Below are 56,040 nucleotides of genomic sequence, written 5' to 3'. Positions count from 1 at the left end.
GTGGCCGACGGGTTCGTCAAGCTGTTCTGCCGCCCGGCCAGCGGTCAGGTGATCGGTGGCGTGGTGGTGGCGCCGAAGGCGAGCGAGCTGATCCTGCCGATCACCATGGCGGTGGAGAACAACCTCACCGTCAACGAGCTGGCGCAGACCATCACCATCTATCCCAGCCTCTCCGGCTCCCTCACCGAGGCCGCCCGCCAACTCATGCTCCACGAACTGGAGTAACCGCCCCCACCCTCCCTCCGACGGTGGCCAGGACGGTGAGCAGGGCTACCTCGGCGAGGATGAGGGCGCGCTCGATCAGGCCGTAGTACGCGCGGTCGCCGGGGTAGGCGGACCAGACCATCACGGCGGCGAGCAGCAGGCTGGCGATCGTCAGCCCGCGCAGCCAGCGGGCGGTGCGGGCGGTGGCGGGCAACTGCGCGGCGATCAGCCAACCTGCGAGCGGCAGGGCCAGGAAGGCGACCACCGAGGCGTACCGGTGCACGTAGGCGGCGGTGCCCATCTCGGTCCCGGGCGGGTTGGTGGGTATCAGTCCGGCCAGCAGCAGCCCGCCGGCCCAGGCCGCGACCAGCACCTGGGCCGTGCCGACGCGACCACGACGCGTACCGGCCGCTCCGGTGGGTCGGTCGAGGCGGCGTAGTCCCAGGACGAGCACGGCGGAGGCTGCGGCGAGGGTGAGCATGGCGAGGTGGATGGCCCCGCCGGACTCGGAGACGGCGTAGTCGCTGACGGTCAGGCTCAGCGGGTCCAGACCGTCGACACCCGCGTGGCCGATCACGGCGAGCAGCGCCGCGAGGACGATGCCGCCGAGCGTCAGCGTCGCGCTGTTCCGGGTTACAGGCATGGCTCAGCCTGTCGCGACGGGCACCTCAGACGGATCCGGGACGAGCACCGAAATCCGCCCCCGGGGGCACCCCGAGCGGCAATCCGGCTTTACCCGGTGACCGACCTCGGGGTGCCGGTGCGGGTCGATCCGTCGTGGTGCGGTCGTCTCTGTCCGATCACTGGGCGAGTTGACCGGAACATACCGAGAGTGACGGAGTGTCCGACATCACCCCGTCGGTCGGCGGCCGTGATGACCAGCCACACGTGTCCCGGAACGGGGTCGACGGGCAAGCTTCGGTGCCACTACCAGGGACATCGGGCAGAGTCGTCGTCGATCGACGGTCGCGGGATCGGGCTCGGGACGCGTACCGTTGTCGGCGCGCGGCCCGGCGTGGCGTCGGGTCCCCCGTTCCTGACGCCCGGGCCGCCGCCGGGCCGCTGGCAGGTCCCGTGCCAGCGGCCCGGCCACCTCCCGGCCTGGTCGTCGCGGTGACGCGGAGTGACGTGTGGCGGGTCAGGCGCCGACGATCTCGCGGAGCGCCTTCACGTGGTCGGCGTACGCGCTCGCGCCCTCGGGGGTGAGGGAGAGCCACAGCCTGCTGTGCGCGTCCCGCGCGGCGCGGTCCTGCCGGACGTAGCCGGCGTCCACGAGTTGCGTCAGGTGCTTGCTTAGGGCGGATTTGGAGAGCCCGAGATGATCCTGCAGGCGCTGGAACTCGACCCGGTGCGCGGCGCTGAGCATGGCGCAGATTCGCAACCGGTGCGGTGCGTGGATCTTCTCGTTGAACAACGGGGTCTCAGGCATCGCCGAATTCCCGCCGGTACGCCCGGCCGGTGCGCAGCACGATGCCCGCCGACACGGCGGCGCCGACGATCCAGACCCAGCGGGCGTCGGTGAGTGCCGACAGCGCCCAGGTCAGGGCGAAGCAACCGAAGACGGCGGCCAGGAACGGGGCGATGTCGCCCGCCTTGACCGCCGCCCAGGAGACCCCGTCCTGGTTGAGCCAGTACCGGCAGCCGAGCACGATGGCCGCGATGCTCACGGCGAGGCTCGCCTTGCCCACGTGGGCGGGGGGCAGGAGATGCACCAGGTGCAGGGCGGCCATGGCTGCCGACATCGCGACGAAGAACCATCGCGGGAACGGGGGGTAGCGGACCGCGTTCTCGTCGTCGGTGAGCTGTCGAAGCGTCTCCCGGGCCTGATCGGGGGTGGGTCTTGTTTCCATAGAGGAAACTGTAGGGCCGAGTTTCCATGTCGGCAACTCGTCGTGTGGGTCCGATCGTGGTCTGCCGCCGCCCGCTGCCACCGGCGATGACGGGGTGAAAGCCAGGCGGCGTGATCGGTCATGGCCCGACGGCGACCGCGATGGCGGCGGCGAGGAAGGCGACCTGGAGTGCGGTACGGACACCGAGCGGGGTGACCGGGCGCCCGCCCAGGGTGAGTTTCCGGCGCGCGGCCGAGACGTTCGCCGGGAACATCGCCAGCATCAGTACGGCCAGTCCGGCTGCGGCCCAGCGGGCGGTGGCCGGCACCAGCAGGCCGGCCGCGCCCGCGAGTTCCAGCACGCCGGTCACGGTGACCAGCAGGTCCGGTCGGGGCAGTCGGGGCGGGACCATCTCGATCAGGTCGCGTCGCCGACCGGTGAAGTGTGCGATCCCGGTCAGCACGAACATCACGGCCAGTCCGACCCGCAGGGCCGGCTGCCAGCCGTCGAGCACGGAGACCCCGGCCAGGCCGGCCAGTCGGGCGAGCGCGGTGCCCGCCACCAGGGCGATCAGCGGAGCCATCGGTACCTCCTCGAAGACCAATCTTGTCGCCGACAAGATTGGCTCGTGATGGCCTATCTTGTCAATGGCAAGATAGGATCGAGTGATGACCGGCACCCGCGGCTACCACCACGGCGACCTGCCTCGCGCCCTGCTCGCCGCAGCGGAGGAGGCGATCAGGGAGTCGGGCCCGGCGGCGCTGAGCCTGCGGGACCTGGCCCGACGCGCCGGCGTCTCGCACGCCGCTCCGGCCCATCACTTCGGCGACCGGGCCGGCCTCTTCACCGCGCTCGCGGTGCAGGGCTTCGACCTGCTCGCCGAGGCGCTGGAATCGGCCGGCGGCGAACTGCTGGACCTCGGCGTGGCGTACGTCGACTTCGCCGTGCGGCACCGCGCCCACTTCGAGGTAATGTTCCACCCCGATCTCTACCGATCCGACGCCGCCGAGGTCCGGGCCGCCCGGGACCGTGCCGGTGCCGCCCTGCATGCCGGGGTCACGGCACTGCCCGCCGCTGCGACGGATGCCGGCGACGGGCGGGGCGGCGTGCACGGGCCGCTCGGTGACGCCCTGGCCGCATGGTCGATCGTGCATGGGTTCGCCACGCTCTGGCTGGCCGACGCGCTACCACCCGGTGTGGGTGACGACCCGCGAGAGGTTGCCCGGACGGTGATCGGGCGCCTCTTCGGCCCGGCGACGGACCCCGGCTGACCGAACGCCGGCCGTCACCAGCCGGCCGTCACCAGCTCGTCGGCAGCGGCATCCCCTCGGTGTAGCCGGCAGTGCTCTGCACGCCGACCAGCACCCGCTCGTGGAACTCGTCCAGGTTCCGTGCCCCGGCGTAGGTGAAGGCGCTGCGTACGCCGGAGATGATCTCGTCGATCAGGTCCTCCACCCCGGGCCGCGTCGGGTCCAGGTACATCCGGGCCGACGAGATGCCCTCCTCGAAGATCGCCTTACGGGCCCGGTCGTAGGGGCTGTCCTCGGCGGTCCGGGCGCTGACCGCGCGCGCCGAGGCCATCCCGAAGCTCTCCTTGTACCGCCGGCCGTCCTCGTCGGTGTAGAGGTCACCGGGCGACTCGTAGGTGCCGGCGAACCAGGAACCGACCATCACGTTCGACGCACCGGCGGCCAGCGCCAGCGCCACGTCACGCGGATGCCGCACCCCGCCGTCGGCCCAGACGTGCCGGCCCAGCTCACGGGCCGCCGCCGCGCAGTCCAACACCGCCGAGAACTGCGGGCGGCCCACTCCGGTCATCATCCGGGTGGTGCACATCGCGCCCGGACCGACGCCCACCTTGACGATGTCCGCGCCGGCCGTGACCAGGTCGCGCACGCCGTCGGCGGTGACCACGTTGCCGGCCGCCACCGGTACACCCGGGTCCAGACTCCGGACGGTCCGCAACGCGCTGATCATCCGCTCCTGGTGGCCGTGCGCGGTGTCCACGACCAGGGTGTCCACCCCGGCCTCCAGCAGCGCGGACGCCTTGCCCGCCACGTCGCCGTTGATGCCCACCGCCGCCGCGATGCGCAGCCGGTCGAGGGCATCCACCGCAGGCCGGTAGAGCGTCGCCCGCAGTGCGCCCGGCCGGGTGAGCACCCCGACCAGCCGCCCCTCGCCGTCCACCACCGGGGCCAACCGCCGCCGCGCGGTGCTGAGCCGGTCGAAGCCGGTACGCGGATCCGCGTCCACCGGCACCGTGTGCAGGTCGGCCGACATCACGTCGCGCAACTGGGCGAACCGGTCCACGCCGACCGTGTCCGCCTCGGTCACCACCCCCATCGGGCGGCCCTCCTCGTCGACCACGATCACCGCGCCGTAGGCCCGCTTGGGCAACAGGTGGATCGCGTCACCGACGGTGTCGGTCGGACCGAGCGCGATGGCCGTGTCGTGCATCAGGTGCCGTTGCTTGACCCAGGCGACGACCTCGGCCACCACCTCGATCGGGATGTCCTGGGGGATCACCGCGATGCCGCCGCGTCGGGCCACCGTCTCGGCCATCCGCCGGCCGGCGACTGCCGTCATGTTCGCCACCACCAGCGGGATCGTGGTACCCGTCCCGTCGCCGGTGGACAGGTCGACGTCCAGCCGCGAGCCCACCTCCGATCGGGCCGGGGCCATGAAGACGTCGTTGTAGGTCAGGTCGTACCCGGGCGTCGCGTCATTGAGGAACCGCACCCGGCCATCATTCCCTCAGCTCAGCAGCAGCGCGACCGCTACCACCACCATCACCAGCGCGATCACGCCGTCGAGCACCTGCCAGACCCGGGCCCGGGCGAGCATCGGCGCGAGTCGGTACGCCCCCGCGCCGAGCGCGCTGAACCAGACGACGCTGGCCACCGCCGCGCCGAGACCGAACAGCCAGCGGTGCGGCTGCTGCTGCGCGATGCCACCGAGCAGCAGCACGGTGTCCAGGTAGACGTGCGGGTTGAGATAGGTGAAGGCGAGGCATGCCAGCAGCGTCGCGCCGAGCCGTGCCGGGGGCCGCTGTGCCGGTGTGAGCGCACTCGGACGCCACGCGCGGCGGGCGGCCAGGGCCGCGTACCCGAGCAGGAAGGCCGCCCCGCCCCAGCGGATCGCGGTGAGCAGGTCGGGTCGGGCCGCCACCACCGACCCCACTCCGGCGATGCCGACGCCGATCAGCAGGGCGTCGGAGATCGCGCAGGTCAGGACGACCGGCACCACGTGTTCCCGGCGGAGGCCCTGGCGGAGCACGAAGGCGTTCTGCGCGCCGATGGCGACGATGAGGGCGATGGACAGGGAGAAACCGGCGACGACGGAGGTGAGCACGCTGCCGACGGTAGGAGTGCGAGGGTGGATGAGTCCAGCTAAAGATTCTTCATCTGGTTAAGCTCAGCTTCATGAGCGGTCTGGACTCCACCCAGCTCCGTACGCTCGCCGCAGTGGTCGCCGAGGGCAGCTTCGAGGCGGCGGCGCGGCTGCTGCACGTCACCCCCTCGGCGGTCAGCCAGCGCATCAAGGCCCTGGAGGAGACCGTCGGGCAGGTGCTCGTCCGGCGGCACCGCCCCTGCGACGCCACCGAGGCCGGGCGACCGCTGCTGCGCCTGGCCGGGCAGCTCGCCCTGCTCGAACGCGAGGCGCTGGCCGACGCCCGAGGACCGCTCGGCGGCGACCGGGCCCGTACCCGGGTCGCCATCGTGGTCAACGCCGACTCGCTCGCCACCTGGTTCCCCGCCGCCCTGGCCCGGCTGCCCGACCAGCCGGAACTCTCCTTCGACATCCGGCAGGACGACCAGGACCACACCGCCGTCCTGCTCCGCGACGGGGTGGTGACCGCTGCGGTGACCGCCCAACGCGAGGCGGTCCAGGGCTGCCGGGTACGCCGTCTCGGCGCGATGCGCTACCGGGCGCTGGCCGCGCCGTCGCTGGCCCGACGCTGGTTCGCCGACGGTCTCACCAGGGCCACGGCCGCCGCCGCACCCGTGGTGGTCTTCGACCGCAAGGACCGGATCCAACACCGTTTCCTGCGTACGGTGACCGGGCACGCGCTCGACCCACCGGTGCACTACGTGCCGTCGGTCCCGGCGTTCAACGAGTCGATCCGGCTCGGCCTCGGCTGGGGACTGGTGGCCGAGCAGATCGCCGACGCCGACGTGGCCGCCGGACGCTGCGTGGACATCGCCCCCGGCCGGGTGCTGGACACCCCGCTCTACTGGCAGCACTGGCGACTCGACTCGCCGGTGCTGACCGCGCTGACCACCGCCGTCTGCACCGTCGCCGCCGAATCCCTGCACTGAGATGTAAGGAGGGGACCCCTGCTATACACGAGGCGTTAGTAGGGGACCCTTCCTTACACCCGGCAGTACCTCAGGCGATGGTGCAGACGGCGGCACCGGCGGTGATCACCGCGCCGACCTCGGCGGCGAGGCCGCTGACCGTGCCCGCCTTGTGCGCGTGCAACGGCTGCTCCATCTTCATCGCCTCCAGCACCACGACCAGGTCGCCCTCGGCCACCGTGTCGCCGTCGGCGACCGCGATCTTGACGATCGTGCCCTGCATCGGCGAGGTGAGCGCGTCACCGCCCGCCGCCGCGCCGGCCGTGGCCCCGCCACCTCGACGGGTGGGCTTCTTCGCGGCCGGTGCGGCGCTCGCCGTACCCGCGCCCAGCCCGGCAGGGAGGCTGACCTCCAGCCGCTTGCCGCCCACCTCGACCACGATCGTCTCGCGCTCGGCCGGAGCGGCCGGACCGTCGGCCACTGCGGCGAACGGCGCAACCGTGTTGTCGAACTCGGTCTCGATCCAGCGGGTGTGCACCGCGAACGGTTCGGCGGTGAACGCCGGGTCGCGGACCACCAGGCGGTGGAACGGCAGCGCGGTGGCCATCCCCTCGATGACCATCTCGTCCAGGGCGCGCCGGGCCCGCTCCAGCGCCTCGGTGCGGGTCTCGCCGGTGATGATGACCTTGGCGAGCAGGCTGTCGAAGTTGCCGCCGATCACGTCGCCGGCCGAGATACCGGTGTCCACCCGTACGCCGGGACCGGTCGGCAGGCGCAGGGCGGTCACCGTGCCGGGCGCGGGCAGGAAGCCGCGACCCGGGTCCTCGCCGTTGATCCGGAACTCGATGGAGTGCCCGCGCGGCGTCGGGTCCTCGGTGAGCCGCAGCTTCTCCCCGTCGGCGATGCGGAACTGCTCGCGGACCAGGTCGATGCCGGCGGTCTCCTCGGTCACCGGATGCTCCACCTGCAGCCGGGTGTTGACCTCCAGGAAGGAGATGGTGCCGTCGTTGCCGACCAGGTACTCCACCGTCCCGGCACCGTGGTAGCCGGCCTCCCGGCAGATCGCCTTCGCGCTCTGGTGGATCTGCGCACGCTGCTCGGCGGTGAGGAACGGTGCCGGTGCCTCCTCGACCAGCTTCTGGTGCCGGCGCTGCAACGAGCAGTCCCGGGTGCCGGCGACGATCACGTTGCCGTGCTGGTCGGCCAGGACCTGCGCCTCCACGTGGCGCGGCTGGTCGAGGTACCGCTCGACGAAGCACTCGCCCCGACCGAAGGCCGCGACCGCCTCGCGGGTGGCCGACTCGAACAGGTGCGGGATCTCCTCCATGGTGCGGGCCACCTTCAGGCCGCGCCCGCCGCCACCGAAGGCGGCCTTGATGGCCACCGGCAGGCCGTGGTCGACGGCGAAGGCCATCACCTCGTCCGGGCTGCCCACCGGGTCCGGGGTGCCGGGCACCAGGGGAGCGCCGGCCCGCTGGGCGATGTGCCGGGCGGTGACCTTGTCACCGAGGTCGCGGATCGCCTGCGGGGTGGGACCGATCCAGGTCAGGCCCGCGTCGATGACCGCCTGGGCGAAGTCGGCGTTCTCGGAGAGGAAGCCGTACCCGGGGTGGACCGCGTCGACATTGGCACGGGCAGCGACGTCGATCAGTTTGTCGATACGGAGGTAAGTATTCGCAGCGGTGTCGCCGTCCAGGGCGTACGCTTCGTCGGCGAGCGTGGCGTGCAGGGCATCCCGGTCGGAGTCCGCGTACACCGCGACACTGCCCAGGCCGGCGTCCTGGCAGGCGCGGATGACCCGGACGGCGATCTCGCCCCGGTTGGCGATGAGTACCTTGCGCACCTTGGGCTCCTCCCGGCGGGTTACTGACCGGGAGTTTATAGCTCACCGTGGTGCCCCGAACGATCGCTCAGTGTGGGATGACGCACTGTCTGGCCAGGTCGTGGGCGGCGTGGTGTCGTACCCATGTGGTGGAGTGCCGTGACGATGGTGGCCGGAGTCCGGCCATGAGCGGGGAGTGGAAATGATCGAGACCAGAGGGCTGCGGAAGTCGTTCCGCAGCCGGGCCGGTCGGGAGACGAAGACCGTCGAGGCGGTACGCGGCGTCGACCTGGACGTCCCGGCCGGCGAGATCTTCGGGTTCCTCGGCCCGAACGGCGCCGGCAAGACCACCACGTTGCGGATGCTCGCGACGCTGATCGAGCCGGACGGCGGCCAGGCCACCATCGCCGGTGCCGACCTGCTCAAGAACCCGGGCGAGGTCCGCCGCCGGATCGGCTACGTCGCCCAGGGCGGCAGCACCTGGGACGAGTCGACCGCGCGTGAGGAACTGGTGCTCCAGGCCCGGATGTACGGCATCGGCAAGGCCGAGGCCCAGCGTCGGGCGGTACGCGCGCTGGAGGCGTTCCAGCTCACCGAGTTCGCCGACCGCAAGTGCAAGACGTACTCGGGCGGCCAGCGACGGCGGGTGGAGATCGCGCTCGGCATCATCCACGAGCCGAAGATCGTCTTTCTGGACGAGCCCACCACCGGCCTCGACCCGCAGAGCCGGGCGCACATGTGGGACGAGATCCGCCGGCTGCGGACCGACGGGATGACCGTCTTCATCACCACCCACTACCTCGACGAGGCCGACGCGCTCTGCGACCGCATCGCGATCATGGATCACGGCGAGGTGGTCGCCGAGGGTACGCCGACCGCCCTCAAGCGGGAGATCTCTGGCGACATCGTCCTGGTCGGCCTCGACATCGTCGCCACCGGCGAGGCGGAGAAGCTGCTCGACGGCGAGGAGTACGTGAACCGGCTGGAGAGCCTGGAAGAGGGCGGCCTGCGCCTCTTCGTCGACGACGGCGCGACCGCCATCCCGCGGATCCTGCGCCGGGTCGACGGTGCCGGTCTCGACCTCAAGTCGATCGAGCTGCACCGCCCGAGCCTCGACGACGTCTTCCTCACCAAGACCGGCCGCTCGCTGCGCGAGTCCTGAACCGACCAGGAGAAAGTCCCATGAAGCTCGCCCGCGACACCTGGCTGATCTTCCAGCGGCAGTTCCACCTGCTGCTGCGCAACCCCGTGTGGGTCTTCGTCGGCGTCTTCCAGCCGGTGATGTATCTGCTCCTGTTCGCCCCGCTGCTCAAGCCCGCGCTGAACGCACCGACCCAGGCCGAGGCGTACAAGATCTTCGTGCCCGGTCTGCTGGTGCTGCTGGCCATCTTCGGCGGCCTGTTCCAGGGCTTCGGCCTGATCGCCGAGCTGCGCGCCGGAGTGATCGAACGCTCCCGGGTCACCCCGGTCAGCCGGCTCGCCCTGCTGCTCGGTCGCTCGCTGCGCGACGTGGTGTCGCTGATGGTCCAGGCGGTCATCATCACGCTGCTGGCGCTCCTGTTCGACCTGCGGGTCTTCATCGGCGACCTGCTGCTGGCATACCTGATGCTCGCCCTGATCGCGCTGATGACCTCGGCGGTCAGCTACGGCGTCGCGCTCAAGGTGAAGAGCGAGGACGCCCTGGCCCCGCTGATGAACACCGTCGCCCAGCCGGTGTTGCTGCTCTCCGGCATCCTGCTCCCGCTCGCTTTCGCGCCCGGCTGGTTGCAGGGCGTCGCCAAGTGGAACCCGTTCTCCTGGGCGGTGGACGGCACCCGCGCCCTGTTCAACGGCGACATCGGCAACGACCGGGTCTGGCAGGGGCTGACCATCATCGCGATCCTCGCCGCCGCCGGCGTCTACTGGGCGGCCCGCCAGTTCGCCCGCAGCGTCCGGTGAAAGGAAGGGCACCTTATTAACGCCTGCGGTAGAGCACGGGCACCCTGTTAACGCCCCGCTCACCCAGCGGCGGCACGACCGACGCGCACCCAGCGGCACGCCGACGACAGTCGATCCGGACGCCGGCACCAGTCCACCCATCCCGGCAGAGATGGGGACCGGTGCCGGCGTAACGGTCAGTGCACGCGGGCGAGAGTCAGGCCGTCGGCGATCGGCAGCATCACCGCGTCGACCCGTACGTCGGCGAGGACGTCGTCGTTGAACGCCGCGATCGCCCGATCCGCCTCGCTCTCCGGCGCCACGACCCGTCCGTGTCGCAGCACGTTGTCGACGGCGATCACGCCACCCGGCCGCATCCGGGGCACCAACTCGTCCCAGTAGAGCGGATAGCTGGTCTTGTCGGCGTCGATGAAGGCGAAGTCCAGATACCGCTCGTGCGGCAACTCCCGCAACGTCTCCCCGGCCGGGCCGATACGCAACTCGACCCGGTCGTCGACACCGGCCCGCGCCCAGTACCGGCGCGCGATACCGGTGTACTCCTCGGAGATGTCGAAGCAGGTCAGGCGCCCGCCGTCGGTCAGGCCCCGGGCGATCGCCAACGAGGAGAGACCGGTGAACGTGCCCACCTCCACCGCGTTGCGGACACCGAGCAAGCGGGTCAGGAACGTCAGGAAGGCGGCCTGCTCCGGCGCCACCTGCATGGAGGCGTGCTCCGGCAGGAGGGCGAGGGTCTCCTCGGCCAGGTCCCGGATGATCTCGTCCGGCGGCGCGCCGTGCGCGACGAGGTACGCGTGCAACTCGTCGGTGAGCGGAATCGACTTGAGCGTCATGCCCGGACGCTAGCCGAGCGGCTCGATGCTCTGGTTGCCCGGCGCGACTTTTGTCCACAAATCAGTGATCCGCAGGTCCAAGTCGGCGAGCAGCCGCCGCAGCAACGGCATGGACAACCCGACAACCGTCCCCGGATCGCCCTCGATCCGCTCCACGAACGCCCCGCCCAACCCGTCGATCGTGAACGCGCCAGCCACCGCGAGCGGCTCGCCGGTGGCCACATACGTGGCGATCTCCTGGTCACTGATGTCGGCGAAGTGCACCACCGTCGAGGCCACCGCCTCGGCCCGACGCCCGCCCACGAGGTCGATGAGACAGTGGCCGCTGTGCAGCACACCGCTGCGCCCCCGCATCCGCTCCCAACGCCGGGTAGCGTCGGCGGCGTCATCCGGCTTGCCGAAGATCTCACCGTCGAACGCGAGCACCGAGTCGCAGCCCAGCACCAGCGTCCGCTGGCCGTCGCCGGGCCGCAGGCGGGTCAGCACCGCCTCCGCCTTGAGCCGGGCCAATTCCAGGCAGAGATCCTCCGCCCGATCGGTCACCACCACACTCTCGTCGACACCACTGACCAGCACGTCCGGCTCAATGCCGGCGGCCTGCAAAGTCTTACGGCGGGCAGGGCTGGCCGAAGCGAGCACGAGGCGGAGCGGAAGCGCATCAGACACGCGCACGACGGTACCGGCAACCGCCCGCCGAGACCGCTCAGCGGCTGACGCGTGGCGGCGGGTCGTCCGAACGTCGTCGCCGCCGGGCCCACCACACCCCACCGGCACCGGCCGCGATCAGCACTGCCAGCGTCACCATGCCTCGTACCGCCGCACTGTCCTCATCGGCCTCGGGACCCGCGGCCCGCGTCGTTCCCGGCGAGGGCGTGGCCGACCCGCCAGGCCCGAAACCCCTCGGCGGTACGTCTGCCGTCAGTGCCGCAACCAGATCGATCACGCCATAGCCGTACTGGTCGTCCCGCCCGGGAGGCCCCTTGTCGATCGCGGTCGCCGTCAACCGATGCGCCACCTCGTCCGCCGGCAGATACGGATACTTGGCCCGAATCAACGCCGCCGCCCCGGCAACAATTGCAGTAGCGTTAGAAGTGCCCGTTCCCTTGCGATATTTCTCATTTATGCTTGTGCTGTAGATATCGACGGCGGGAGCTACCAGATCCACAGCTCTTCCATGCGTGGACGTGGAAGTAATTTCTCCCTTGCGGTCTACACCCCCCACCGCGATGACTCCGTCTGCAGCTGCCGGATATGGGATCGTAAAGTCCTGGGGGCGATCACCTGCGGCCGCAACAACGATCACGCCCGCGGCCTGTGCCGCTTCGAGGGAACGCATTAGTTTGGGGTTCGATCCTCCGCCTGCAGAAATGCTGATAACATCCGCGCCTGCTGTGATGGCGTATTCGATAGCCGAAGCGAGTCGATCAACTTCGCTGGCTAGCTGTCCATCAAAGCAGCGAACCGGAAGGATCTTCGCTCTTGGTGCAACTCCTAGTGCTCCTGCTCCGGCGGATTGTCCATGCGCGGCGACAATCCCTGCCATTCCTGTCCCATGCCCTGAGTTGTCCTTCTGGCCGGTGCTCGGCCTCTCTGTGGTGAGGTCCGCTCCGGGAAGGAGATTCGATCGTAGGTCGGGGTGTGGACTCACGCCGGTGTCTAGGATTGCCACTACGACGCCATCCCCTTGGCTGCTCTGGTGCGCTTCGGTGACTTTCAGGTAGGGGATGTGCCACTGGTCGTGGCGTATTCGCTCGGCATCTATAGAAGAGCGTTGAGGGTGCGCCTGCGTGGTTAGTCCGGACGTTAGTGCGCCTACCAATAGCATGAGGGCCGATGTTCTAAAAACTTGTCTCACTTAGGTAAGCCAATTGCTGGCCCGGGGTCGATTGGGCCGTCCTCGTCCGGTGGACGGACTACGGGATCAATGCCCTGCTCCACTTGCCACGGGTTATCCCGCTCCCATCGCTGCGGGTCCTCTGGCTGATAGCTCCGAGGTCGCGCTGAGCCCACGGGGTTCGAGAAGCCGAAGGAAGAGAAGCCCCCGTTTGGTGGTTGACTCGCGCTGATTCCTTTTCCTCGGCCTGGCCGGGAGCCTGCTCCGCCCGTCGGGGATGTGCCCGCTGCCCCGCCGCCGATTACCCCGCCTACGGGATTGACTCGACGTACAGGTGATCCGTTCGATCCCGGCTGGTTAAGCCCCACACTGGTTGGCCCGCCGATAATCCCGCCCGGTGTTACGGCTCGTGGAGGGCCTGGTGGATTGTCGCTTGTGGTGCTGCCCCTGTTTCCGGGCCGACCGTCTGGGCGAGGAGGCGCATTGCCCGGCTGCGGATTTTTAGGTTCCGTCGATGGACGCGTGGGGTGCGGGATTCCTGTCACGGTCGGTGAAACTGTTGGTGCTGCAGGCACATTCGGGTGCGCGGAGGGTGTTGGATTCGGTGGAACCTGTTGGCCTAGGCCGCTGAGCACGGGGCCAATGGTCGACTTCGTGGGTCTCGACAAAGGCTTATGTGAGGCGGTTGACCGTTTGATCGTCATGCCAGGGAGGGACACCGGGGCGATCGGTGGAATGACGGGGGTCAGATTGTCAGCGTAGACGTCCATAGGTGCGCCATCCCGGACATTCGGTTTAGGGGCGGGAGGTTGGCGGAGCGTTACTTGGGCCTGTTGGAGGTCGCTGCTCAGGCCGTACATGATGCCGCGCGCCTTGACGTTCAACTGCTCCAGGTCGGCGTCGGTCACCGGTGGTTGACTGTTCCGGCTACCGGCTACTGCCTTGGGGTCGGCGGCGGTCTGTTCCCATCCGCGCTTCTGTCGGAGCTTGTCCGCGTACTCGTCGTGGATCTTCTTGAGTTCGGTGCGGGTGCTGCTGAGGGCCTGGGTGGCGGCGGCGAGTGCGCTCTGGTTGGCGCTGGCCGCGTCGTGCGTGCGTTGCACCTGCGCGATCAGGTCGTCCAGCTCGGCGAGGTACGCGCGGGCGGCCTCGTTGGTGTCGGGTGGCCAGGCCTGGGCGAGGCGTCTGCGGTACGTCCGGAGGCGGTTCAGGTGCTGGTCGGCCAGCTCGGAGATCTTGCGCCAGCCGGCGACGTGCCGCCAGTGGTTGTCGGGGTCGTGGTCCTGGAGGCAGGCCCACATGTCGGCCACGTTCATCAGGTACCAGTCGGTGAGGCCGCCGCTGCGGCCGACTCCCGGGTCTCTCACGGCAGCATCACCGGCCCGTGGTCGTCCGGTCCGGTCGGATTGTTCAGCGACGGTGAGGGTGTGGGCTGGGCGGGGACGTCTCCGGGCCGCCCGAGCGCCTGCCGCACGTCGGCGATGCGGGCTGCGGAGAAGGCGTCGGTGTCGGCGTACCGGTCGGCCACCTGTCTGGCGGCGTGCGCCAGGTGGCCGGTGCTGTGGCCGAGGCCCCAGACGGCGTTCGTCGTGGCCTGCTGTGTCTCCCAGTGTGCCCGCATGAACTGCACCAGTTCGATGAAGGCGTCCGCCGGATTCGGCACCCGGGCGAGCATGTCGTCCGCGATGCGCGGCAGGTGTGGCGCGTAGTTGCCGTCCACCTCGGCACGGAGCATGTCGGCGAATTCCCGCATCTGGCGGATGTCCGCCTCGACGCCACGGTGACCGCGTGACCAGGACGCTTGTCGATCATCCTCAGGGATCATCGGCCCTCCAAACTGTAACGGCCCGGTTCCCCTCAGTGAGGCTAATCCTTGGACGCCTCCCCGGCAGCCCCGGTCACCATCAGCAGCCGCGCCGATCCGTGTCAGCGGGGCAGACCGGAGGCGCGCCAGGCACCACTGCCCGGCAGCAGTGCGGCACCCACCGGTCGGCCGCTGCGGGCCCAGGCCGAGACCGGGGTGGCAGCGGGCGCGGGCGCCGGGCGGGAGCGTACGACCATCGCGCCCACCAGCGCGGCAAGTTCCTCGGCGGTCGGCACGCCGCGGACGACCCGGAACAGCGGCTCCTCGACAGACATGGACCACAGCGTACGCGCTCGTGAGCTCGACCTCCGGCACACAGTGGCGTGCCGACGGTGTGAGCGTCAGGGCTGCCGGGTACCGTCTCAGCGATGTCTGAGCCTTCCCCCCAACTCGTCGCCGACCGGTACCGGCTCCTCTCGCCGCTCGGTCAGGGCGGCATGGGCCGGGTATGGAAGGCGCGCGACGAGGTGCTGCACCGCGACGTCGCCATCAAGGAGTTGGTCCCGCCGCCGGGCCTGACCAACGACGAGCGCCGCGAGATGCGCGAGCGCTCGCTGCGGGAGGCGCGCGCCATCGCCCGCCTCAACAACATCAACGTGGTACGCATCTTCGACGTGCTCCGCACCGACGGTGACCCGTGGATCGTGATGGAGTACGTCGCGTCCCGCTCGTTGCAGGACACCCTCGCCGAGGACGGGCCGGTGCCGGCGGCCCAGGCGGTGCAGATCGGGCTGGGCGTGCTCAACGCCCTGAAGGCGGCGCACAAGGCCGGCATCATGCACCGCGACGTCAAGCCCGGCAACGTGCTGCTCGGCACCGACGGTCGGGTGGTGCTGACCGACTTCGGCCTGGCCACGATCCCCGGCGACCCGAACGTCACGCGCACCGGCATGGTGCTGGGCTCACCGGCGTACATCTCGCCCGAGCGCGCCCGGGACGGCACCACCGGCCCGGAGGCGGACCTGTGGTCGCTGGGTGCCACTCTCTACGCCGCCGTGGAGGGCAAGTCCCCGTTCGCCCGACCGTCGGCGATCAGCACGTTGGCCGCGCTCGCCACCGAACCGGTGCCGCCGGCCCGTAACGCCGGACCGCTCAAGCAGGTGCTCGCCGGGCTGCTCCGCAAGGACCCCGAGGAGCGGATCACCGCCGAGTCGGCCGAGCGGATGCTGCGGCGGGCCAGCGGTAAGCGGAGTCGGGGCATCTCACTGCTCGACGGCGTACGCCGGCCGGGGCCGAACGGGCCGCGTGAACCGCGTCAGCCGCTGGTGCCCGCGCCTCGCCCGTCGGGGGAGCGGCCGACGCCGCCGGTCACCCCGCCCGTGCCCCGTACGCCACCGGCCGTGGGTCCGCTCGCGGCGGGCGCTGCCGCAGCCGGCGCGGCCACCTCCGGTCCGTCGGGCTCGGGTGCGACGGCCGGAAAGCCGCCGGTATCCGACGCCGCGCCGACGGCGAAGGTCGCGGCGCCCACCGGCGCGGACGCCGATCCGACCACGAAGGTGGACGCCGACCTGACCGCGAAGGTCGATGCTGGTCAGAATGCGGACCCGACGACGAAGGTGGCCGCGGCGTCGTCCGCTGCCGGGGCCGCCGGTGCGGAGTCGGCGTCGAGTACGGACGCGGCGTCGTCCGCGTCGGACACCGGCCCGGCTGCCGGGTCGGACACGTCCGCCACGGACACCGCGACTGGCGACGACGACTCCGCCGGCCAGGTCGACGAGGGCACCACCCCGGCCGGTACGCCGACGACGCCGGATGGCACCGACGCGACGGTGCTGTCCGCCACGAGCAGCGGGGCAACCGCTGCCTCGGCCGACGTCACCAAGGTCGACGGTCCCGCCGTGGAGGCGAACGCGCAGGCCGACGCGAGCGCGACGACCGACCGGTCCGGCTCGGGCGAGCCGACCCGTCGGGTCGATCCGCCGGTTCCCGCGACGGCCGCCACCCCCGTCGCGCCCGCCTCGACCTCGCTGATGCCGTCGGCGCCGGTGAGCCCGGCGGCACCGGCTCGCGGTTCCGTCTTCAAGGCCGGCCAACTGCGATCCGAGCGCACCCGCCGTGCCGTGCTGGTCGGCGCGCTTGTCGCGCTGCTGCTCGTCGGCCTGGTGGTGGCGGTTCCGCTGCTCACCAGCGGTGACGACGACGGAAACACCCCGCAGGACGCGGCGGGCACGTCCGAGTCGTCCGCGCCGCCGACCTCGGAGCCGGCCGCGCCACCACCGACCTCTGCCGCACCGCCCAGCGCCTCCCCGTCGGCGTCCCCGTCGCCCACCCCGTCGGAGAGCGCTGCGGGCGGCCTGCCCGAGGGCTGGACGTTGCAGAACGACCCGGTGGGCTTCAAGGTCGCGGTGCCGAACGGATGGCGGCGCAGTTCCGGCTCCACCTGGGTCAAGTACCGCGACCCGAACGGCGTCAGCGAGCTGACCATCGACCGCACCTCGTCGCCGCAGCGGGACGCGGCGGCCACCTGGCGGCAGCTCGAACCGGGTCGGAAGAACGTCCGTGGCGTGCAGAACTACCGGTTGATCAACATCAGGACGATCGACTGCAAGTGGCGGACCTGCGCCGACTGGGACTGGAACCAGACCCGCAACGGGGTCGAGTTGCGGGTACGCAATCGGGGCTTCGTCACCGCCAGCAACCGGGGTTTCGCCCTGCGCTGGGAGGTGCCGAACAGCGAGTGGGACGCGCAGTTGCCGAACTTCGAGACGGCGTTCCGCGAGTTCGTGCCGGACCGCCAGGACTGAGAGCGATCGGCAACAGGGCGATCGAGATGAGGCATGACCTTCCGTCGTTCGGGGTACCTGATCTCGAAGGATGGAAGGGAGGCCCGAGATGGGTTACCGACCAAGAGATGCCCGACCCCGACTGGCACTGTGGACGATCGCGGTGGTGGGTGTCGGCGTACTGCTGTTCGCCACCTTCGGCATCGCGTTGCTGGCCACGTTGCTGAGCGTCATGACGCTCGCCGGGGCCGCGTACGTGGGATGGGCCGTCACCCGTCGGGGCACGGTGGCCCGGCACGGCGGTGTCGGCGTACCCGTGGCGCTCGCCGCGCGGCGGCGGGCCTGAACCGGCGGTAGTCGCGCGACGGCGGCGGGCCGACGTCCCGACCCATTCGGTGGACGTCGACCCGCCGTCGTCACGTGTCTCAGGCGGTGTTGTTGGCCAGGGCGATCAGGCGGTTGCGGTCGCCGTTCCAGTAGTTGCGGTCGACCGCGCCGCTGATGCCGGCGACGCTGCCCGAATCGGTGTACTGCCAGAAGCTCCAGACCGGGGCGCCGGCCGGCAGCGCGCCGACCGAGGAGGACCATCGGGCGACCCAGAGCGGGTGGTTGCTCCAGGGGCCGGTCCAACTGCCGGTGCACTGGTTCCAGAAGCTGGTGGTGGTGTAGATGACCGCGTAGCGGCCGGTGCGCGAGCGATAGGTGTTCAGGAAGTCCTGCACCCAGTTGCGCATCCCGGTGGTGCTCAGGCCGTAGCAGTAGCCGCCGCTGTACGGATTCGCCTCCAGGTCCAGCGCGGCCGGAAGCGTACGGCTGTCGGCCGACCACGCGCCGCCGTTGGAGGCCAGGTAGTTCGCCTGAACGGCGCCGGAGGAGATGTTCGGCCGGGCGAAGTGGTACGCGCCCCGGATCACCCCGGCGTTGTACGCGTTGACGTAGTTCGTGTTGAAGTTCGGGTCCTTGTAGCTCGTACCCTCGGTGGCCTTGATGAAGGCGAACTGGACGCCCGCGTTGCGGACGCTCGTCCAGTTGATGGTGCCCTGGTAGCGCGAGACGTCGATGCCCGGCACGGTGGCCGCCGCAGCGGGGGTCGCGGTGGCGACGAGCCCGGCAGCAGCGGTCGCGAGCACGGTGAGCGCGGCGGCGGTCAGCCGGCGCAGCGTTGGTCTGGTCCGACCCATGGCGTCCTCCTGAGACGACTGTCGATAGACAGACATCTTTGAAGGTGAATGCCCGCCAAGGCAAGAGATACTAAGAAAACTTTCAATGCGGAAAGAGTCAACGCAGGGTGGCCGGGTCGACCTGCCACCGGAAGGGCTCGTTGAGAGCGAGCGTCTCGCCCGCCTTGGCCACCCGCTCCTCGACGTAATGGCCGCCGTCGAGCCGGTGCAACCGCAGCGAATGCGTCTCCCCGTCCTGCTCGACCAACAGATACCACGGGATGTGCGCGATCGCGTAGAGCTGCATCTTGAGCACGCGGTCCGCAGCGGCGTTGCCGGGCGAGACGATCTCGCACACGAGCGTCACCTCGGCCGCCTCGATCACCGTGCCCTCGTCGTCGGTGTCCGCCACGACGATGTCCGGAATCGCGATCCGGTCCGGCCCGAGACGAAGGTTGACCGCCTCGAAGACCGTCAGGCCCGTCGACTCGACCGCCGCGTCGATGCTGTTCGCCAACCGGCGCGACACGAGTTGGTGTCGCTTGCTCGGGGCAGGGCCCACGATCAGGCTCCCGTCGAGCAGCTCGATCCGGTCGTGGGTGTCGCCCATGGCGAAGTACTCGACCTCTGTCCAGAGGCCGACATGGGGTTCCAGAGGGGCCGCGCTCACCGCCGTTCACCTCCTGGTCCGATCGCCACCCGGTCAGTCTCACACGATACGGGCGGGTGCCCCGGCACCGACGCCGAAGGAGACAGCCCGCCCTGGGGCCGCCCCGGCCTGCGGGCGTAGGCTGCCGCCCCATGGTGTCGATCGAGGGCATGACCGCGTTCTGGGACCGTCTGCTCGGCGCGCAGCCCGACCCGCCCCCGCTGCTTGTGCTGCTGACCGGCCTGGTCGCGCTGGTGGTGGTCTCCACCCGGCTGCCCTGGCGGATCGCCCGCAACGCCATCACGATCGCGCACGAGGGCGGTCACGCGCTGGCCGCCGTACTCACCGGCCGCAAGCTGCACGGCATCCGGCTGCACTCGGACACCTCGGGCCTCACGCTCTCGGCCGGGCGCCCCACCGGACCGGGCATGGTGCTCACCCTGCTCGCCGGATACCTCGCCCCGCCGCTGGTCGGCCTGGGCGGGGCGTGGCTGCTCGCCGGAAACCGGATCACGCTGCTGCTCTGGCTCGCGGTGGTCCTGCTGCTGGCGATGCTGATCATGATCCGCAACGTGTACGGGGCGCTCACGCTGGTGGTCACCTGTGGTGCGGTGCTCGCGATCTCCTGGTACGCCAGCCCGCAGGTGCAGGCCGCCTTCGCCTGGACCGGCGTGTGGTTCCTGCTGCTCGGCGGCGTACGCCCGGTGGTGGAGTTGCAGCGGCTGCGGACCCGGCGCGGGATGCCGGCCTCCGACGCCGACCAGTTGGCGGGCATCACGCCGCTGCCGCCGTTCTTCTGGGTGCTGCTCTTCGGCATCGTCAACGTCGTCGTGCTGGTGGTGGGCGGCCGGATGCTGGCCGGGCCGCTGCTCACCGACGCCGGCATCGTCCCCTGGTGAGCTGCGGATGTTAGGAGGGGTCCCCTGCTATGCACGAGGCGTTAGCAGGGGACCCCTCCTTACACCCAACCCCTAGAGCGGAATGTTGCCGTGCTTCTTGGGCGGGAGCGTCTCGCGCTTGGTGCGAAGCACCCGCAGGGCGCGGACGATCTGGATCCGCGTCTCGTGCGGCGGGATCACCGCGTCCACGTACCCGCGCTCGGCCGCCACGTACGGATTGGCCAGGGTGTCCTCGTACTCGGCGATCTTCTCGGCCCGGACCGCGGCCGGGTCCTCGGCGGCGGCCAACTCCTGCCGGTAGAGGATGTTCACCGCGCCCTGGGCACCCATCACCGCGATCTGCGCGGTCGGCCAGGCGAAGTTGAGGTCCGCCCCCAGGTGCTTGGAACCCATCACGTCGTACGCCCCGCCGTACGCCTTGCGGGTGATCACGGTGACCTTCGGCACGGTGGCCTCGGCGTACGCGTAGATGAGCTTGGCGCCCCGACGGATGATGCCGTCCCACTCCTGACCGGTGCCGGGCAGGAACCCGGGTACGTCCACGAAGGTCAGCACCGGGATGTTGAAGGCGTCGCAGGTACGCACGAACCGGGCCGCCTTCTCGCTGGCCGCGATGTCCAGCGTGCCGGCGAAGTGCATCGGCTGGTTGGCGACCACACCCACCGGACGTCCCTCGACCCGACCGAAGCCGACCACCATGTTCTGCGCGTAGAGCGGCTGGACCTCCAGGAACTCCCCGTCGTCGAGGACGTGTTCGAGCACCCGGTGCATGTCGTACGGCTGGTTGGCCGAGTCCGGGACGAGCGTGTCCAACTCGCGGTCGGCGTCGGTGACGGACAGCTCCGCCGGGGAGTCGAAGACCGGCGGCTCGTCCAGGTTGTTGGCGGGCAGGTGGGACAGCAGCGCCTTGACGTAGTCGACCGCGTCGGACTCGTCGGAGGCGAGGTAGTGCGCGTTGCCGCTGCGGGTGTTGTGGGTGCGGGCCCCGCCGAGGTCCTCCATGCCCACGTCCTCGCCGGTGACCGTCTTGATCACGTCCGGGCCGGTGATGAACATGTGCGAGGTCTGGTCGACCATCACGGTGAAGTCGGTGACCGCCGGGGAGTAGACCGCCCCACCGGCGCACGGGCCCATGATGAGCGAGATCTGCGGGATGACGCCGCTGGCGCGTACGTTGCGGAAGAAGATCTCGCCGTAGAGGCCGAGCGACACCACCCCCTCCTGGATGCGGGCGCCACCGGAGTCGTTGATGCCGACGACCGGGCAGCCGATCTTCATGGCCAGGTCCATCACCTTGACGATCTTCTGCCCGAAGACCTCGCCGAGGGAGCCGCCGAAGACCGTGAAGTCCTGGGCGAAGACACAGATCTGCCGGCCGTCCACGGTGCCGTAGCCGGTGATCACGCCGTCGCCGTACGGGCGGGAGCGGTCCAGACCGAAGTTGGTGGACCGGTGCCGGGCGAACTCGTCCAGCTCGACGAAGGAGCCCTCGTCGAGCAGCATCTCGATCCGCTCCCGGGCGGTCTTCTTGCCCCGGGCGTGCTGCTTCTCGACCGCGCGGGCCGACCCGGCGTTCACCGCCTCGTCGACCCGTCGTGCCAGGTCCGCCAGCTTGCCCGCGGTGCTGTGGATGTTGGTCCCGGTCTCGGTAGTCACCCTGGGAATATAACGATGGTTCAGGTCGCCGCCGCTGTGCAGTTCGCCTCATCCGTGGCCCGTAGGCTGGCCGGATGCCGGATTCGCCGTACACCGACCTCGATCGTCCGCCGCTGTCGGCGGCCCGGCTGCGCCGGGCGCTGGTCGCGCCGTACGGCCCGTGGACGCGGCTGGAACTGAAGGTCGAGACCGGTTCCACGAACGCCGACGTCGCCGAGGCGGCCCGGACGGGGGAGCCGGAGGGTCTCGTCGTCGTCGCCGAGCGGCAGAGCGCCGGGCGGGGGCGGCGCGGGCGCGCCTGGCAGTCACCGCCGCGCGCCGGCATCGCGACCAGCGTGCTGCTGCGGCCCGGCCAGGCCGCGCCGGACCGCGCCTGGTCGCCGGCACCACCGGCCGGGTACGGCTGGCTGCCGCTGCTGGCCGGTGTCGCGCTGGTCGAGGCGGTGACCCTGTTGGCGGAACTCGACGCCACCCTCAAGTGGCCCAACGACCTGCTGCTCGGGGACGCCAAGTGCGCCGGGATCCTCGCCGAGGCGGTGCCCGGCCCCGGTCTCGACGATCCGCCCGCGATCGTGCTCGGTGTGGGGCTGAACGTCACGCTGCGCGCCGACGAACTGCCGGAGCATCCGACCGGCCTGCCGGCCACCTCGCTGCAACTGGCCGGTGCGGCGGCCACCGACCGGGACCCGCTGCTGCGGGCCCTGCTGCGGTCGGTCGCCGACTGGTACGCCCGCTGGCGTGCCGCCGACGGGGACGCGGTCGCCTGCGGCCTGCGGGACGCGTACCTGGCGGTCTGCGGCACCGTGGGCCGCGAGGTGCGGGCCTTCCTGCCCGACGGCACGGAACTCACCGGCACCGCCACCGGGGTCGACCTCGACGGTCGGCTTCTGGTCACCACCGCCGCCGGGGAACGCGCCCTGGCCGCCGCCGACGTCCTCCACCTGCGCTGATTCCGGCCGAGCCGAATCGACGGCGGGGTACGCCGCCGAGGTCGGCCGCGTGGCGGATGTGAGCCGGTGGCACCGGGGGGTTACGGTCTGCGCGTCCGTTCCTGCGAGGAGGTTTCCGTGGCGTTCCCCGAGGACGTGCTCACCGAAGACGAGCACGTCGTGCTGCACCTGCATCCGCACTGGAAGACGATGGTCCGTCCGGTGGTGGTGCTGGTGCTCGCCATCGCCGCGGTGGCGGCCGGTGTGCTGTTCCTGCCCGCCGGTGGGGGCGGCTCGATCACGCTCGCCGTGATCGGTGGCCTGGCGCTGCTGGCCGTCCTGGTGCTGACCGTCTGGCCCTGGATCGGTTGGCGCACCACGCACTTCCTGTTCACCAACGAGCGGGTGGTGCTGCAGCACGGTGTCTTCTCCCGCGAGCGGCGGGACATTCCGCTCAGCCGGGTCAACGACCACTCGATGAACCAGCAGTTCGTCGGGCGGCTGCTCGGCTACGGCACGCTCACCATCGAGTCGGCCGGCGAACGCGGACAGTCCGTGCTTCCGGACGTGCCCAAGGTGGACCGGGTGCAGACGAAGCTGTACGAGCTGGTCGAGGCGTTCCACGACAAGCACTCGCTGGGCGACGGCGAACTGCGCGAGATCCTTGCCGAGCGGGACAACAAGGGCGGCGGCCTCTGAGCCGGTTCACCCGCGCCTGGACATGCGAAACGCCCGTCGGCGAGTGCCGGCGGGCGTTTTCGTGGTCCGGGTCAGCGACGCCGGAACCGGCGTGGTGCGGGAGCCGGTTGGAGCTGGGCGGCCAACTCGTCTTCCAACTCCCTGTCCAGCGCCGCCAGCTCGGCCTCCCGGGCCATCGGCGTCGGCCGGGGTTGCACCGCCAGAGGCGGTGCGGGTGGCGGAGTGGCCGGTGGTTCCTCCTCCTCCAGCTCCGTCATGGCCTCGGCGAGTTCGGCCACCGGGTCCATCTCGGCCATCGTGTCCCACTCGTCGCGCGGCAGCCCGGACCACGTCTGGGTGGGCTCGACCGCCGGTGCCGGCTGGAAGACGAAGGTGCGGTACGACCAGAAGCGGAACAGTGTCGCCAGCACCACACCGACCGTCTTGGCGACGTTCAGCGCCAGCAGGCTGGTGACGCCCAGCCCGTACTTGGCGGCGGCCAGCACACCCAGCTCGATCAGCAGGCCCACGCCGTTGAAGAGGAAGAACAGGGCGTACTCGCGCTGCATGGCCGATTTCGGCCGATCGCGATACGTCCAGTGTCGATTCATCAGGTATGACGTGATCGTGGCCACCAGGGTGGCCACGACCGTCGCCTTCAACTGTCCATCGACGAAGACGGTGAGTGCGAGCGCGTTGAACACGGCGTAATTGATGACCGTGTTGACGCCGCCGACCAGGCCGAATTTGAGCGCCTCGTGGATGAACTTCTGCCAGCGCTCAGGCAGCAGACGGACGAGAGGCATGGGCAACACCTTAGGGCAGTGGGCTGGGTACGGCGGGCTCGGACGGATCGACTGACCTTGACGGGCCAGCATGCTCTGACGGGACCGGTGGGCGGCAGGTCACGCGTCCCGGTCCGGGTTCGCTTCCGTACCGGTCGGGGTTCCCGCTTCGACGAAGACGAACCGTCGGTACGACCAGAAACGGAACAGCGTCCCGAGCCCGGTGCCGACGACGAAGCTGGCGATGTTGTCGGCCAGGCGGGTCTGGAAGATCTCCGGCCAGATGCTGCCCAGCCCGTACCTGCTGATGGCCAGGCACCCCACCGCGATGCCCAGGCCCACCGCGTTGAAGAAGAAGAACAGCGCGTACTCGCGGGCCGGGTTGGAGCGCTTGCGGTGCCGCCAGGTCCAGAACCGGTTGCCCAGGAAGGCGAAGGTCGCCGCGACGACAGTGGCGATGGTCTTGGCGGTGACCTGCTCGACGCTCTGCGGGCCGATCAGGTAGTTGAACAGGGCGAAGTCCATGACGAAGGCGATGCCGCCCACGGTCGCGAACTTGCTCATCTCCCGTACGAGGTGACCGAACCGGTCGACCAGGGAGTGGACCAGACCCGTACGGGTCTGCGGGGAGCCGGGCTCCCCGGTCATTGTGGCGGCCACCGTGCGAGCGTACCGGTTGCCGGGGTCGCGATCGGGGAGCGACGGCCATCGGGGCCCACCGGGGTGACGGTGCAGACAGGCACGAACGGAGCGTAACCGGGCGGCTGTGATTCGGTGTTGTTTTCCCCTTCCGCTCACGAAGTCGAAAAGTGACCTGTGACTCTTTGCCGTAGGGCCGTCGACCTCAGGTCGGCCGCAGGATTTGCGTGAAACTGCGCGTGAAAGCGGGTAAAGGCTCGTGATGCCGCAGCGTGGCCGCACCTTGTGCAGTTCTTCACAACCAGTCCCACTGACTGGGGCTGTACATCGGTTTACGCTGAGCCCAATCCCATGTTTCCACGAAGGCGACGCATCGCGGCGCCGAGACTCGTGCACTCCATAGACCGGTCAGCGTCGACCACAAGGAGATGTGTCATGGTTGCTCCGGCCACCGTCAGGGGAATCGATCAGGCCCCGACGTCCCACCCCAAACTTCTCGCCTGGGTCCGTGAGGTCGCTGAACTGACCACCCCTGAGCAGGTCGTCTGGGTGGACGGCTCCGATCAGGAATGGCGTCGCCTCACCGACGAACTCGTCGATGCGGGCACGCTCATCCGGTTGAACCCCGAGAAGAAGCCCAACTCGTTCTACGCCCGCACCGACCCGACGGATGTCGCACGGGTCGAGGAGCGCACCTTCATCTGCTCCGTGGACGAAGCGGATGCCGGGCCCACCAACAACTGGATGGCCCCCGCCGAGATGAAGCGGACCATGACCCCCCTCTACCGCGGTTCGATGCGCGGACGGACGATGTACGTCATCCCGTTCGTCATGGGCCCGGTCGAGGCCGAGAAGCCCATGTTCGGTGTCGAGATCACCGACAGCCCGTACGTGGTCGCGTCCATGCGGATCATGACCCGGATGGGTGCCAAGATCCTGGAGGCGATGGGCGACGACGCGGACTTCGTCCGCGCGCTGCACTCGATCGGCGCGCCGCTCGCCCCGGGCCAGCAGGACGTCGCCTGGCCGTGCAACGAGACCAAGTACATCTCGCACTTCCCGGAGAGCCGGGAGATCTGGTCCTACGGTTCCGGGTACGGCGGCAACTCGCTGCTCGGCAAGAAGTGCTACTCGCTGCGGATCGCCAGCGTGATGGGGCGGGACGAGGGCTGGCTCGCCGAGCACATGCTGATCCTCAAGATCACCTCGCCGGAGGGTCGGGTCTACCACATCGCCGGCGCGTTCCCGTCCGCCTGCGGCAAGACCAACCTGGCCATGCTGGAGCCGACCATCCCGGGTTGGAAGGTCGAGACGATCGGCGACGACATCGCCTGGATGCGCTTCGGTCCGGACGGCCGGCTCTACGCGGTCAACCCGGAGTACGGGCTGTTCGGCGTCGCGCCCGGCACCGACTGGAAGACCAACGCCAACGCGATGCGGACGCTGGAGCAGGGCAACTCGGTCTTCACCAACGTCGCCCTGACCGACGACGGCGACATCTGGTGGGAGGGCCTCGGCGAGCCGCCGGCGCACCTGATCGACTGGAAGGGCAACGACTGGACGCCGGAGAGCGAGAACCTCTCCTCGCACGCGAACAGCCGGTTCTGCACCCCGATCACCCAGTGCCCGATCCTCGCCGACGACTACTTCGACCCGAACGGCGTCCCGATCGACGCGATCCTGTTCGGCGGCCGGCGGCGGGACACCGTCCCGCTGGTGACCGAGGCGCGGGACTGGGTGCACGGCGTCTACATGGGTGCCACGCTCTCCTCGGAGACCACCGCCGCCGCCTCCGGCGCGGTCGGCGTGGTGCGGCGTGACCCGATGGCGATGCTGCCGTTCATCGGCTACCACGCCGGTGACTACTTCCGGCACTGGATCGAGATGGGCAAGGGCACCGACGGCGACGAGTCGAAGCTGCCCAGCGTCTACTACGTCAACTGGTTCCGCAAGGACCCGGAGGGCAACTTCCTCTGGCCCGGCTTCGGCGAGAACTCGCGCGTCCTCAAGTGGGTCATCGAGCGGATCGAGGGTCGGGCCGAGGCCGTGGAGACCCCGATCGGCATGGTCCCGACGCCCGACGCGCTCGACGTCGACGGTCTGGACATGACGCCGGAGGACGTCCGGATCGCGCTGAAGGTGGACCCGGCGGAGTGGCGCGACGAGCTGCCGCTGGTCACCGAGTGGTTCGAGAAGTTCGGCGACAAGCTGCCCGGTGTCCTCTGGGCCGAGTTGGACGCCCTACGCGCCCGACTCGACGCGGAGCAGCCGCAGCGCGGGGTGTGATCGACGCCGGATCCGGGCATCATCGGATCCCATGAGGACGGCCGCCGAGACCGAGGTCCGGCGGCCGTCCGCCGTCCGGGCACTGACCGCACTGCTCGCCGTGACCGCAGCGGCCACCGTCGTGGTCGAGGTGCTCAACTGGTGGTACGCGCCGGAGCAGGGCTTCGGGCTGGCGGTGCGGACCGGTTGGGCGATGCTGCGCTCGTTCGGCTTCCTGTTGCTGATCGGCCACGTACGCCGGGGCCGGACGGTGGCCCGCCCGCTCGGCCTGATCCTGGCGATCACCACGGTCTTCGCGGTGGGTCGGTTGATCGTGCCGCGGCAGGGCGTGCCACCGCTGCCCGGTCTGCTCGGCTTCGCCCTGCTCACCGCGCTCTGCGCCACCGTGGTCTGGCTGCTGTACCGGTCCCCGGCGGTCGCCGGGCACCTGGTCCGGCACCGTTCCCGACTGGTGATCGACCGCTCCGGCATCTCCTGGCGCGAGACGCCGCCGCGCCGCCCCGAGGCGAATGCCTGGCTGCTGACCAGCCGGGTCGCCGCGTTCACCTACAGCCCGCTGATGCTGGTGCCCGCCCTGGTCGCCACCGCCGGGATCCTCGACGGCCAACTGTTGGCCGTGCCGGCGGTGCTGTTCTGGCTGGGCGCCGGGATCGCGACCAGCTATCTGGTGCTGTTCTGCACCGCCTTCCTGCTGCGCGGCAAACGCTGGGCGGGCACCCTGCTCGTGGTGGTCAGCGTCGCCGTACTCGCGGTCGACCTGCCGCTGTGCTGGTGGCTGCTCGGCGTCGACGGTCTGGTCCGGGACGGCGCCCCACTGGTCGCCGCCGCCGTTCTCGCCGTCTACGGCGTACGCCGGGCCGCCCGCGTCCCCGCCCCGACATCCCCGACCTGATCCCCGCCGCGTCCGCCCGGTCCGCCGTGTCCGTCGCGTCACCGGTGTCCGACCTGCTGCCGGGTCGGACGTCTCGTCGGGTGTCCGTAGCGCGGCGGCGCGGCGGCTACGAAGGAGGCGCGGCGGACCCGGCGGTGGTGGGGTCGGCGCAGGTGGTGGGCGGGGTGCGGGGCGGCGCTAACGGACTGCGGCGTGGTGTCGGCCACCGGCACTCCGATCCGGGTGGGGGCTCGCTACCCTGCATGGTGATGACTCTGCGGAAAATTCTCTACTCCGTCTACGAGCGGCGGCTGACCGCCAAGCTCGCGGGCCGTCAGGTGCCGCAGCACGTGGGCGTGATGTGTGACGGCAACCGTAGGTGGGCCCGGGAGATGGGGTTGGTGGACCCCAACGACGGGCACCGGATGGGTGCGGAGCGCATCAAGGAACTGCTGCGCTGGTGCGACGCCGCCGGTGTCGGGCACGTGACGCTCTGGCTGCTCTCCACCGACAACCTGTCGCGGCCGGCGGAGCAGCTCGACCCGCTGCTCCAGATCATCGAGGACCTGACCACCGAGCTGGCCGAGCAGGGCAACCCGTGGCGGCTGCGGATGGTCGGCGCGCTGGACGTGCTGCCCGCGCAGCACGCCGCCGCGCTCAAGGCCGCCGAGGAGCGCACCCGGGACCGCAGCGGCGGCGCCCAGGTCAACATCGCGGTCGGGTACGGCGGCCGGCGGGAGATCACCGACGCGGTGCGCTCGCTGCTGCTGGAGCACGCGGCGAACGGCGGCACGCTGGAGGATCTGGCCGGCTCGCTGGACGTCGACGACATCTCCGAGCACCTCTACACCCGAGGGCTGCCGGACCCGGATCTGATCATCCGGACCAGCGGCGAGCAGCGCATGTCGGGCTTCATGCTCTGGCAGTCGGCGCACTCGGAGTTCTATTTCTGCGAACTCAACTGGCCGGACTTCCGCCGCGTCGACTTCCTCCGCGCCCTGCGTTCGTACGCCACCCGCCAGCGCCGGTACGGCGTCTGACCGCCGTACCGGAGCACGCCTCAGGTGAGGTGGTGGGTGGCCTGGGTGAGGAAGTCGCCCAGCGCGGCGGGGGAGTCGATGGTGAGGTCGGCGGCCTCGGCGACCTCGTCACCGGTCTCCGGGTTGGCCACCGCGACGCAGACGCCCAGGAAGTCGGGGTCGTCGGCGGCGCGGGCCCGCAGCGCGGCGAAGGCCTTGATGTCCGAGACGTCGTCGCCGAAATACCAGGCACCGCCGACGCCCTGCACCAGCTCGCCGATCACCATGCCCTTGTCCCGGTCGACCGGCGGTTTGATCTCCAGCACCATCCGCCCCACCTGCAACCGCAGGCCGAGGCGCTCGGCCTGGGCACGACCCCACTCCTCGACGGTGGCGGCCAACTGCGGGGCGGTACGCCAGTGCAGCGCCACGGAGAGCCGCTTGTACTCGACGAGGGCACCCGGCGGCAGCTCGGCCCGGGCCAGGTCGGCGAGTTCGGCCATGGTCGGCACCCAGGGCAGCGCGGCCGGCTCGGTGACGGTCTCGCCGCCCGAGTGGCTGTGCTCCAGGCCGTAGAGCCCATAGAGGTCGACGCCGGTCAGGCCGCCGAAGTGCTCGCGCAGGAACTCCACCGGACGTGCGGAGACGATCGCGATCCGCCGTACGACCGGGGCGAGTGTCTCGATCGCGGCAAGCACCTTCGGCGCGGGTTGCACCTGCGTGGGGTCGTCGGCCACTGGCGCGAGTGTGCCGTCGAAGTCGAAGAAGAGGATGGTCTCGGCTGCCCGGTCGGCGGTCGTCTGCCAGGCCTGGTCGGCGTTCAACGGGGTCTTCGGCGTCTGGTTGCCCAGATTCAACGGTGGCACGCGCGTCAGCGTACCCCGGGTTCGGCCGGTCATTCCTGGCGTGGATCCGGCGCGGTCGCCGGGCGGGGTCAGCGTTCGGCGGCTCCCCGTCCCCGACGTACGAAGGGCACGACGGCGGCTTCCTGGCCGTGGCTGAGCAGGTAGCCCTCCACGAAACCGGAGTTCCGGTCGCCGGTGTGGGCCTCGATCTCCCGGAGCCGCTCCACCAGGAACTCGGTGAGCGCGGTGAGCCGGTCGTCGAGCCGGTCGTGCAGCTCGGCGAGGACGGCCAGGACGATCGCGGTGGCCGCGGTGGCGAGGGCGAAGAGGTTCACGAGCAGGGGAAGCTGCCCGCCGTTCAGGGCCAGGGTGACCGCGTTCCCGGTGACGCACAGCGTCAACGAGACCGCCGCGACCACGACCGTCATCCATTTCAGGGTCATGACAGACCCCCTTCTGTCCCGCAGGGCTGGGTTCGGCCTTGTCCCGTCCCCCCGCCGACGACGAGCCCAAGCAGTACGAATACGGACGCTAGCGCGCCCGTTCCGACCCCGTAGCGAAACGAATGAGGCTGACCTGCCGTTCTTTCGCCATCTGAGGAACTAGCTGGCGGCGTCGCCTCGTTTTCGGACAGCGGCCGGCAGGGTCGGGCGATATGCGAGATAACGAATGGTTTCTCTAATGTGGAACTTCTCCGCGTCGGAGACCTCCGGGTCGACCAGTCGGCGCAGGAGCGCCTCGACGTCCGGGTCCATCGGCGGTGGTGGCGGGGCGGACCGGCGCGACGCGGTGCGGTCCCAGCCGAGCGCCGCGAAGGCGGCGGCCGGGTCGAGCCCGAGCCCCTCGCAGAACGCCACCACCCGTTCCGCCTCCGGGTCGCTGGCCCAGTCGCCGCGGACCCAGCGGTTGATGGTCTGGCGCGAGACGCCGGTGCGCCGGGAGACCTCGGTGCCGCTCCACGCTCGGGTGGCCCGGGCCTCCTCGATGGCTCGTCGGACGAAGGTGGCAAAGGCGATCTTCCGCGCGTTGGCCGTCTCGGTCACCTGGTGACCGTACGGCGAATGGGCCCGGAGAGAAGTCCCGGGCACGTCTTTGTCACGCTTGCGTGACGCGGATACTGACCTGACAATTCGGGATGAAGCACTGTTCCTGAGGGGTGTCACCTGGGCAGGATAGATGTCCGTGGGTGTGGAGGCAAACGAACGAAAAGCTGATACTGTCACGCTCATGGGACAACCTACGGTGTGTCACGTGAATGAGACGATAGGTGCTCAGCTGCGTCACGCGCTCGGTGCAAGGGGGGAGTGGTGACCGAACTCGCGACCCGTGCCCAGGCGTTCGGTCTGATCGCGGAGGGGGTCGCCGCCGGCCTGATCGCTCCGTGGCGGCTCTATCTCGCCCGGGGCTGTCGCTACCTGTCGCTGTCCGTCGGCGACCGGGCCGAGTGGAACGCCTGGCGTACCCACCTCGGCTGCCCGGAACTCAGCGTCCGGGTCTACGACGCCGGTGGGGAGATCCGCCGGTCCTCGGTGGCCGAGGTGGTGCTGGACGGCTGCCGGATCAGCGTCGAGCTGGTCGAGGAGATCGGCACCGACGATCTCGACCGGTTGCTGATCGCCGACCCCACCACGGTCGAACCGGAGGAGAAGTGACGGGCGGGCGAGGGACCGGAGCCGCCGGATGAGCCCGTTCCTCGCGATCTTCCTCGTCCTGGTGCTGGCCGCCACCAGCTACGCCGCCGGCCGCCTGCACGGGCAGCTCAGCTATCGGATCGGCTACCGCTTCGGCTACCGGCAGGGGTACTTCGACGGTGACCGGGGAGCGTGGAACCGGCGCCGCCGGGACGCGCAGGCGGCGATCGCCACCGCCCTCGCGGTCACCGCGCCCGCCAAGCGGGTGTCCGCCGGTGCGGTCCGACCCGGCACCACGTACACCGGATCGTCGTTCACGGAGCCGGCCGCCTCGGTCGTCGGGCGGCACCCGACCACCACCCTGGTCCGGCGAAGCGGCTGAGTCCGGTGACGGTGGGTCCACCGGCCGGGATGCGCGCAGGGGGCATGCATCCCGGCCGGTCCGCCGCCTGACCCGTTCGTGGCACCAGCAGTTAACGAAAGGCCACGAGGGCCTGTGTCGAAGTCCCTGGCCGGCCTGCGGCGGGCCCAAGCGACGACCGGCCGCGTTGGGAATTGGTCCGGATACAACACCGGTATCCGGACCAATTCCCGCCTTGCCGGACCGCCGCCTGGACTCCGCCTCGGCTCGACCGAGGACTTCGACACAGGCCCTAGCCGGGACGGGTGCGGGCGGCTAGCGTCTAGGCATGGCGCGGGATTGTCCCGAGCCAGCCGGCCCGCCCGGCCTGCGACCTCGCACACGGGGCCCGCATCCGACCCCGTGTCAGTCGGGCACCGGAGGAGGCGGACCGCGGGTGGCCGGGTGCCCATCCGCCGGAGCAGGCCTGTGACGACTCGCCGTACTACCCCCGGTGCCGACCAGAGCCCGGCCTCGACTGCCACGACTCGCCGCACCACCCGTAGCCGCCGGACCGCGGCGGCCGGGTCGGCGGACACCAGGGAGCCCCGACCAGCGGGCCAATCCTTCGTCCTGGACACCTCCGTACTGCTCAGCGACCCGGCGGCGTTCCATCGCTTCGCCGAGCACGAGGTGGTGCTGCCACTGGTGGTGATCTCCGAGCTGGAGGGCAAACGACACCATCCCGAGCTGGGCTGGTTCGCCCGACAGTCGCTGCGCATGCTGGACGAGTTGCGGGTACGCCACGGCCGGCTGGACCGGCCGATACCCGCCAACGACGTCGGCGGCACGCTGCGGGTGGAGCTGAACCACACCGACGACGGGGTGCTGCCGCCCGGATTCCGCAACGAGTCCAACGACGCCCGGATCCTCTCGGTCGCGTTGAACCTCGCCGCCGAGGGGCGGGAGGTGACGCTGGTCAGCAAGGACATGCCGTTGCGGGTCAAGGCCGCCTCGGTCGGGCTGCGGGCCGACGAGTACCGGCACGGCCAGGCGAGCGACCCGACCTGGACCGGGATGGCGGAGCTGGAGTTGGGCGAGGAGGACATCTCCCGGCTCTACGGCGGCGAGACCATCGACGTGGACGACGCCGCCGGCCTGCCCTGCCACACCGGGCTGGTGCTGCACTCCGCCCGGGGTTCGGCGCTCGCCCGGGTGCTGCCGGACAAGACCGTACGGCTGGTGCGCGGCGACCGGGAGGCGTTCGGGGTGCACGGGCGCTCGGCGGAGCAGCGGATCGCCCTGGACCTGTTGCTCGACGAGTCGATCGGCATCGTCTCGCTCGGCGGCCGGGCCGGCACCGGCAAGTCCGCCCTGGCGCTCTGCGCGGGGCTGGAGGCGGTGATGGAGCGTCGCCGGCACAAGAAGGTGATCGTCTTCCGCCCCCTGTACGCCGTCGGCGGCCAGGAACTGGGCTACCTGCCCGGTTCGGAGTCGGAGAAGATGTCGCCCTGGGCGCAGGCGGTCTTCGACACGCTCGGCGCGGTGATCCACGAGAACGTCCTGGAGGAGGTCACCTCCCGAGGGCTGCTCGAGGTGCTGCCGCTGACCCACATCCGGGGCCGGAGCCTGCACGACGCGTTCGTCATCGTGGACGAGGCGCAGTCGTTGGAGCGGGGTGTCCTGTTGACCGTCCTGTCCCGGATCGGCCAGGGCTCGCGGGTGGTGCTGACCCACGACGTCGCGCAGCGGGACAACCTGCGCGTCGGCCGTCACGACGGCGTCACCGCCGTCATCGAGGCACTCAAGGGCCATCACCTGTTCGCGCACGTCACGCTCAGCCGTTCGGAGCGATCTCCGATCGCCGCGATGGTGACCGACCTACTGGAGGATGTCCCCCAATGACGCCCGTTTAGGGTGTTTTAAGGCTCTTATTTCCCGTGACCCATGTCACAATCGAGGCTGGCGGTTTCCCATAAGCCTCACCGTGCGCGATGGTGTCCAGCGGGCGCCCACGCACCTGACGCATCGTTGGTGATCGTTCGTCACCCCACGAGGGGGGTCGACCGATTCGCCGGGAAGCGGACGGGGTGCGTCTTCGGCCACCGGCCTCACCGGTGGCGGGCGCTCGCGGCACGCCTCGGCCCGGAACGGCCATGGTCATGCCGCGTCCCTGACCCCGACGAAGGGATCACCACGTGAGTCGGCCATGGAGCCGGTTCACCGCCCGCGCCACAGCCGTCGCGCTGCTGAGCATGGGCGTGGCCGGCGGTTTCTACCTCAGCGAGGACCGCCAGTCTCAGCGCCAGGGCCCAGGCGCGCAGGTAGCCGGGAGCGTCACCGAGATCGACGTCGAGTACCGGCAGGAGCCGCAGCAGGTCTCCCGCCAGGTACGCGCCGCTCGGGAGCAGGCCACCGAGACCAGGAAGCGGGCCCGTGCCGCCGCCGAGAAGGCCCGCAAGGCCGAAGAGGCGGCGCGCAAGAAGGCCGAGGAGGAGCGGAAGGCCCGAGAAGAGGCCGCCGCGGCGCGTGCCGCCCGGCCGTACGACGGCCCGATCCCCGCCTCCTGCGCGGAGTACGGCGGCAACCGCAAGATCGGTTGCGCCATGATGATCGACGCAGGCTTCAAGATCGACCAGTTCCCCTGCCTCGACAAGCTGTGGAACAAGGAGAGCGGCTGGAACCACAAGGCCCGCAACCCCTCCTCCGGCGCCTACGGCATCCCGCAGGCGTACCCGGGCAACAAGATGGCCTCGGTCGGCGCCGACTGGCAGACCAACCCGGCCACCCAGATCACCTGGGGGCTCGGCTACATCAAGGGCCGGTACAGCAACCCCTGCGGCGCGTGGGCGAAGTCGCAGAGTTCGGGCTACTACTGAGTCCCACCTGAGCACGTCGACGGCGGCGGTACGCGGCACTCGCGTACCGCCGCCGTCGTCTCGGTGGTCGGCGAAAAGTGGCGGCTGTCCGCGATTGCTGATAGCTCTTGACGGGTGACCCTGCAGCCCGGAAGCGGCGACCCCCACCGGTTCGGCACCGATGCGTTCTACGCCTCCATCGGCCGAGCCTTCGTCGCCATGTGCGCGGTGGTGCCGGTCCTCTTCCTGATCGAGGGCCTCGACCAGTGGCTGGGCGCCGGCTTCGACGCCGCCGCCGGCATCATCCCGCAGCGCATCGACGGGCTGGACGGCGTCTTCTTCTCACCGTTCCTGCACCACGGCTTCGACCACCTCTACAGCAACAGCATCCCGCTTATCCTGCTCGGCACCTTCGTACTGGCCGCGGGCGCCCGGCGGTTCCTCTGGTCGACCCTGGTGATCGTGCTGGTCAGTGGATTGGGTGTGTGGTTCACCGGCTCGCCCAACACGATCGTGGTCGGCGCCAGCGGCGTCATCTTCGGCTACCTCGGCATCCTGCTGACCCGGGGCATCTTCGAGCGGAGCTGGTGGAACTTCGCCGTCTTCCTGCTGGTCGGTCTGCTCTACGGCGGTCAGTTGGTCGGCGTCCTGCCCACCGACGAGCGGATCTCCTGGCAGGGGCACCTGTTCGGGCTGCTCGGAGGCATCGTGGCCGCGATCATCTTCCGACGCCGTCGGACCGACCTCGACGGGCCGTACCGCTCCGAGTCCCCGATGACGATGCCCTGACCTCGGTGTCCCCGCGCCGCCGGGCTCGGGCGGTGGCGGCGATCCGCCCACCGAGCGCGGCGATCACCACCGCGACCAGGGTGAGCGCCGCGCCGAGCACCGTGTTCGCGGGCGGGCGGGTGTCGGCGGACGGCAGCAGCACGTCCAGCAGCACCGCGCCGACGATCTGGCCGGCGACGGTGGCCAGGCCGAGCAGCAGCACGCCGGTGAAGCGGACCACCGCCGCCGCCACCGCGATGAAGGTCACCCCGATCGGTCCGCCCAGATAGAGCCACGGCTCGGCGGGCAGGACACCGTCGGGTACGCCGCGCACGACGAGGCTGACCGCGAAGACGGCCGACAGGGCCGCCGTGCCGACGACGAAGTTGACCAGCGTGGCCGTCACCGTGCTCCCGGTCGCCTCGCGGACCCGTCCGTTCACCGCCTGCTGCCAGGCCACCCCGAAGCCGGCCAGCAGCGGCAGCAGGGCCAGACCGAGAGCGGCCGGCTCGGCCAGCCGGTCACCGACGGCCAGCAGCACCGCCGCCACGGTGAGTACCGCACCGGCGAGCCGGGGGAGCGTCACCGGCTGCCGCCCGCTCGGGCCGACCCCGGCCCGGTCCACGGCCAGGCTGCTGCCGGACTGGCCGGCCACCACCGCCACGGTGAACACGGCGACGCCGAGCGCACCGACCGTGGCGCCCTGGGTGAAGACGAGGAAGGCCCCGCAGACGCCGCCGAGGCACTGCCAGACCCGCAGCCCGCCGGTGCCGAGCGCGGCGCGCAGCGCGGCCAGGCCCCGGCGTCCGTTCGCGGTCGCGAACCCGAGGACCACCAGCACCACCAGCCCCACGCCGAACGAGACCAGCGCGGCGGCGATCCCGTCGTCGACGCGTACGCCCAGCTCGCCGTTGATCCGCGACTGGACGGCGACGGCGACCCCGGCGACGGCACCCAGCGCCACGGCACCGGCCCGCCGATCGGCCGACACCGTCGGCCCGGTCGCCGTCGCGCCCTGACTCAAGCCTGTTCGTCCAGGGGGCGGCCGTCGAAGTCCACCGCCGAGTAGAGCGCCAGCTTCTCCAACTTGTGGAACGAGTCGATCACCCGGATCGTGCCGCTCTTGGACCGCATCACGATCGACTGCGTGTACGCCCCACCCGAGCGGTAGCGCACACCCTTCAGCAGGTCACCGGAGGTGACACCGGTCGCCACGAAGAAGCAGTTGTCCCCGGTGACCAGGTCGTCGGTGGTGAGCACCCGGTCCAGGTCGTGCCCGGCGGCGAGCGCCTTCTCCCGCTCGGCGTCGTCCCGTGGCCAGAGCTTGGCCTGCATCATTCCGCCCATGCACTTGAGCGCGCAGGCGGCGGTGATCCCCTCCGGGGTGCCGCCGATGCCCATCAGCACGTCGACGTCGGACTCGCCCCGGGCGGCGGCGATGACACCGGCGATGTCGCCGTCGGAGATGAACCGGATGCCCGCGCCGGTACGCCGGATCTCCTCCACCAGCCCGTCGTGCCGGGACCGGTCGAGTACGCAGACCGTCACCTCGTCCACCCCGGTGCCCTTGACCTTGGCGATGCGGCGCAGGTTGTCGGCCACCCCGGCGTTGATGTCGACCACGTCCGCGTACGCCGGGCCGACCGCGAGCTTCTCCATGTAGAACACGGCGCTCGGGTCGAACATCGCACCCCGTTCGGCGACCGCCAACACCGCGAGCGCGTTCGGCATGCCCTTGCTCATCAGCGTGGTGCCGTCGATCGGGTCGACCGCGACGTCCACCTCCGGGCCGGTGCCGTCGCCGACCTCCTCGCCGTTGAAGAGCATCGGGGCGTTGTCCTTCTCGCCCTCGCCGATCACCACGACACCCTTCATCGGGATCGAGTTGATCAGCTTGCGCATGGCGTCGACGGCGGCGCCGTCGCCGCCCTCCTTGTCGCCCCGGCCGACCCAGCGACCGGCGGCCATCGCCGCGGCCTCGGTCACCCGGACCAGGTCGAGGGCGATGTTGCGGTCGAGGTTCTGTGGGGTACGCGTCCTGGCGGTCGTCATGAACGGCTCCTCCTCGCGGCGGTGCGGGGTTGACCGGGCCGGGTGCTGCCGGCTTCGTTCCTGATCCTCACACGATGGCGGACCCGCGACCGGGTCGGGGCGGTGATGGGCCGGATACCGCCGGTCGGGCGGCTGCGAGAATGGCCCGGTGGAACCCGCACAGCCTGCCGACCGCGCAACCGCAGACCAGCCGTCGACGGCCGAGCAGCCGACCGTCGACCGGGCCGCCGGACCGGACGTACCCGAGGGGCGGCCGGAGTCGGCGCGGACCGCCGGGGAACCCCCGGCGGCCGAGGCCGCACCCGGCCGATCCGAGCGCCGGCCCCGGGACATGGCCATCTCGCTGCTGGTGCTGCTGGTCCCGATCGCCCTGCTGATCGCCTTCTCCCGGGGCTTCCTCGGCGGGGACGAGCCGAGCACGGTCGACCCGACGCCCACCTTCGAGCAGGCGCGCTCGGCCGCCGTCTTCCCGGTGACCCAGCCGGCCGGGCTGCCCGACGGCTGGAAGACGGTCCGCGCGACCTACCGGACCACCGAGGAGGGCGCGACCCTGCGGGTGGGCTATCTCACTCCCGAGGGTCGGGGTCTGCAACTCGTGCAGAGCAACGTGCCGCCGGAGCGGCTGCTGCCCACCGAGCTGACCGAGGAGGGCCGGCCGCAGGGACAGGCCGACCTCGGGTCGGGCGCCTGGCAGCGGTACACCGGGCGGGGCAACGAGCAGGCGTTGGTGCTGCTCGAACCGGAGCGGACCGTGATCGTGGTCGGTGACGCCCGGGACAACGAACTGCGCGAGATGGCCACCGCCGTCGATTGAGCGGGCTTCGTGGTGATTGCGAGTGGCGTCGGCAGGGAACAGGAAAGGGGAGCCACCGGCGCGGGAAGCGTCGGGTGACCCGCTGGGAGACACCGATGACCATTCGCAGACTGAGCGCCGGTCTCATGGCCGCCGCCTTGCTCACGCCCGGAGTCGCCGCCTGCACCACCTCCGGCGACACCGCACCCGCCACCGGCGCTGCCACACCGTCCGCCACCGGCTCCGGCGCACCTGCCGCCGACTCCGAGGCCAAGCAGGCGCTGCTGGACTCGACCAAGGAGATCAGCAACGGCAACTTCCGGTTCACCATGTCCGGCGTCGGCTCGGTCGCCGAGGGCCAGGTGCACCAGCCGAGCCAGAGCGCCGAGATCCGGGTACGCCTCGGCGAGCCGACCGACGACCTGGCTATCAGCCTCGACCTGATCCACGCCAAGCCGGACAGCTGGGTCAAGGTGGACCTGAAGGGAAGCGCGGCGACCAGCGTGCCCGGTCTCGACCGGCTGAACCTCGGCAAGTTCCAGCACCTCGACCAGAACCGGATCCAGGGTGACCGCAACCTCGGCTTCGACTTCGACAAGGTCGACCCGGCCGGGAGCGCCGCGCTCACCCAGGCGGTCACCGAGGTACAGCGCACCGGCGACGGCAACTTCACCGGCACCATCGACGCCTCCAAGGCCGCCGAGGCCGGCTCGCTGGACCAGGGCGTGATCACCGCGCTCGGCCCGGAGGCCAGCGCGGTGCCCTTCACCGCCACCACCGACGCGCAGGGCCGACTCACCGAACTGGTGCTGCGGATGCCGCCGACGGGGGCGGCCGCCGGCCAGGAGATCAAGATGACGTACAGCGACTACGGCAGCGCGACCGCCGCGCAGAAGCCCCCGGCCGACCAGGTCGTCGAGGCGCCGCCGGAGTTGTACAACCTGTTCAGGTGAGCGGCCCCTGTCGGGCCAGCGACGAGACGCGGCGGGAGCCTTCCGGCTCCCGCCGCGTCGTGTCCGGGGTACTTCCAGACGTCAGGTCGTCGACTCCTGGCGGGCGGCGTCGATCCGGGCCCGTGCGCCGTCGAGTCGGCGCTGGCAGATCACCGCCAACGCCTCGCCGCGCTCCCACAGGGCCAGCGACTCCTCCAACGACGTCCCGCCGGCCTCCAGCCGCTCCACCACCGACGCCAGTTCGGCGCGAGCCTGTTCGTAGCTGAGCCGCTCGTCCGACCCGTCGGTCTTCTCGTCAGTCATGCTTCCCTCTCCACAGGGCCGACACGGTCAGGGGTTCACGGTGGCCGACAACTCGCCGTCGGCGACGCGTACGCGCAGCGGGTCACCGGGCGTCACCTCGGCGGCGGCGCGCACCACGTGGCCGTCGGCGCGCTGCACGATGGCGTACCCCCGGTCCAGGGTGGCGGCCGGTGAGAGGGCGCGCAGCCGGGCCAGGGTGTGCCGCAGGTCGTCGTCGGCGGCGGCGATGCGGTGGTCCAGACAGCGCGTGGCCCGTTGCCGCAGGGCGGCCAGGTCACCGGCCCGCTGCTCCACCATCACCTGCGGGCGGGCCAGCGCCGGCCGGGAGCGCAGGGCCTCGATCCGGTGCGACTCGCGGTCGACCAGGTGGTGCACCGCGCGCCGTAGCCGGTGCCGGGCCTGGCCGATCAGGCGTACCTCCTCGGCCAGGTCGGGCACCACCCGCTTGGCCGCGTCGGTGGGGGTCGACGCGCGGACGTCGGCCACGTAGTCGACCAGCGGCGCGTCCGTCTCGTGGCCGATCGCGCTGACCACCGGCGTACGGCAGGCGAACACCGCCCGGCACAGAGCCTCGTCGGAGAAGGGCAGCAGGTCCTCGATGCCGCCACCGCCCCGGGCCAGGATGATCACGTCGATGCTGGGGTCGCCGTCCAGCACCTTGAGCGCGTCGACGATCTGCGGCACGGCACCGGCACCCTGGACGGCCACGTTCACCGTCCGGAACTCCACCGCCGGCCAGCGGCGACGGGCGTTGGTCAGCACGTCCCGCTCGGCGGCGCTGGCCCGGCCGGTGATCAGCCCGATCCGCTGCGGCAGGAACGGCGGGCGGCGCTTGCGGGCCCGGTCGAACAACCCTTCGGCGGCGAGCAGCTTCTTGAGCTTCTCCAGCCGCGCCAGCAGCTCGCCGAGACCGACCTGTCGGATCTCGTCGGCCCGCAGGCTCAGCGTGCCCCGGGCCGCGTAGAACTCCGGCTTGGCGTGCAGCACGACGCGGGCACCCTCGCGCAACTCCGGCGCGCCGGTGTCGAGCACGTCCCGGTTGGTGGTGACGGTCAGACTCAGGTCGGCCGACGGGTCACGCAGCGTGAGGAACACCGTGCTGGCACCGGGGCGCCGGCTGATCTGCGCCACCTGCCCGTCCACCCAGACCCAGCCCAGGCGCGCCACCCAGGCGCCGATCTTCTGACTGACCACCCGCACCGGCCACGGCTCCTCCGCCGTGCTGGCCCCTGTGCCGGCAGCCGTTCCGTTCCCGGTCGCCGTCCCCCCACCCGTACTCACCCGACCACCCTAAGCCCACCCACCCACAGCTTCGCTGATCATGGCCGGGGCGGCGGCCGACGGGGTCGGCGGCGGGGCGCGCGCGGTGCCGGGTGCGCGGGCGGCACGTACGATGGGGGTGTGACTGAGGGCGAGAGGACTTCCGGGACCGGTAAGCGCGTGCTGCTCGCGAAGCCCCGTGGATACTGCGCGGGCGTCGACCGGGCGGTGCAGACCGTCGAGGAGGCGCTCAAGCTCTACGGTGCCCCGATCTACGTCCGCAAGGAGATCGTGCACAACAAGCACGTGGTGCGGACGCTGGAGGCACAGGGCGCGATCTTCGTCGAGGAGAACGGGGAGGTCCCCGAGGGGTCCACCGTCATCTTCTCCGCGCACGGCGTGGCGCCCGAGGTCTACGAGCAGGCGAAGGAGCGGTCGCTCAAGGCGATCGACGCGACCTGCCCGCTGGTGACCAAGGTGCACCACGAGGCCAAGCGGTTCGCCGCCGAGGACTACGACATCCTGCTCATCGGCCACGAGGGCCACGAGGAGGTGATCGGCACCTCCGGCGAGGCCCCCGACCACATCCAGTTGGTCGACGGCCCCGAGGACGCCGACCGGGTCACCGTGCGCGACCCGAGCAAGGTCGTCTGGCTGTCGCAGACCACGCTCTCGGTCGACGAGACCCTGGAGACCGTGGCCCGGCTCAAGAAGCGGCTGCCGCTGCTCCAGTCCCCGCCCAGCGACGACATCTGCTACGCCACCAGCAACCGGCAGCACGTGGTCAAGGAGATCGCGGCCGAGTGTGACGTGGTGCTCGTGGTCGGGTCGCGCAACTCCTCCAACTCGGTACGGCTGGTCGAGGTGGCCCTGGACGCCGGTGCCCGCGCCGGACACCTGGTCGACTTCGCCCATGAGATCGACGACGCCTGGCTGACCGACGCCCGGACGGTGGGCCTCACCTCCGGCGCGAGCGTGCCGGAGGAACTGGTGCAGCAGGTGCTGACGCACCTCGCCGAGCGCGGCTTCGCCGACGTCGAGGAGGTGGTGACCGCCAACGAGCGCCTCACCTTCTCGCTCCCGCAGGAACTCAAGCGCGACATGAAGGCCGCCGCTGCGGCGGCCCAGAGTTGATCCGTCGGCCCGCGCCGATGGAACGGCTGACCTCCCGGACACGTCAGACTGGCATGAGGACCCTTCGGATCGCCGTCACCGCGCTGATCGTCTGCACGGCGCTCGTCGCCTGCGGCGGCCAGGACGCCGGGACCGGCCCCACCGCCCCGACCCCGACGGGAGCGTCACCCGTGACCGAGCTGCCGACCCCGGATCCGACCGGCCCCGTGCCCCCGCCCTCCGACCCGGTGGACCCGACCGCTCCGGTCAGCCCTCCGCCGGCCGGCAAGACCCGGGGCGTGCCGACCTCGCCGCCGGTCACCGGTGAGATGACGCTCACCGGCCGGGTCGAGGCCGGCGTGGAGCCCGGCTGCCTGCTGCTCGACGGCTACCTGCTGCTGGGCGGGCCACGTGACGTGCTCACCTCCGGTGCCGCGGTGACGGTGACCGGGAAGCCCAACCCGAGCCTGATGACGACGTGCCAGCAGGGCACCCCCTTCCAGGTGGCCACCGCCAAGCGCGCCTGACCCCACCCCACCCGCGCTGCGGTACGCGCACCGCAGCGCCCCGTCGATCATGGAATTATGGCGGGGAGATAACGCGCGTATCACCGCAACTGCTCGCCACAAGTCCATGATCGCCGAGATGTCGCCCGGTTCGTCGAGGGGCCACGGGAACGATCGATCGCTGGCACGATGCGTCGGTGCGTCCTCGATGGATACTCCTCGCCGGTGTGGTCGTGCTCGTCGTACTCCACGTCCTCGGGCTGCTCACCGCAGTGCCGATCTTCCGGCCCGCCGAACTCGTGGCACTGTCGGTCCTGGTGGTGTACGCGCTGCTGATGGGCGCGCCCGCGCACCGCTGGGCGGTGCCGCTGGCGTTCGTCGCACCGGTCGTCGACGCGTACCGCACGATGCCCGCCGACCCTTCCGACGGGCGGCAGTGGCAGGTGTTCCGCCCCGGACCACTGGACCTGGACATCGCCTTCGACACGGGCCTCCGCGCGACCTGGGCGTCGCTCGTCGTCGTCCTGGTGCTGACGCTGGTCGTGCTGCGGGGGCGCGAGCGTCCGGGGCGGCGGGTGGTGGCCGGTGCGGCGGCGGCCGCGGCGGTGGTGACCGGATACGTGGTCGTGCTGGTGGTGCGGGTGCACCTCGCCGGGCGGGACACCGAGTCGCGGCGGATCGGGGACGACGGATGGGCCGGCACGGAGATCAGCGCCGCGTCGGCCCCGTTCCTGCTTGCGCTGGCGGCGATCGGGTTGGCCGCGTTGCTTCTCGGGCGTGGCAGGTCCAGCCCGGCCGGGTGGGGCGGTCGTCGGCTGGCCGTGGCCGGTGCCGTACTGCTGGTGCCGGCTGCCCTGCTTCACCTGGACGCGACCCTCGGCATGCTGCCGTTGCCCTATCCGTCCGGCGACGGGATCTTCCTCACCGCCGGAATCACCGCCGGCCCGACGCTGGCGGCTCCGGTTCCGGCGCTCACCGCCGCCGTGGAGCTGACCGCCTACCTCCTGCTCGCGGCCGGTCTGACCACCCCCCGCTCGCCCGCCTCCGACTGACCGCGCCCCCCGGGACCTCACTGCCCGACATCGTCTGTCGATCATGGACTCGTGGCTGCGACAAAGGGTGTGTATCGCATCGAAACCCTCGCCACAAGTCCATGATCGGCGGGCAAGCCCGGCGGTGGTGGAGTGGGCAGCGGAAAGGCGGAAGCCCGCCTCCGGATGGACCGGAGACGGGCTTCCTGCGGTGCGGTGGTGGTGTCAGTTCACTGCGCCGACGGAGACCGCGCCGCGGCCGACGACTGCGCCTTCGGTGGTCACCACGGTCAGCTCACCGTAGAGCGCCCGACCCGCGGACGGGGCGGACTGGGCGGTCACCGAACCCGAGAGGTTGCCGGTGGCGCCGTTGGCCAGGGTGAGCGTGCCACCCGAGGCCGTCAGGGTGCCGAGCGACGGGGACGAGAACGAGTCCCGGTAGTCGTACTCGGTGCTGCCACCGGCGCCGTCCACCGCGTACGCGTCCACGACGACCCGGTAGGTGCCCGCGACCGGGTTGGTCAGGGTCACCGCCTCCTCCGAGTCACCGTCGGCCTGCTGCCCGACCAGGGTGGTGCCCCGGTAGACGAACAGGTCCAGGTCGGCACTGGCGTTGGACGGGTTGCCGATGCGGGCGGTGAAGCTGGTGACGCCCGCCGGCACCTCGACGGTGAACTCCTGCTTGGCCAGCTCGACGATGGTCGGCCGCTCGCTGTGCACGCTGGACAGCGGGCCACCCTGGCCGGTCACCGAGACCGGGCCGAAGGTGTTCTTCAGCGACCAGGTCACCGGGGTCGGGACACCGGCGGTGACCGCCGGCAGCTCGACCACGGCCGGCTCGACGGCGACGCCCTGCACCCGCGCCTGGAGCTGGTACGGGTTGTTCAGCGCCGGCGAGGTCCGCCGCGACTCCACCTCGATCTCCCAGACACCCGGCAGCGGGTTCTGGTAGTCACGCTCGAACGCGTTGCAGACGACCGTGCTGGCGAAGTTGGTGTAGCAGGCCAGGCTGGAGGTGCTCTCCACCGGGACGCCGTACGGGTTGAAGGCGATGAAGCGGGTCTGCGACCCGGTGGCGATGCCGGAGAGGTTCACCTGCAACGCCCCGGCGCCCGGCGGCACCGTCACGAAGTACGACGTGGTGCTGTTGCGCTCCACGGTGCCCCGCGCCGAGTAGGCGAAGGCGGGCTTGCTGACGTCGTTCGAGGCCACCACGACGGCGGAGAACTCGAAGTCGATCGTGTTGGTGCGCGGGTCGTCGACCGTGACGATCGTGCCGTGCGCCCCGGCGGTCTTCGGCTTCGCGGTGACCGTGATGGTGACGGTCTTGTTCAGCGGCAGCGTGACGTTCTTCGGCGCCGAGAAGGTGCCGTTGTTGCCGCGCAGACCGATGTTGTGCTTCACGTTGCCGGTCGGGCCGCTGGTCCGGGTCAGCTTGACCTGGTACGACTTCGACTGGTTGACCTTGTGCCCGCCGTTGGCGGAGTCACACCGGTTGTAGACGCCGGTGCCGCTGTTCGGCGTGGCGAGCTGGCCGGCGAGCACCGTGCAGACCGGAGCCTCGGCGGTGTAGTCGTTCGGCTCGCTGCTCTTGCGCAGCAGCTTCCAGGCGCCCGGCACGTCGAACATGCCGTAGCCCTGACCGAAGGTGGCGGTGTTCGCGATCGGCTTGGCCGAGCTGTAGATCGCCCGGCGCAGCGCGGCCGGGGTCACGCCCTGGTCGGTGGCCTTGGCGGCCGAGAGCAGCAGCGCGGCACCACCGGCGGCCTGCGGAGAGGCCATCGACGTACCGTTGGACATGCCGTAGCCCGACGGGAGCGGGTAGCCGGCCTCGGCGACCGGGTTACCGGCCTGCCAGACCGGGGTGGTGGAGATGGCCGAGCCCGGAGCGGCGATGTTCGGCTTGGCGCCACCGTCCTCACGCGGGCCGCGCGAGGAGAAGTTGAACAGCGCGTTCTTCTGCTTGACCACCGAGCCGTAGTTGGCCAGCCAGGTGTCCTTGCTGATGCTGGCCGCGACGCTGACCACGTTGGTGGAGGCGGACGGGTCACCGATGGTGTTCACACCCGGGCCGGAGTTGCCGGCGGAGATGAACATCTGCACACCGTAGGTGGTGATCAGGTTGTTGTAGAGGACGGCGCGGGCGTTGTTGCCGTCGTTGAGCGCCGGCAGGCCGCCGATCGACATGTTGATGACGTCGACGCCCCGGTTGATCACCAGGTCGGCCATACCGGTGGTGAGCGCCGCGTACGTGCAGCCGCCGCCCCAGGAGCAGGCGCGCGAGGAGACGACCTTGGCACCGGGGGCGGCGCCGTTGAACGCCTTGTTGCCCAGCATGCCGTATGCGGCGGTGATGCCGGCGACGTGCGTGCCGTGCGAGCCCTCGATGATGCCGATGTTGACGTAGTCGACCAGGCCGGGGCCGCCGAGCGGGGTGGTGTCGACGTTCTTGCGGTACTCGACCACGAACGACATCCGCTCGGTGATCGGAGTCGCCGGGTTGTCGGTGCCGAAGTGGTTGACGTCGAACTTCTCCTTGTACGGCCGCATCAGGGCCTCGTCGGTGAAGTCGCCGTCCTGGTCGGTGTCCACCCAGATGTTGTTGGTCACCGGGTCGAAGAGGATGCCGAACTGGTCGTTGGTGTCGCCGTCGCGGTTGACGTCACCGGCCGGCTCGCTGTTCGCGGTGATGTTCTCGCTGAACAGGTTGAACCGGTAGGTCCCGGCCGGCGCGGTCCAGGTGCGACCGGCGACGGTGAACGTCGGCCCGGTGACCTGCGTGATCATCGGCCGCCAGGTGGGGTCCTCGAACGGGTCGGTGGCGGTGACCCAGTCGACGATCTTGCGCTCGCCGGTGGTGGTCTTCTGCAGCGCCGGGTGGTCCAGGTCCACACCGGAGTCCATCACGCCGATGGTGACGCCGCGCCCGTCCCACTTGGGGTTCTGCTTGACGAACTTGGCCGCACCGATCTCGCCGGTCGGCATGTAGGGGTTGTCGGCGGGCGTCTTGGCACCGGGGCCGCTGAGCGTGGTGCCCTGCTTCTCGGCCTTCTTGGCGCCCGGGACGACCTCCGGCTTCGGGTCGGGGAGCTGGATCTTCTCGTCCAGGTCGACGGCGGAGACGCCGGGCAGCGTGGCGGCCGTGACCGCCTTGCCGGTCGGCACCTTCGCCAGCACGTAGCCGATGGTGTCGTAGCGCTCGGTGACCGCAGCGCCGAGGTCCTTGAGGTCGTCCGCGACGTCCTTCGCCTTGCCCTTCTCGGTGGCGACGATCATCGTGACGGTGGGGGCTTTCTTGGCCTCTGCCTCGGAGAGCAGCTTGGCGTCGTGCTCGCCGAGCGCCTCGGCGGGGGTGGCCTGCGCGGCGTCGGGACCGGCAGGGGCAGCGCTCGCGGTGGCGGTACCGCCCACCACGGTCACGGCGCCCGCCGCCATGACCGAGGCGAAGAGCGCGGCGGAGGTACGCCGGCTCAGGATTCGGGGTTTACTCACGTTCTCTTTCCTCCAGAGAACAGGGCGCCCTCAGATGCAGGGCACGCGTGAGGCGAATCCTTCGTGGTGCCGACCATCGATGTCACTACCGGCAGGTACGTTGTGACCATCTCGTGATACGCGAGACGCGCAATGTCACATCGAAGGTGGTAAGGGTCTGATTAGTCCGGCCGAATTCGACCATCCGTTGTGGAAACGCCATCGACCAGTTCCGGCGCCTGCGGCTGGCGGGGCGCGATCTCGACCTGGTTCGGCACCGCCAGCTCCTGGTCGGAAACGCCCAGTTCGGCCAGCTTGCGCGCGCTGACCAGCACCCGCGCCTCAAGCGAACCCACCGCCCGGTTGTACGCGGTCACCGCGCCGCCCAGCGACGCGCCGAGCTTGCCGACGTGGTCGCCGAGCGTCGACAACCGTCCGTACAGCTCCCGGGCCAGCGTGTGGACCGCCAGGGCGTTGCGGGCGAGCTGCTCCTGCCGCCACGACCACGCCACCGTACGCAGCAACGCGACCAGGGTGGCCGGCGTGGCCAACACGACGTTGCGGGTGAACGCGTGCTCCAGCAGCGTGGGGTCACGCTGCAACGCCACGTCCAGGAACGGGTCGGCCGGCACGAAGAGGACCACGAACTCCGGGGTGGACTCGAAGGCCGCCCAGTACGACTTGGCGGCCAGCGCGTCCACGTGCCCCCGCAGGTGCTTGGCGTGCAGGTCGAGGTGGGTGTCCCGCCCCCGCTCGTCGCGCGCCTCCATCGCGGTCAGGTACGCGTCGAACGGCGCCTTCGCGTCCACCACCACACTCCGGCCCCCGTGCAGCCGGACCACCAGGTCGGGGCGGACCGTCTGCTGGTCGGTGGCGGCGGTGACCTGCTCGGAGAAGTCGCAGTGCTCCAGCATCCCGGCGGCCTCCACGATCCGCCGCAACTGGTGCTCGCCCCACCGGCCGCGTACCTGGGGCGCGCGCAGTGCCGCCACCAAATGCTTGGTCTCGGTACGCAGCTCACCCGAGACGGTGCTCATCGAGCGCACCTGTTCGCGCAGCTCCGCGTACGCGTCGACGCGGTCCCGCTCCAACTCGGCCACCCGTTGTTCGTAGCGGCGCAACGTGTCGTGCAGCGGCGCCACCGCCCGGGCCACCGCCTCCTGGGACTGGGCCGTCGCCTCGTAGCTCAACGCCCGCATCGACTGCTCCAGCCGGCCCTCGCCCTCGCGGGTGGCGCGCAGGGTGGCGTCCAGCCGGGCGATCTCGGTCGCCGAGCGGGCCCGTGCGGCGAACCAGCCCACCGCACCTCCGGCACCAAGACACACGACGACGACCGCCAGAGTCGAGAGCTCCATCCTGACGAGCTTGCCAAAGATGAGCGCTTCGCGCCTCGACCGGTGCCGCGTGCCGCGTCCGACCTCGTCAGGAGGTGGGTCGCTGGCGGATGGTGGGTACGTTTGAGTGGTGGAACTTCTGCTGGTCGTACTCCTCTTCGCGGGTCTCGTCGGCGCGTTCGTCTGGTGGCGGCGGGAACGCGCCGCGCGCGACGCCCGGAGCCTCGCCGATGTCCAAGCCGACGCCCGACGCTGGTACGAACGCCTCGGTGGGCAGGTGATGACGCTCAGCGGCGACGATCCGGCGGTCCGTCAGGCGTTGGCCGACGCCGCCGAGCGGTACCACGCGGCCGGTTCGCAGCTGGAGCAGGCCCGGAGCATCACGCAGTACCGGCTCGCCCGGGAGACCGCGGTGGAGGGGCTGACCTACATCCGGGCGGCCCGGACAGCGCTCGGCATCGACCCCGGGCCACCCCTGCCGGCGCTGGCCGCCGCCAGTGGCGCCGGTGAGCTGACCGTGCCGCGCCAGGTGCAGGTGCAGGGCCAGACGTTCAAGGCCGGTCCGCAGCCGGGCCGGGACACGCCATACTACTACCCGGGCGGGCGGATGCAGGGGCGGCCGGTGCCGGCCGGCTGGTACTCCACCCCCTGGTGGAAGACGGCGCTGGGTGCCGGGGTCGGCGTGCTCGGCGGCATGCTGATCGCCGACGCGCTCTTCTCGCCCTCGTTCGGCGACCCCGGCTACGACGCCGGTGCGGCAGCGGGCCTGGACGACCAGGGCGGCGACTTCGGCGGCGACGGCGGCGACCTGGGCGGCGGTGACTACGGCGGTGGCGACTACGGCGGTGGCGATTTCGGCGGTGGCGATTTCGGTGGTGGTGATTTCGGAGGCGGCGACTTCTGACGTCGCGTTCTGACGTCCCGGCAGTGCCCGCAGACGTGCCCCGGCAGCGGCCGCAGATGTGTCGCGGCAGCGGCCGCAGATGTTAGGAAGGGTCCCCTCCTATACGCCAGGCGTTAGGAGGGGACCCTTCCTTACAGTGCTTCCCGACCTCGCCGCGATCAGCCGGTGTTGCGCATGCCGGCGGCGATGCCGTTGACGGTGGTGAGCAGCGCGCGCTCCAGAGCCGTACCGTCGCTCGGGGCCCGTCGGCCGCCCGGTGCGGTGGCCACCGCCCGACCGGCGGCACCGGAGTCGCGGTACTGCCGCAGCAGCGCCACCTGGAGGTGGTGCAACGGTTCCAGGTAGGTGTCGCGGACGGCCAGGGTGCGTTGCAGCACGGGGGAGTTCTCCAGCAGGTCCGGCGAGTCGGTGACCGCCAGCACCTCCCGCCGGGTCAACTCGTACTCCTCCTCGATCGTGGCGAAGATCGGGTGCAGCTTCTTCGGCACGAGGGTCTCCACGTACCGACGGGCGATGCCGAGGTCGGTCTTGGTCAGCATCATCTCCACGTTCGACAGGAACGTGCGGAAGAAGTGCCAGTTGCGGTTCATCTCGGACAGCACGTCGGCCAGCCCGGCCTCGCGGGCGGCGGCCAGGCCGGACCCCACCCCGAACCAGCCGGGCACGATCTGCCGCGTCTGGGTCCAGCCGAACACCCACGGGATGGCCCGCAGCCCGCTGAGGCCGGCGCCGGTGTTCGGGCGCTTCGCCGGTCGGGAGCCGATGTTCAACGCGCCGAGCAGCTCGGTCGGAGTGGACGCCCAGAAGTACTCCGGCAGGTCCGGGTTCTCCACCAGCGACCGGTACGACCGGAACGCCGACTCGGACACCACGTCCATCGCCGCGTCCCAGCGCTCCAGCATCTCGGCCGGCTGCCGGGGCGCGGTGTGCAGCAGGGTCGCCTGGAGCACCGCGGCCACGGTCAGCTCCAGGTTCTCCCGGGCCAGCGCGGGCAGCGTGTACTTGTCGGAGATGACCTCACCCTGCTCGGTCACCTTGATCGCGCCGTCGAGCGTGCCGTACGGCTGGGCCAGGACCGCGTCGTGCGTCGGCCCGCCGCCGCGCCCCACCGTGCCACCCCGGCCGTGGAACAGCCGCAGGTGCACCCCGTGCCGGGCGGCCACGTCCCGCAGCGCCCGCTGCGCCCGGTGGATGGACCACTGGCTGGTGGTGATGCCGGCCTCCTTGTTGGAGTCGGAGTAGCCCAGCATCACCTCCTGCACGTCGCCCCGAGCGGCCACCAGCGCCCGGTACGCGGGCAGCGACAGCAGCTCGTCGAGGAGCTCGCCGCCGGAGTTCAGCTCGGCCGGGGTCTCCAACAGCGGCACGAACCCGATCCGCGCCCGTCCGCTGTGCACGTCCACCAGACCGGCCTCGCGGGCGAGGACCACTGCGGCGAGTACGTCGTCCACGCCGAGCGTCATCGAGATGATGTACGACTCGATCACCTCGGTGCCGAACCGGTCCTGCGCCTCGCGGATGGCGCCGAACACGTCGAACGTCTTGCGCGCCGAATCGGTCAACGGGGTGTCGGCGGCGGAGAGCGGCCGACGACCGGTCAACTCGTCGGCGAGCAGCTTGGTGCGCTCCAGCCGGGTCAGCGCCGGGTAGTCCTCGACCTCGCCGACCGCCCGGTAGAGCTGGATCAGCACCTCGTGGTGCTTCTCGGCGTGCTCCCGGACGTCCATCGTCGCCAGGTGTAGGCCGAACGCGGAGACGGTACGGATGGTCGAGGCGAGCCGGCCCACGGCGGTGAGCTGCCCGGAGTTGCGGGCCAGCGAGGCGCGCAGCAGCTCCAGGTCGGCGATCAGCTCGGCGGAGCCCCGGTAGTCGCGACCCGGCACGTGCGGCGTGCCCTGGCGCAACCGGGCCCGCGTGTTGGCCAGCTTGGCGCGGACGCAGCGGGCCTTGAGACGGTACGGCTCCTCGGCGTTGACCCGACGGAAGCGGGGTGCCACCTCGGGCAGCGCGTCCAGGTCGGCGGCGAGGCTGGCGGAGAGGTCCAGCGACACGTTGCGCAGCCGACGGGAGACGGAGACCTCGTTGATCAGCTCCTCCATCGCCGCCTCGGTGGCGGTCAGCCCGTGCTCGTGCTGGATGGCCAGCACCTCACGGGTCACCGTCGGGGTGACGAAGGGGTTGCCGTCGCGGTCGCCGCCGATCCAGGTGCCGAAGGTCAGCGGTCGGGCGGTGGGCGAGGTCTCCACACCGAGGGTGCGCAGCGTCTCGGCGAGGTCGTCGAGCACCTGCGGTGCCGCCTCGGCGTACAGGTCGCGCAGGTAGTAGATGGCGTTGCGGGCCTCGTCGGTCGGGTCCGGCCGGTCCAGCCGCAGCTCGTCGGTCTGCCACATCAGGTCGAGCAGCTCGGCCAGCCGACGGTTGGCCGGGCCCTCGTCACTGGCCCCGTAGAGGATCGCGTTGGCCGTCTCGCTGTCCAGCTCGTCGGCGATGGCGCGCAGCTTGGACAGGATCGAGCGGCGGGCCGCCTCGGTCGGGTGGGCGGTGAAGACCGGGCGTACCGCCAGGCGGCGGGCCACCGAGGCGATCTCCTCGGCGGGTACCCCGCGCTCGGCGATCATCTTGGCCGCCTGGTCCAGCCAGCCACCCTGCACGGCGCGGCGACGCCGCAGGTCCCGGGCCCGGTGCACCTGCTCGGTGATGTTGGCCAGGTGGAAGTAGGTGGAGAAGGCGCGCGCCAGTTTCGTGCCGGTCGTCACGTCGAGCCCGCCCAGCCGCCGGGCGGCGGCGGGGGCGTCGGTACGTACCTGGGCGCGGATCTCCTCGACGAGGTCGAGCAGGGGGCGGCCCTCCTGGCGGGCCAGGGTCTGCCCGAGCAGGGTGCCCAGCCGGCGGATGTCGGCGCGCAGGGCGGCGTCGGGGCCGTCGTGATCGTGCTGGTCGGTCACCGTGCGCTCCTTACGTGAGTACGAAGGACAGCGCTGTCCGACTTCCCCGATCGTATCCGCGCGCACCCGGTTGAAAGGAGGGGCCCCTTGTTATCGCCTTTTGTATAGGAGGGGTCCCTTCCTTTCATCCGGGCGCCGGGGTGAGGGGTGTCCGCGCTGGTGGCGGCCCATGCAGCGGGCAGATCCGGGGCTGGGCGTGCCCACCCGCGGTGATCAAGGCCACGCCGGACGCGGGGCGGTACCGTCGGCCCATGCCGTCGTTGCGCTACCCACCGAAGCCCCGACCGGGGGACCGGGTCGCGGTCGTCTCGCCCTCCGCCGGACTGCCGGGCCTCTTCCCGCAGGTGTACGAGTTGGGTCTGCGCCGACTGCGCGAGGAGTACGGCCTGGAGCCGGTGGAGTACCCGACCACCCGCGTGATGGGTGCCGACCCGCGCGACCGGGCCCGCGACCTCACCGACGCCTTCGCCGACCCGACGATCACCGCCGTGCTGGCCACCATCGGCGGCGACGACCAGATCACCGTCACCCCGCACCTCGACGACGACGTGCTGCGCGCCAACCCGAAGCCCTACTTCGGCTACTCGGACAACACCAACCTTCTCCACCACCTGCACCGGTTGGGGATCGTGAGCTATCACGGCGGGTCGGTGCTGGTGCACCTCGGTCGCCCCGGCGCACTGCACCCGATGACCGCCGACTCGCTGCGCGCGGCGTTGTTCGACTCCGACTGGTACGACCTGGCCCCGGCACCGGAGTGGGGCGACGAGCCGGCCGACTGGAACGACCCGGACTGCCTGGCGGCGACGCCGGTGATGTTCGCCGGTGCGGGCTGGCGCTGGCAGGGGCCGGCGACGGTGGTGACCGGCCGCACCTGGGGCGGCAACCTGGAGGTGCTGCACTGGCTGCTCGCCGCCGACCGGGTCGCCCCGGTGGAGGCGTTGCGCGGGTCGGTCCTGCTGATCGAGACCTCGGAGGAGTTGCCGCCCGCCGTCGAGGTCTACCGCATGCTGCGCAGCCTCGGCGAGCGCGGCCTGCTCGCCGGTCTTCCCGCCGCGCTGGTCGGCCGCGCCAAGGCGTGGAACTTCGACCGCCGGCTCACCCCCGACGAGAAGGCCGGCTACGTCCGGGAGCAGCGGGCCGCGGTGACCCGGGCGTTCGCCGAGTACGCCCCCGACGCGGTGCTGGTCTTCGACGTCGACTTCGGTCACACCGACCCGCAGTTGATCGTCCCGTACGGCGGGGAGGTCCGGGTCGACGCGGTCGACCGCCGCATCTCGGTGCGCTACTGACGGTCCCTGCCCGGGGCGGCGGCCGAACCGCCACCCCGGGAGCGCTCAGGTGAGCTGGCAGCGACCGGCGCTGTAGTGGGCGACGGCAGCCAGGATCTCCGCCTCCGGCTTGTCGGCGAAGTTGAGGGTGGCGACCAGGCCGGAGCCGTACAGGACGTTCAACGGTGCGCTGTCGAACGCCGTGTAGCCGCCGAGGTTCGGCATCGTCGCCGGGTTGTGCGGCTTGACCACCAGCATCTTCTCCAGGCTCCACCGGCGGCGGGAGATCTGCGCGACGGCCTCCCACGGCAGCCAGATCGCCTGACCACGGGTGGGTCGGCTGCGGATCCAGAGCCCCTCGTGGCTCAGTGCGAGCACCGGCCCGCCGGAGCCGATCAGCCAGAGCTGGAGGCCGACCAGCAGGGCGACCAGAAGGATCAGACAGCCCAGCAGCCCCGCCATGCCGAGTCCGCCGGCGCGGCGCCCCTCCGTCTCCATGGAGCCGAGGACGAGGAAGCCGAGGCAGCAGATGATCGGGCCGAGGGCGGCCAGCAGGACGCCGCCGATGACCAGACCACGCTTGACCAGGTTGGGGCGTACGACGAAGGGCTGGTCGTCGGGGATCCGCTTGACCACGGGGGTCGGGTGCGGACCCGACGGCCAACCGCCGTAGGGCGGCTGACCGGGTTGTCCGCCGTGCGGCGGCTGCGCGGGTGGGCCGCCGTAGGGCGGTTGGGGCGGGTGGCCGGGGGGAGGGTAGGTCACGGTTCTCCGGTCTCAGTCGATTCGGGCGTAGGCGCGGACGGGGAAGGTACCCATCCCGGCGACCTTCGGCGGGGCGGCGGTGAATCGGAAGCCGTCGGGCGGGAGCTGGTCCAGCCCGGTCAGATGCTCCACGATCGGGACACCGGCGGCCAGCAGGGTGCTGTGCGCGGGACGCGTACCGCCCGCCGCCGGGCTCATGTCGTCGATGTTGATCGAGTCGATGCCGACCAGGGCGACACCGGCGTCGACGAGCCCCTGAGCGCCGTCACCGGTCAGGTAGGGCGCCTCCGGTGCGGCGTACCGGTCGGTGCCGAAGTGCGCGTCCCAGCCGGTGTGCAGCAGTACGGCCTTCCCGGCGACGTCGTACGGCGCCAGCAGCAGGCGGTCCACCGCACGGGTGTCGGCGGGCAGGCGCACCACGAGCGCGGGCAGGTCGGCCAGGCGGTCCAGGCCGACGCCGGTCAGGTCGCTGCCGTCGGCGTACCGGTGCGCGGGGGTGTCCAGGTACGTCCCGGTGTTGGCGATCATGTCGATCCGCCCGACCTGGAACTCGGTGCCCGGTGCGTAGTTCCTCCGGGACTCCTCCCGGGTCAGCCACTCGGTGATCCGGGGCGCCGGCCAGCCGGGCAGCGTGCTCATCCCGTCAGTGACCACGTGACTCAGCTCGACGAACCGGCGACCGGCGCTGGGGGCGGTGGCCGCGACGCCGCGCCCGCCCTTGTGCGGCTCCTCGACGATCGTCGTGGCGGTGATCCGTACCTCGGCCACCATCAGTAGCCCGAGGTGCCGGACGAACAGCGCCGCCAGGTCCTCGTCGGTGATGCTCCGGCCGGGGATGTCCAGCCGGAAGCCCTCGGTGCGCAGACCGCCGCCGTTGGCGAAGGTGACGTCCGCGTCGAACTGTGCGCGAAACTCCCCGTTCATGCCGGGCAGCCGACCACAGCGCTCGGCGGGCGTCAAGATCCTGCTGGTGGCCCCGACCGGACCGCCGGACCAGCAGGCCACCACGACGGCCGGAGCGCGGACGTCGTGGACGGCGCTGGATCGTCCGACCGGAGAGATAGTGTCGACCGGTGGAACCCCCCGTCCGGATGGACGCGGGGTGATCGTCGTGTCCTCACCCGCGGAAGTGATCATGACTGCGCTCACCGGACTGTTCGCCGCCGCCCTGGCCGACCCGGGTCTGGCCCGTGTGCGTGACCTGGCGCGCTCGGGTGCGGCCCAGGTCGACGGCCTCGACCTGACCGCGCCACCGGCGCTGCGCCCGTTCGCGGTCGCCGCCGTCGCCGCGGACCCCGCCGACCAGGGGCGGGACGCGACGGTCGGCGGTGCCGGGCGGCCGGTGCTGGCGGTCACCGCCACCAGCCGGGAGGCGGAGGACCTGGTGGCGGCGCTGGGTGGGCTGCTGCCCGCCGAGCAGGTGGCGATCTTCCCGAGCTGGGAGACGTTGCCGCACGAGCGGCTCTCGCCGCGCTCCGACACGGTCGGTCGACGGCTGGCGGTGCTGCGCCGGCTGGCCCACCCGGACTCGGCGGACGCGCACGGGCGCACCGGGCCGCTGCGGGTGGTCGTGGCGCCGGTCAGGTCGATGCTGCAACCGCAGCTCAAGGGGCTCGGCGACCTGGAGCCGGTGCGGCTGTCCGCCGGCGACGAGGCCGACCTGGAGCAGGTGGCGCGCCGGTTGACCGACATGGCGTACGCGCGGGTCGACCTGGTCACCAAGCGGGGCGAGTTCGCCGTCCGCGGCGGCATCCTGGACGTCTTCCCGCCCACCGACGAGCACCCGTCCCGGGTGGAGTTCTGGGGCGACGAGGTGGAGGAGATCCGCACCTTCGCCGTGGCCGATCAGCGCACCATCGACCAGGTGCCGCAACTCTGGGCACCGCCCTGCCGGGAACTGCTGCTCACCCCGGAGGTCCGGGAGCGGGCCGCCACGCTGGCCGGGCAGCATCCGGAGCTGGCCGAGATCCTGGACAAGCTGGCC

The 56,040-nt window shown here is 71.0% G+C and carries 56 protein-coding genes and 1 pseudogene (2 of these 57 running past the window's edge); 26 read left to right on the top strand and 31 right to left on the bottom strand.

The genetic code is table 11. The features are described from left to right. A protein-coding gene (locus ACIBO1_RS01970) for an NAD(P)H-quinone dehydrogenase (protein WP_396740700.1) crosses the window boundary here: on the top strand, window positions 1-225 show its final stretch. Its footprint begins 1,179 nt before the window's first position; only the last 225 of its 1,404 coding nucleotides appear in the window; its start codon lies off the left edge, out of view; it ends in the stop codon at window positions 223-225. Here the strand turns inward: ACIBO1_RS01970 and ACIBO1_RS01965 are convergent. The 4 genes from ACIBO1_RS01965 to ACIBO1_RS01950 form a co-directional block, all read right to left on the bottom strand. Next, entirely contained in the window at window positions 203-847 is a 645-nt protein-coding gene (locus tag ACIBO1_RS01965; protein ID WP_396740698.1) for a DUF998 domain-containing protein, read from the bottom strand. The two genes, ACIBO1_RS01970 and ACIBO1_RS01965, sit on opposite strands and share 23 nt — an antisense overlap. A gap of 495 nt (window positions 848-1,342) precedes the next feature. Beyond that, window positions 1,343-1,633 carry a transcriptional regulator gene (locus tag ACIBO1_RS01960; protein ID WP_396740696.1) on the bottom strand — a complete coding sequence of 97 codons (291 nt, stop codon included), beginning with the start codon at window positions 1,631-1,633 and terminating at the stop codon, window positions 1,343-1,345. Continuing rightward, window positions 1,626-2,054: a hypothetical protein gene (locus ACIBO1_RS01955; RefSeq protein WP_396740694.1), complete on the bottom strand. Its 429-nt coding sequence runs from the start codon at window positions 2,052-2,054 to the stop codon at window positions 1,626-1,628. The genes ACIBO1_RS01960 and ACIBO1_RS01955 overlap by 8 nt, the downstream gene beginning before the upstream one ends. Before the next feature lie 118 nt (window positions 2,055-2,172). After that, complete coding sequence (locus ACIBO1_RS01950) at window positions 2,173-2,616, bottom strand: DoxX family membrane protein (protein ID WP_396740692.1); 444 nt, start codon at window positions 2,614-2,616, stop codon at window positions 2,173-2,175. Window positions 2,617-2,701: 85 nt separating this feature from the next. On the opposite strand from ACIBO1_RS01950, the gene ACIBO1_RS01945 reads away from it, so the two are divergent. Further along, entirely contained in the window at window positions 2,702-3,304 is a 603-nt protein-coding gene (locus ACIBO1_RS01945) for a TetR/AcrR family transcriptional regulator (RefSeq protein ID WP_396740690.1), read from the top strand. Between the two features lie 28 nt (window positions 3,305-3,332). Here the strand turns inward: ACIBO1_RS01945 and ACIBO1_RS01940 are convergent, their stop codons facing one another. Then, window positions 3,333-4,772: a GuaB1 family IMP dehydrogenase-related protein gene (locus ACIBO1_RS01940; protein WP_396740688.1), complete on the bottom strand. Its 1,440-nt coding sequence runs from the start codon at window positions 4,770-4,772 to the stop codon at window positions 3,333-3,335. Window positions 4,773-4,787: 15 nt separating this feature from the next. Beyond that, complete coding sequence (locus ACIBO1_RS01935) at window positions 4,788-5,384, bottom strand: LysE/ArgO family amino acid transporter (RefSeq protein ID WP_396740686.1); 597 nt, start codon at window positions 5,382-5,384, stop codon at window positions 4,788-4,790. Window positions 5,385-5,455: 71 nt separating this feature from the next. Here ACIBO1_RS01935 and ACIBO1_RS01930 point away from each other — a divergent pair, with 71 nt between their 5' ends. Further along, the gene (locus ACIBO1_RS01930) at window positions 5,456-6,352 is read left to right on the top strand and encodes a LysR family transcriptional regulator ArgP (RefSeq protein WP_396740684.1); all 897 of its coding nucleotides are present in this window, start codon (window positions 5,456-5,458) and stop codon (window positions 6,350-6,352) included. 70 nt (window positions 6,353-6,422) lie between these two features. Here the strand turns inward: ACIBO1_RS01930 and ACIBO1_RS01925 are convergent, their stop codons facing one another. Further along, on the bottom strand, window positions 6,423-8,174 hold the full coding sequence (locus ACIBO1_RS01925; protein ID WP_396740683.1) for an acetyl/propionyl/methylcrotonyl-CoA carboxylase subunit alpha: 1,752 nt from the start codon (window positions 8,172-8,174) through the stop codon (window positions 6,423-6,425). Window positions 8,175-8,355: 181 nt separating this feature from the next. On the opposite strand from ACIBO1_RS01925, the gene ACIBO1_RS01920 reads away from it, so the two are divergent. After that, complete coding sequence (locus tag ACIBO1_RS01920; RefSeq protein WP_396740681.1) at window positions 8,356-9,315, top strand: ATP-binding cassette domain-containing protein; 960 nt, start codon at window positions 8,356-8,358, stop codon at window positions 9,313-9,315. Window positions 9,316-9,335: 20 nt separating this feature from the next. Then, a complete protein-coding gene (locus tag ACIBO1_RS01915) occupies window positions 9,336-10,091 on the top strand; it encodes an ABC transporter permease (protein ID WP_176092558.1) in 756 nt (251 codons plus the stop codon). Window positions 10,092-10,267: 176 nt separating this feature from the next. On the opposite strand, the gene ACIBO1_RS01910 is transcribed toward ACIBO1_RS01915, so the two are convergent. From ACIBO1_RS01910 to ACIBO1_RS01890, 5 genes are all read right to left on the bottom strand, one after another. After that, the gene (locus ACIBO1_RS01910) at window positions 10,268-10,921 is read right to left on the bottom strand and encodes an O-methyltransferase (protein ID WP_396740679.1); all 654 of its coding nucleotides are present in this window, start codon (window positions 10,919-10,921) and stop codon (window positions 10,268-10,270) included. A gap of 9 nt (window positions 10,922-10,930) precedes the next feature. Then, entirely contained in the window at window positions 10,931-11,587 is a 657-nt protein-coding gene (locus ACIBO1_RS01905; protein WP_396740677.1) for a Maf family protein, read from the bottom strand. Window positions 11,588-11,624: 37 nt separating this feature from the next. Then, complete coding sequence (locus tag ACIBO1_RS01900) at window positions 11,625-12,746, bottom strand: S8 family serine peptidase (RefSeq protein WP_396740675.1); 1,122 nt, start codon at window positions 12,744-12,746, stop codon at window positions 11,625-11,627. 1,372 nt (window positions 12,747-14,118) lie between these two features. Further along, entirely contained in the window at window positions 14,119-14,580 is a 462-nt protein-coding gene (locus ACIBO1_RS01895; protein WP_396740673.1) for a hypothetical protein, read from the bottom strand. Window positions 14,581-14,681: 101 nt separating this feature from the next. Next, window positions 14,682-14,894 carry an acyl-CoA carboxylase subunit epsilon gene (locus tag ACIBO1_RS01890; RefSeq protein ID WP_396740671.1) on the bottom strand — a complete coding sequence of 71 codons (213 nt, stop codon included), beginning with the start codon at window positions 14,892-14,894 and terminating at the stop codon, window positions 14,682-14,684. Window positions 14,895-14,987: 93 nt separating this feature from the next. Here ACIBO1_RS01890 and ACIBO1_RS01885 point away from each other — a divergent pair, with 93 nt between their 5' ends. Continuing rightward, complete coding sequence (locus ACIBO1_RS01885; RefSeq protein WP_396740669.1) at window positions 14,988-17,363, top strand: serine/threonine-protein kinase; 2,376 nt, start codon at window positions 14,988-14,990, stop codon at window positions 17,361-17,363. 88 nt (window positions 17,364-17,451) lie between these two features. Continuing rightward, window positions 17,452-17,688, top strand: coding sequence for a hypothetical protein (locus ACIBO1_RS01880; RefSeq protein ID WP_396740667.1), 237 nt, complete (start codon window positions 17,452-17,454; stop codon window positions 17,686-17,688). Window positions 17,689-17,767: 79 nt separating this feature from the next. Here ACIBO1_RS01880 and ACIBO1_RS01875 read toward each other — a convergent pair whose 3' ends face one another. Both ACIBO1_RS01875 and ACIBO1_RS01870 read right to left on the bottom strand, forming a co-directional pair. Beyond that, window positions 17,768-18,523 carry a GH25 family lysozyme gene (locus ACIBO1_RS01875; protein WP_396740665.1) on the bottom strand — a complete coding sequence of 252 codons (756 nt, stop codon included), beginning with the start codon at window positions 18,521-18,523 and terminating at the stop codon, window positions 17,768-17,770. Between the two features lie 97 nt (window positions 18,524-18,620). Further along, on the bottom strand, window positions 18,621-19,172 hold the full coding sequence (locus ACIBO1_RS01870; protein WP_396740664.1) for a Uma2 family endonuclease: 552 nt from the start codon (window positions 19,170-19,172) through the stop codon (window positions 18,621-18,623). Between the two features lie 131 nt (window positions 19,173-19,303). Here ACIBO1_RS01870 and ACIBO1_RS01865 point away from each other — a divergent pair, with 131 nt between their 5' ends. Beyond that, a complete protein-coding gene (locus ACIBO1_RS01865) occupies window positions 19,304-20,050 on the top strand; it encodes a M50 family metallopeptidase (RefSeq protein ID WP_396740662.1) in 747 nt (248 codons plus the stop codon). 72 nt (window positions 20,051-20,122) lie between these two features. Here ACIBO1_RS01865 and ACIBO1_RS01860 read toward each other — a convergent pair whose 3' ends face one another. Beyond that, window positions 20,123-21,706: an acyl-CoA carboxylase subunit beta gene (locus tag ACIBO1_RS01860; protein ID WP_396740660.1), complete on the bottom strand. Its 1,584-nt coding sequence runs from the start codon at window positions 21,704-21,706 to the stop codon at window positions 20,123-20,125. Between the two features lie 74 nt (window positions 21,707-21,780). On the opposite strand from ACIBO1_RS01860, the gene ACIBO1_RS01855 reads away from it, so the two are divergent. Both ACIBO1_RS01855 and ACIBO1_RS01850 read left to right on the top strand, forming a co-directional pair. Next, window positions 21,781-22,656 carry a biotin--[acetyl-CoA-carboxylase] ligase gene (locus tag ACIBO1_RS01855; protein WP_396740658.1) on the top strand — a complete coding sequence of 292 codons (876 nt, stop codon included), beginning with the start codon at window positions 21,781-21,783 and terminating at the stop codon, window positions 22,654-22,656. A gap of 117 nt (window positions 22,657-22,773) precedes the next feature. Beyond that, window positions 22,774-23,334, top strand: a complete 561-nt coding sequence (locus ACIBO1_RS01850; RefSeq protein ID WP_396740656.1) for a PH domain-containing protein — start codon at window positions 22,774-22,776, stop codon at window positions 23,332-23,334. Window positions 23,335-23,405: 71 nt separating this feature from the next. Here the strand turns inward: ACIBO1_RS01850 and ACIBO1_RS01845 are convergent, their stop codons facing one another. From ACIBO1_RS01845 to ACIBO1_RS01835, 3 genes and pseudogenes are all read right to left on the bottom strand, one after another. Next, a complete protein-coding gene (locus tag ACIBO1_RS01845; protein ID WP_396740655.1) occupies window positions 23,406-24,119 on the bottom strand; it encodes a GtrA family protein in 714 nt (237 codons plus the stop codon). Between the two features lie 99 nt (window positions 24,120-24,218). Then, on the bottom strand, window positions 24,219-24,746 hold the full coding sequence (locus ACIBO1_RS01840; protein ID WP_396741468.1) for a GtrA family protein: 528 nt from the start codon (window positions 24,744-24,746) through the stop codon (window positions 24,219-24,221). A gap of 208 nt (window positions 24,747-24,954) precedes the next feature. After that, a pseudogene (locus ACIBO1_RS01835) lies at window positions 24,955-25,036 on the bottom strand (GtrA family protein); the annotation flags it as partial. Window positions 25,037-25,172: 136 nt separating this feature from the next. Here ACIBO1_RS01835 and ACIBO1_RS01830 point away from each other — a divergent pair. After that, complete coding sequence (locus ACIBO1_RS01830) at window positions 25,173-27,023, top strand: phosphoenolpyruvate carboxykinase (GTP) (protein WP_396740653.1); 1,851 nt, start codon at window positions 25,173-25,175, stop codon at window positions 27,021-27,023. Window positions 27,024-27,054: 31 nt separating this feature from the next. Continuing rightward, window positions 27,055-27,915 (top strand): hypothetical protein, encoded by an 861-nt coding sequence (locus tag ACIBO1_RS01825; protein ID WP_396740651.1) that lies wholly within the window; start codon window positions 27,055-27,057, stop codon window positions 27,913-27,915. A 38-nt stretch (window positions 27,916-27,953) separates the two neighbouring features. Here ACIBO1_RS01825 and ACIBO1_RS01820 read toward each other — a convergent pair whose 3' ends face one another. Beyond that, window positions 27,954-28,121 carry a hypothetical protein gene (locus tag ACIBO1_RS01820; RefSeq protein WP_396740649.1) on the bottom strand — a complete coding sequence of 56 codons (168 nt, stop codon included), beginning with the start codon at window positions 28,119-28,121 and terminating at the stop codon, window positions 27,954-27,956. Between the two features lie 42 nt (window positions 28,122-28,163). Between ACIBO1_RS01820 and ACIBO1_RS01815 the strand changes: the two genes are divergently transcribed. Continuing rightward, window positions 28,164-28,934, top strand: coding sequence for an isoprenyl transferase (locus tag ACIBO1_RS01815; RefSeq protein WP_350695741.1), 771 nt, complete (start codon window positions 28,164-28,166; stop codon window positions 28,932-28,934). A 20-nt stretch (window positions 28,935-28,954) separates the two neighbouring features. On the opposite strand, the gene otsB is transcribed toward ACIBO1_RS01815, so the two are convergent. The 3 genes from otsB to ACIBO1_RS01800 form a co-directional block, all read right to left on the bottom strand. Beyond that, window positions 28,955-29,779, bottom strand: coding sequence for a trehalose-phosphatase (gene otsB / locus ACIBO1_RS01810; protein ID WP_350695739.1), 825 nt, complete (start codon window positions 29,777-29,779; stop codon window positions 28,955-28,957). A 68-nt stretch (window positions 29,780-29,847) separates the two neighbouring features. Then, entirely contained in the window at window positions 29,848-30,201 is a 354-nt protein-coding gene (locus ACIBO1_RS01805; protein ID WP_350695737.1) for a hypothetical protein, read from the bottom strand. Between the two features lie 159 nt (window positions 30,202-30,360). Further along, the gene (locus ACIBO1_RS01800) at window positions 30,361-30,801 is read right to left on the bottom strand and encodes a helix-turn-helix domain-containing protein (protein ID WP_396740646.1); all 441 of its coding nucleotides are present in this window, start codon (window positions 30,799-30,801) and stop codon (window positions 30,361-30,363) included. A gap of 264 nt (window positions 30,802-31,065) precedes the next feature. On the opposite strand from ACIBO1_RS01800, the gene ACIBO1_RS01795 reads away from it, so the two are divergent. The 5 genes from ACIBO1_RS01795 (at window position 31,066) to ACIBO1_RS01775 (ending at window position 35,376) form a co-directional block, all read left to right on the top strand. After that, window positions 31,066-31,410, top strand: coding sequence for a hypothetical protein (locus ACIBO1_RS01795; RefSeq protein ID WP_350695735.1), 345 nt, complete (start codon window positions 31,066-31,068; stop codon window positions 31,408-31,410). Window positions 31,411-31,438: 28 nt separating this feature from the next. After that, window positions 31,439-31,771 (top strand): hypothetical protein, encoded by a 333-nt coding sequence (locus ACIBO1_RS01790; RefSeq protein WP_396740645.1) that lies wholly within the window; start codon window positions 31,439-31,441, stop codon window positions 31,769-31,771. Window positions 31,772-32,218: 447 nt separating this feature from the next. Beyond that, entirely contained in the window at window positions 32,219-33,634 is a 1,416-nt protein-coding gene (locus ACIBO1_RS01785; RefSeq protein WP_396740643.1) for a PhoH family protein, read from the top strand. A 293-nt stretch (window positions 33,635-33,927) separates the two neighbouring features. Continuing rightward, window positions 33,928-34,608, top strand: coding sequence for a lytic transglycosylase domain-containing protein (locus tag ACIBO1_RS01780; RefSeq protein ID WP_396740641.1), 681 nt, complete (start codon window positions 33,928-33,930; stop codon window positions 34,606-34,608). 114 nt (window positions 34,609-34,722) lie between these two features. Further along, complete coding sequence (locus tag ACIBO1_RS01775) at window positions 34,723-35,376, top strand: rhomboid family intramembrane serine protease (protein ID WP_131053575.1); 654 nt, start codon at window positions 34,723-34,725, stop codon at window positions 35,374-35,376. Here ACIBO1_RS01775 and ACIBO1_RS01770 read toward each other — a convergent pair. Together ACIBO1_RS01770 and glpX are read right to left on the bottom strand one after the other, a co-directional pair. Next, complete coding sequence (locus ACIBO1_RS01770) at window positions 35,306-36,346, bottom strand: DMT family transporter (protein WP_396741466.1); 1,041 nt, start codon at window positions 36,344-36,346, stop codon at window positions 35,306-35,308. The two genes, ACIBO1_RS01775 and ACIBO1_RS01770, sit on opposite strands and share 71 nt — an antisense overlap. A gap of 29 nt (window positions 36,347-36,375) precedes the next feature. Beyond that, a complete protein-coding gene (gene glpX, locus ACIBO1_RS01765) occupies window positions 36,376-37,407 on the bottom strand; it encodes a class II fructose-bisphosphatase (RefSeq protein ID WP_396740640.1) in 1,032 nt (343 codons plus the stop codon). Between the two features lie 148 nt (window positions 37,408-37,555). Between glpX and ACIBO1_RS01760 the strand changes: the two genes are divergently transcribed. Both ACIBO1_RS01760 and ACIBO1_RS01755 read left to right on the top strand, forming a co-directional pair. After that, a complete protein-coding gene (locus ACIBO1_RS01760) occupies window positions 37,556-38,221 on the top strand; it encodes a DUF4245 domain-containing protein (RefSeq protein ID WP_396740638.1) in 666 nt (221 codons plus the stop codon). Between the two features lie 95 nt (window positions 38,222-38,316). Then, window positions 38,317-39,153 carry a hypothetical protein gene (locus ACIBO1_RS01755; protein WP_396740636.1) on the top strand — a complete coding sequence of 279 codons (837 nt, stop codon included), beginning with the start codon at window positions 38,317-38,319 and terminating at the stop codon, window positions 39,151-39,153. Between the two features lie 81 nt (window positions 39,154-39,234). On the opposite strand, the gene ACIBO1_RS01750 is transcribed toward ACIBO1_RS01755, so the two are convergent. Then, the gene (locus tag ACIBO1_RS01750) at window positions 39,235-39,456 is read right to left on the bottom strand and encodes an exodeoxyribonuclease VII small subunit (RefSeq protein WP_396740635.1); all 222 of its coding nucleotides are present in this window, start codon (window positions 39,454-39,456) and stop codon (window positions 39,235-39,237) included. Between the two features lie 27 nt (window positions 39,457-39,483). Beyond that, the gene (gene xseA / locus ACIBO1_RS01745; RefSeq protein WP_396740633.1) at window positions 39,484-40,737 is read right to left on the bottom strand and encodes an exodeoxyribonuclease VII large subunit; all 1,254 of its coding nucleotides are present in this window, start codon (window positions 40,735-40,737) and stop codon (window positions 39,484-39,486) included. Between the two features lie 120 nt (window positions 40,738-40,857). Between xseA and ACIBO1_RS01740 the strand changes: the two genes are divergently transcribed. The 3 genes from ACIBO1_RS01740 (at window position 40,858) to ACIBO1_RS01730 (ending at window position 43,387) form a co-directional block, all read left to right on the top strand. After that, window positions 40,858-41,850, top strand: a complete 993-nt coding sequence (locus ACIBO1_RS01740) for a 4-hydroxy-3-methylbut-2-enyl diphosphate reductase (protein ID WP_396740631.1) — start codon at window positions 40,858-40,860, stop codon at window positions 41,848-41,850. A 53-nt stretch (window positions 41,851-41,903) separates the two neighbouring features. After that, window positions 41,904-42,356, top strand: coding sequence for a hypothetical protein (locus ACIBO1_RS01735; protein WP_396740629.1), 453 nt, complete (start codon window positions 41,904-41,906; stop codon window positions 42,354-42,356). 176 nt (window positions 42,357-42,532) lie between these two features. Then, complete coding sequence (locus tag ACIBO1_RS01730; RefSeq protein WP_396740628.1) at window positions 42,533-43,387, top strand: hypothetical protein; 855 nt, start codon at window positions 42,533-42,535, stop codon at window positions 43,385-43,387. Window positions 43,388-43,591: 204 nt separating this feature from the next. On the opposite strand, the gene ACIBO1_RS01725 is transcribed toward ACIBO1_RS01730, so the two are convergent. Both ACIBO1_RS01725 and ACIBO1_RS01720 read right to left on the bottom strand, forming a co-directional pair. Further along, a complete protein-coding gene (locus ACIBO1_RS01725; RefSeq protein WP_396740626.1) occupies window positions 43,592-46,858 on the bottom strand; it encodes a S8 family serine peptidase in 3,267 nt (1,088 codons plus the stop codon). Between the two features lie 161 nt (window positions 46,859-47,019). Then, window positions 47,020-48,192 (bottom strand): DNA recombination protein RmuC, encoded by a 1,173-nt coding sequence (locus tag ACIBO1_RS01720; RefSeq protein ID WP_396740624.1) that lies wholly within the window; start codon window positions 48,190-48,192, stop codon window positions 47,020-47,022. A gap of 109 nt (window positions 48,193-48,301) precedes the next feature. On the opposite strand from ACIBO1_RS01720, the gene ACIBO1_RS01715 reads away from it, so the two are divergent. After that, a complete protein-coding gene (locus ACIBO1_RS01715) occupies window positions 48,302-49,075 on the top strand; it encodes a hypothetical protein (RefSeq protein ID WP_396740622.1) in 774 nt (257 codons plus the stop codon). Between the two features lie 158 nt (window positions 49,076-49,233). Here the strand turns inward: ACIBO1_RS01715 and ppc are convergent, their stop codons facing one another. After that, the gene (gene ppc, locus ACIBO1_RS01710) at window positions 49,234-52,020 is read right to left on the bottom strand and encodes a phosphoenolpyruvate carboxylase (protein WP_396740620.1); all 2,787 of its coding nucleotides are present in this window, start codon (window positions 52,018-52,020) and stop codon (window positions 49,234-49,236) included. Window positions 52,021-52,271: 251 nt separating this feature from the next. Between ppc and ACIBO1_RS01705 the strand changes: the two genes are divergently transcribed. Beyond that, window positions 52,272-53,312, top strand: a complete 1,041-nt coding sequence (locus ACIBO1_RS01705; protein WP_396740618.1) for a S66 peptidase family protein — start codon at window positions 52,272-52,274, stop codon at window positions 53,310-53,312. Between the two features lie 45 nt (window positions 53,313-53,357). On the opposite strand, the gene ACIBO1_RS01700 is transcribed toward ACIBO1_RS01705, so the two are convergent. Next, on the bottom strand, window positions 53,358-53,927 hold the full coding sequence (locus ACIBO1_RS01700) for a hypothetical protein (protein WP_350695708.1): 570 nt from the start codon (window positions 53,925-53,927) through the stop codon (window positions 53,358-53,360). Between the two features lie 141 nt (window positions 53,928-54,068). After that, on the bottom strand, window positions 54,069-54,980 hold the full coding sequence (locus tag ACIBO1_RS01695) for a cyclase family protein (RefSeq protein WP_396740616.1): 912 nt from the start codon (window positions 54,978-54,980) through the stop codon (window positions 54,069-54,071). Window positions 54,981-55,191: 211 nt separating this feature from the next. Between ACIBO1_RS01695 and mfd the strand changes: the two genes are divergently transcribed. Further along, window positions 55,192-56,040 carry the start of a transcription-repair coupling factor gene (gene mfd / locus ACIBO1_RS01690; protein ID WP_396740614.1) on the top strand. It continues 2,823 nt past the right edge of the window, so the window shows 849 of its 3,672 coding nt (coding positions 1-849); its start codon is at window positions 55,192-55,194; its stop codon lies off the right edge, out of view.

The organism is Micromonospora sp. NPDC049903 (assembly GCF_044460945.1).
Taxonomy (GTDB): domain Bacteria; phylum Actinomycetota; class Actinomycetes; order Mycobacteriales; family Micromonosporaceae; genus Micromonospora.
Note: the sequence above shows the minus strand (reverse complement) of the source record. Positions and strands in the feature narration are given on the sequence as shown.

Coding starts and splice junctions, on each gene's coding strand:
- ACIBO1_RS01750 (WP_396740635.1), bottom strand. CDS start 39,456: ATGACTGACGAGAAGACCGACGGGTCGGACGAGCGGCTCAGCTACGAA.
- ACIBO1_RS01885 (WP_396740669.1), top strand. CDS start 14,988: ATGTCTGAGCCTTCCCCCCAACTCGTCGCCGACCGGTACCGGCTCCTC.
- ACIBO1_RS01790 (WP_396740645.1), top strand. CDS start 31,439: ATGAGCCCGTTCCTCGCGATCTTCCTCGTCCTGGTGCTGGCCGCCACC.
- ACIBO1_RS01830 (WP_396740653.1), top strand. CDS start 25,173: ATGGTTGCTCCGGCCACCGTCAGGGGAATCGATCAGGCCCCGACGTCC.
- ACIBO1_RS01695 (WP_396740616.1), bottom strand. CDS start 54,980: ATGAACGGGGAGTTTCGCGCACAGTTCGACGCGGACGTCACCTTCGCC.
- ACIBO1_RS01915 (WP_176092558.1), top strand. CDS start 9,336: ATGAAGCTCGCCCGCGACACCTGGCTGATCTTCCAGCGGCAGTTCCAC.
- ACIBO1_RS01735 (WP_396740629.1), top strand. CDS start 41,904: ATGAGGACCCTTCGGATCGCCGTCACCGCGCTGATCGTCTGCACGGCG.
- ACIBO1_RS01825 (WP_396740651.1), top strand. CDS start 27,055: ATGAGGACGGCCGCCGAGACCGAGGTCCGGCGGCCGTCCGCCGTCCGG.
- ACIBO1_RS01880 (WP_396740667.1), top strand. CDS start 17,452: ATGGGTTACCGACCAAGAGATGCCCGACCCCGACTGGCACTGTGGACG.
- ACIBO1_RS01965 (WP_396740698.1), bottom strand. CDS start 847: ATGCCTGTAACCCGGAACAGCGCGACGCTGACGCTCGGCGGCATCGTC.
- ACIBO1_RS01845 (WP_396740655.1), bottom strand. CDS start 24,119: ATGCCTCTCGTCCGTCTGCTGCCTGAGCGCTGGCAGAAGTTCATCCAC.
- ACIBO1_RS01755 (WP_396740636.1), top strand. CDS start 38,317: ATGACCATTCGCAGACTGAGCGCCGGTCTCATGGCCGCCGCCTTGCTC.
- ACIBO1_RS01910 (WP_396740679.1), bottom strand. CDS start 10,921: ATGACGCTCAAGTCGATTCCGCTCACCGACGAGTTGCACGCGTACCTC.
- ACIBO1_RS01920 (WP_396740681.1), top strand. CDS start 8,356: ATGATCGAGACCAGAGGGCTGCGGAAGTCGTTCCGCAGCCGGGCCGGT.
- ACIBO1_RS01705 (WP_396740618.1), top strand. CDS start 52,272: ATGCCGTCGTTGCGCTACCCACCGAAGCCCCGACCGGGGGACCGGGTC.
- ACIBO1_RS01865 (WP_396740662.1), top strand. CDS start 19,304: ATGGTGTCGATCGAGGGCATGACCGCGTTCTGGGACCGTCTGCTCGGC.
- ACIBO1_RS01895 (WP_396740673.1), bottom strand. CDS start 14,580: ATGATCCCTGAGGATGATCGACAAGCGTCCTGGTCACGCGGTCACCGT.
- ACIBO1_RS01890 (WP_396740671.1), bottom strand. CDS start 14,894: ATGTCTGTCGAGGAGCCGCTGTTCCGGGTCGTCCGCGGCGTGCCGACC.
- ACIBO1_RS01955 (WP_396740694.1), bottom strand. CDS start 2,054: ATGGAAACAAGACCCACCCCCGATCAGGCCCGGGAGACGCTTCGACAG.
- ACIBO1_RS01900 (WP_396740675.1), bottom strand. CDS start 12,746: ATGCTATTGGTAGGCGCACTAACGTCCGGACTAACCACGCAGGCGCAC.
- ACIBO1_RS01960 (WP_396740696.1), bottom strand. CDS start 1,633: ATGCCTGAGACCCCGTTGTTCAACGAGAAGATCCACGCACCGCACCGG.
- ACIBO1_RS01720 (WP_396740624.1), bottom strand. CDS start 48,192: ATGGAGCTCTCGACTCTGGCGGTCGTCGTCGTGTGTCTTGGTGCCGGA.
- ACIBO1_RS01875 (WP_396740665.1), bottom strand. CDS start 18,523: ATGGGTCGGACCAGACCAACGCTGCGCCGGCTGACCGCCGCCGCGCTC.
- ACIBO1_RS01855 (WP_396740658.1), top strand. CDS start 21,781: ATGCCGGATTCGCCGTACACCGACCTCGATCGTCCGCCGCTGTCGGCG.
- ACIBO1_RS01840 (WP_396741468.1), bottom strand. CDS start 24,746: ATGACCGGGGAGCCCGGCTCCCCGCAGACCCGTACGGGTCTGGTCCAC.
- ACIBO1_RS01945 (WP_396740690.1), top strand. CDS start 2,702: ATGACCGGCACCCGCGGCTACCACCACGGCGACCTGCCTCGCGCCCTG.
- ACIBO1_RS01950 (WP_396740692.1), bottom strand. CDS start 2,616: ATGGCTCCGCTGATCGCCCTGGTGGCGGGCACCGCGCTCGCCCGACTG.
- ACIBO1_RS01815 (WP_350695741.1), top strand. CDS start 28,164: ATGACTCTGCGGAAAATTCTCTACTCCGTCTACGAGCGGCGGCTGACC.
- ACIBO1_RS01930 (WP_396740684.1), top strand. CDS start 5,456: ATGAGCGGTCTGGACTCCACCCAGCTCCGTACGCTCGCCGCAGTGGTC.
- ACIBO1_RS01805 (WP_350695737.1), bottom strand. CDS start 30,201: ATGACCCTGAAATGGATGACGGTCGTGGTCGCGGCGGTCTCGTTGACG.
- glpX (WP_396740640.1), bottom strand. CDS start 37,407: ATGACGACCGCCAGGACGCGTACCCCACAGAACCTCGACCGCAACATC.